The organism is Paraburkholderia saeva, from assembly GCF_907164555.1.
In the GTDB taxonomy this organism is placed as follows: domain Bacteria; phylum Pseudomonadota; class Gammaproteobacteria; order Burkholderiales; family Burkholderiaceae; genus Paraburkholderia; species Paraburkholderia saeva.
The window spans coordinates 795,056-852,726 of record NZ_CAJQZC010000002.1 but is presented as its reverse complement, the minus strand read 5'-3'; the positions used below and the strand labels follow the sequence as shown (position 1 = coordinate 852,726).

The following is a 57,671-nucleotide window of genomic DNA, read 5'->3' as shown; positions in this document are numbered from 1 at the left end:
TCAAAAATTGGTTTTCGCGGAACCCGCTATTTAAACCGGTTTTCTCTTGGTCGTCAATAGTTTAGAGCGGTGATCCACAGGCTGGACATGCGCTCACCGCTTGATCGGTCCCTGTGGATAACTCCCTTTGCGGACGTTTTTGGCGGTAGAATCTCGCCTTACTTCCCAAAAATCATGCACGCCGCTCCGGCCCGCTTGCCCTGCCCAAACCCTTGTGGCACAAGCATCTGGAGCCTGTCCGCTCGGCTGTACCGGGCCTTGTCACGAAATTCGCGGCGAGGGCGGCCGCGGGCCGCTGTGCTTAAAATTACAGCAACTCGATGAATGATTTCTGGCAACACTGTTCGGCACTGCTAGAGCGCGAGCTGACGCCCCAGCAGTACGTGACGTGGATCAAACCGTTGGCTCCGGTCGCCTTCGACGCCACTGCAAATACCCTGCGCATTGCTGCGCCCAACCGTTTCAAGCTCGACTGGGTCAAGAGCCAGTTCTCGGGCCGGATTTCCGATCTGGCCCGCGATTTCTGGCAGGCGCCGGTCGATGTTCAATTCGTTCTCGACCCGAAGGCCGGCTTGCGCGCGCCCGCGCCGCAGGCGCCGTCGCGCCCGATGTCGCAGATGAACTCCGGTGCTGCGGCCGTCGATGCCGCGGTGAGCGCCGTCCAGGCTGCACACGCCACGCGCATCGGTAACGCCAACGCTGCCGCACAGGCGGCCGGCATGCACGCCGCTGATGATCACGCCGATCTCGACCTTCCGAGCCTCGACGCCAACGAGGCCGCCGCTGCGCGCCGCACGTGGCGTCCGGGCTCGGGTGCCGGCAACGGCAATGGCGAAAACGACTCGATGTACGAGCGCTCGAAGCTGAACCCGGTGCTCACATTCGACAACTTCGTGACCGGCAAGGCGAACCAGCTCGCGCGCGCCGCGGCGATCCAGGTCGCGGACAATCCGGGCATCTCGTATAACCCGCTGTTCCTGTACGGCGGCGTCGGTCTCGGCAAGACTCACCTGATTCACGCGATCGGCAACCAGTTGTTGATGGACAAGGCCGGTGCGCGTATCCGCTACATCCACGCGGAACAATATGTGTCCGACGTCGTGAAGGCTTACCAGCGCAAGGCGTTCGACGACTTCAAGCGTTATTACCACTCGCTCGACCTGCTGCTGATCGACGATATCCAGTTCTTCTCCGGCAAGTCGCGCACGCAGGAAGAATTCTTCTACGCGTTCGAGGCGCTCGTCGCGAACAAGGCGCAGGTGATCATCACGAGCGATACGTATCCGAAGGAAATCTCGGGTATCGACGACCGCCTGATCTCGCGCTTCGATTCCGGCCTGACCGTCGCGATCGAGCCGCCCGAGCTGGAAATGCGCGTCGCGATCTTGATGCGCAAGGCGCAGTCCGAAGGCGTGAGCCTGAATGAAGATGTTGCGTTCTTCGTCGCGAAGCACCTGCGTTCCAACGTGCGCGAACTCGAAGGCGCGCTGCGCAAGATCCTCGCGTATTCGAAGTTCCACGGGCGCGAAATCTCGATCGAAGTCACGAAAGAAGCGCTCAAGGATCTGCTGACGGTGCAGAACCGCCAGATTTCAGTGGAAAACATCCAGAAAACGGCCGCCGACTTCTACAACATCAAGGTCGCGGACATGTATTCGAAGAAGCGTCCCGCGAATATCGCGCGTCCGCGGCAGATCGCGATGTATCTGGCGAAGGAGCTGACGCAGAAGAGCTTGCCGGAAATCGGCGAGCTGTTTGGCGGGCGCGATCACACCACCGTGCTGCACGCGGTGCGCAAGATCGCCGACGAGCGCAGCAAGGACGCGCAGCTGAACCACGAGTTGCACGTCCTGGAGCAGACGCTCAAGGGATAAATGCAGGATTGAGTGCGTGAGCGGCGAAATCCGCTCTGTTTATTGCGGAACTCGCCCCCATTTTAGTGGAGCGGTTCCGTTTTAAGGCACAATACAGGTTTAACCGCCCGGCGGCCGCGGGCGGATTTCACGCCGTGACTGGCGCAGCGTGGCGCCAGCCAGCGGGGGGCGGGGCCCACGCGCATCAAAGCTGCCGGACGAGGCGCGCAGGCCGTCACATAACGAAGGAACTCTATGCAACTGGTCAAGACCGAACGCGATAACCTCCTCAGGCCGCTGCAAACTGTGAGCGGCATCGTAGAACGCCGCCATACGTTGCCGATCCTCGCCAATTTGCTGATTACCAAGAACGGCCCGGACGTATCGTTCCTGTCGACGGACCTCGAGCTTCAGATCACCACGCACGCCGATTTCGGCGTCGGCGGCGAATCGGTTGCCACCACCGTCGCCGCGCGCAAGCTGCTCGACATCCTGCGCGCGATGCCCGACGGGCAGGTGACGCTCACGTTGAACGACAAGCGTCTGACGGTGCAATCCGGCAAGAGCCGCTTCGCGCTCCAAACGCTGGCCGCCGACGAGTTTCCGACGGTCGCTCAAGCTAGAGACTTCGGCGCGAACCTGGTGGTTCCCCAGAAGACGTTCCGCCAGTTGCTTGGCATGGTCCATTTCTCGATGGCGCAGCAGGACATCCGTTACTACCTGAACGGCATGCTGCTCGTCGTCGACGGCGACCAGTTGATGGCGGTTGCGACCGACGGTCACCGTCTGGCGTTTTCGTCGATGAAGATTGAAGGGTCGTTTGCGCGTCAGGAAGTGATCATCCCGCGCAAGACGATTCTCGAACTGCAGCGTCTGCTCGAAGACATCGACGACACGCTGAAGATCGACATCGCGCCGACGCAGGTGAAGTTCACGTTCGGTCAGGTCGAACTGGTGTCGAAGCTGGTGGAAGGCAAGTTCCCCGACTTCCAGCGTGTGATTCCGAAGACGCACAAGAACAAGTTTGTGATCGGCCGAGAAGAGCTGCAGCGCTCGCTCCAGCGCGCGGCAATTCTGACGTCGGACAAATTCAAGGGCGTGCGCTGCATCATCGAGCCGGGCCAGCTGAAGATCATGTCCACCAACGCCGATCAGGAAGAGGCGCAGGAAGAACTGGAAATTGCTTACACCGGCGATAGCGTCGATATCGGGTTCAACGTCACGTATCTGCTCGACGTGCTCGCGAACCTGAAGGTCGACATGCTGGAAGTGAGCCTTGGCGACGCAAGTTCCAGCGCGCTGATCACGATTCCCGAGAACGAGGAATTCAAGTACGTCGTGATGCCGATGCGTATCTAGAGCGTTCGACAACCAGATGACACCAAGGGGCGCAGTGCCCCTTTGGCGTTTTTATGGTGTTTTGAAAAGTCCCGAGCAGTAACGAAGCAGCAATGCAGCAGTAACGCAGAACCGGAAAAAATCCATGACTGAACTGAACAATTCGCAACCCGATAACAGCTACGGCGCCTCGTCCATTCAGATCCTCGAAGGTCTGGAGGCGGTGCGCAAGCGGCCTGGGATGTACATCGGCGATACGTCGGACGGCACCGGTCTGCATCACCTCGTATTCGAAGTGCTGGACAACTCGATCGACGAAGCGCTCGCCGGCCACTGTAACGACATCCAGGTGATCATCCACGCGGATAACTCGATCTCGATCACCGACAACGGCCGCGGCGTGCCGACCGGCCTCAAGATAGACGACAAGCACGATCCGAAGCGCAGCGCCGCTGAAATCGTGATGACCGAGCTGCATGCGGGCGGCAAGTTCGACCAGAACAGCTACAAGGTGTCCGGCGGCCTGCACGGCGTGGGCGTGTCGTGCGTGAACGCGCTTTCCGCGTGGCTGCGCCTTGTGGTGCGTCGTGACGGCAAGAAGCACTTCATGGAGTTCCATCGTGGCGTGCCGCAGAACCGCGTGATCGAAGAGATCAACGGCGTGGCCGTGTCGCCGATCCAGGTGGTGGGCGATACGGAAAACCGCGGCACCGAAGTGCACTTCATGGCCGACGAGACGATTTTCGGCAACGTCGAATACCACTACGACATTCTCGCGAAGCGTATTCGCGAGCTGTCGTTCCTGAATAACGGCGTGCGTATCCGTTTGATGGATCAGCGTTCGGGCAAGGAAGAAGATTTCGCGTTCGTGGGCGGCGTGAAGGGTTTCGTCGAGTACATCAACAAGACGAAGTCCGTGCTGCACCCGACGATTTTCCACGTGAGCGGCGAGAAGGACGGCGTGGGCGTCGAAGTGGCGATGCAGTGGAACGACAGCTACAACGAGAACGTGCTGTGCTTCACGAACAACATTCCGCAGCGCGACGGCGGCACTCACTTGACCGGCCTGCGTGCGGCGATGACGCGCGTGCTGAACAAGTACATCGCCGATCACGAAGTGGCGAAGAAGGCGAAGGTCGAGACTTCGGGCGACGACATGCGCGAAGGGCTTTCGTGCGTGCTTTCGGTGAAGGTGCCGGAGCCGAAGTTCAGCGCGCAGACGAAGGACAAGCTGGTTTCTTCCGAAGTGCGCGCGCCGGTTGAAGATGTGGTCGCGAAGGCGCTTGAAGAATTCCTGCTGGAAACGCCGAACGACGCGAAGATCATTTGCGGCAAGATCGTCGACGCTGCGCGTGCGCGCGATGCGGCGCGCAAGGCGCGTGAAATGACGCGACGCAAGGGCGTGCTGGATGGCGTTGGTTTGCCGGGCAAACTCGCGGATTGCCAGGAGAAGGATCCGGCGAAGTCGGAAATCTATATCGTCGAGGGTGACTCGGCAGGCGGCTCAGCGAAGCAGGGGCGTGACCGGAAGTTCCAGGCAATTCTGCCGCTGCGCGGCAAGGTGCTGAACGTCGAGAAGGCACGCTACGACAAGCTGCTTTCTTCGGAACAGCTCGTGACGCTGATTACCGCGCTGGGCTGCGGGATTGGCAAGGACGATTACAACCTCGACAAGCTGCGTTATCACCGCATCATCATCATGACCGATGCTGACGTGGACGGCGCGCACATCCGTACGCTGCTGCTCACGTTCTTCTATCGTCAGATGCCGGAGATGATCGAGCGCGGGTACATCTATATCGCGCAGCCGCCTTTGTACAAGGTTAAGGCGGGTAAGGATGAGCGGTATCTTAAGGATGCTGCTGATTTGAACGCGCACATGTTGAAGCTTGCTTTGAATGGCTCGGAATTGTTGCCTTCGGAAGGTGCGACGCCGATTGCTGGGGATGCTTTGGGTGAGTTGGCGCGGTCTTATCTCTTGGCGCAGGCGGTGGTTGATCGGTTGAGCCGGTTGTATGACGCTGGCGCGCTTGAGGCTGTGATGGATGGGGTTTTGATTGACCTCTCCAGCGAGGCTTCCACAGAAGCATCCGCCAAGGCCCTTGAGGCCAAGCTGCGGGATGATCCTTTGAAGCCTGAGGTGACGGTGTCGTCGATGTATGACCCGGTGCGTGAGTTGCGTTCGCTTAAGGTTTCAAGGACGCATCACGGCAATCAGAAGGTTTCGGTTCTCGACGAAGAGTTTCAGTTGACCGCTGACTACCAGCAGCTTGTTAACACCGCTAATACGTTCAAGGGATTGATCGGTAATGGTGCGGTTATCAAGCGTGGTGAGCGGAGTATGGCTGTTAGCGACTTCAAGAGTGCGATGAAGTGGCTGATTGCTGATGCTGAGCGCAACGTCTCGAAGCAGCGTTATAAGGGCCTCGGTGAGATGAATCCCGGCCAGCTCTGGGAAACGACGATGGATCCGGCTGTGCGTCGTTTGCTCCGTGTGCAGATCGAGGATGCTATTGCTGCTGATGGGATCTTCACCACCTTGATGGGCGACGATGTTGAGCCGCGCCGGGCTTTCATTGAGTCGAATGCGTTGAGGGCGGGGAATATCGACGTGTGAGGTGTAGTGTAGCGGGAGCCATAACCTGAGATTTTGAGAAGCATCCACTGAGATATTTATTGGTGGATGCGCTCCGATAGCTCGGGTGAGTGGCCCTAATTGACGTCACAGCCTCAGAAGTGACGGCCGCTGTGCGCTGAGGTGGCGGCCACTTTCTCCGTCGCGGCAACAATTGTGGCGTGGCTTTTCAGCCCGACGTGTCCTGCCTTCCCCGGACTGCGGTTCTCGCCTGTGCTTCAACCCAATCTATAGAAAGCCATTCCGCCGGAGATAGCACCGCCCAACTCCCGCCTACAAAACCTTACGGAGTAAGGCGTACAAGAGAGGGACGCTGAGGATGACTTCAGCGTCCCTACGCGTCGCACTCAACACTTCCATCTCGCGAATGGACTTCGGCGCTCGGGGAACGAAAAGCTCTGCCAGACTATCGACCAGACCGAGGACCATGACGACCCGCACGATGGACTCAAGCGATACCTGCTGCTTGCTCTCCAGATTTTTTATGGTTCCTCGCGATAGTCCTGCTCTTGCGGCTACTTCATCTTGCGACAGATTCTGTATCAGCCGCTGCTGTCGCAGCCGTTCGCATAGTTCGCCACATATTTCCCGCGAAGTGGCAAGCTCAAAGGTCAACATAATATCCTTTGAAATCAAAATTCTTGTTCAATGGTTAATAATTTAGCCGTTAACGATAGTCAGCCCCCTCCCATTCACTTCTCCCGGTGATTCGGTTCGAAACGGCGTCTGAGCAGCCGCGACGGGCCAATGAACCGCATACTTGCCACCACGCCTCCGTGCGCCTTCAATATCATCAGTATTCTCGCTCACAGCGCGCGGGCGCTATCGACATGTCGACTGTTTTTGAACCCACCTCGTGGGGACTGCTGTTCACGGGGTCCCGCAGGTGGTGTTTGCGCCTTGATACCAACGCGCTCGAACTTCAGTTGTCCCTCGACGGGAAGCTCTACAGGACAGACCTCGACGGTTGCGATGAGCCCGTCGTGATTCATTCGGGCATCTTTTGGTCGGCGCTCACGTTGCAAATGGACGGTCTGACGCCAACTCGGATTGATGGTTTGCCCAGCAGGCGCGTGCGCGCGCTGCGAAGGGCAGTCGCTGACGGCAAGGCGTCCGCCCGACTCGCGAAACAGCGCGTAATCCAGCATCAGGCCTTCAGTGAGGACTATGTCCGGATGCGTGAATGGCTCGATTCCCAGGGCATTCTGGAACGAGCCATCCGGGGAAAAATGGGCTGGTTACCATACGAAGACCAGCAGGACATGCTTCAGGCCCGGCCGAAACTGACGCTCGCCCGCGAGACGTTTCTGAGCCATCTGCAAGACCCTGGAGTGCGGCAGCTTCTTCCGGACGCGCTAAGCGATATTGAAGATGTGGTCACGAAATATCACGCAGATTGGCGGCTTCACTGGGTAGCTCTGAACTCGACGGCTGTCGCGGGCAGTGACACCCTGAAGCGCGAGCTTTTCGACCTGGTGGAAAAGCAACCGCTCACGGACGAACAGATTCGCGCGGTCATGTGCTTTGACAATCGAGTCCTGGTTGTTGCTTCAGCGGGCTCGGGCAAGACATCAGTCATGGTGGCAAAGGCCGTGTACGCAGTACATCGCCAGATTGTGGGCCCTGACCGGATACTGCTCCTTGCATTCAATGCGAAAGCCGCTGAAGAGCTTGCGACCCGGACCGACACAGCATTCAAACGCGTGGGCCGGCCTGACGTCAAGGTGGAAGCCCGGACGTTCCACAGTCTGGGTCTAAGCATCATCGGTAGCGCGACGGGACGAAAGCCAAACGTACCAGACTGGGCCGTCGACGCCGCCGCTGGCCTGCGCAAGCTTGAGGCAATCGTCGACGACCTCAAGGACCGCTCCACCGAATTCCGCACAAAGTGGGACCTCTTCCGCGTCGTCTTTGGCCGTGACCTGCCCGAGTTTGGTGGCGCCTCGGCCTCCGACGGCTGGGACCGGGACGGCAACGGTTACGTGTGGACAATTCGCGGCGAGCGTGTGCGAAGCCACGAAGAACGGGTGATTTGCGACTGGTTGTTCTACAACGGCGTCAATTACGAGTATGAGCAGCCATATGAATTCGACACGTCCACCGCCGACCATCGTCAATATTTTCCCGATTTTTACTACCCGGACATCGGGCTCTACCACGAGCATTTTGCGCTGAACGCCGCCGGTAACCCGCCACCGGCGTTCGCCGGCTATCTTGACGGCGTCGCGTGGAAGCGTGCCGAACATGAGCGACGTGGCACGAAGTTGATTGAAACGACATCGCACCAGCTGCGAACAAGGTCGCTGGACGACGTCTTGGGCAAGCAATTGACTGCGCACGGCGGTGTTCTCGACCCGAACCCGGATAGGCCCATACCGGAACGTGGATTTCCGCCAATGGAGAGCGAAAAGCTCATCGCATTAGTGCGAATTTTCATTACGCACGTGAAGAGCAACTGCTTGACCATCGATGAAATAAGACGGCGCATTAGCGCTGAAAACGGTGACGTGTTCGTTCAACGGCACAGGATGTTTCTGGAAATTGTCGAGCCGGTCCTACGCGGGTGGGATGACGCGCTGAACGCAGAAGGCGGCATCGACTTTGAAGACATGCTGAACCAGGCGGCTGCGCACCTGGAGTCCAGTCGTTACCAGTCGCCGTTCGAACTCGTGATGGCCGACGAGTTCCAGGATGCCTCTCGGGCACGCGCGCGTCTTTGCCGCGCATTGGTCAACCGCCGAGGGCGATTCTTCTTTGCCGTCGGCGACGACTGGCAGTCCATCAATCGATTTGCCGGCTCAGACATCTCGGTCATGACTGCCTTTGCCGATTGGTTCGGCTATTCTGAAGTGCTCAAGCTGGAGCAAACCTTCCGCTGCACACAGGCGCTCTGCGACGTCTCCAGTGAATTCATCACCAAGAATCCGAACCAGCTAAAGAAGAAGGTGCTTTCAGCGACCCCTGCAATGGGCCCTGTACTCAAGGCACTGCAGGTCGAGAGCAGGGGGGAATTGCAAGGCGCGATTGATTCGTACCTTGCTCAGCTGTACCGGGACTTGATGGAGGGTAGCGTGCCACCCGGTAGAGACGGGACGGTGACTGTTTTCGTTCTCGGCCGCTACAACCGGGACATGTCGTACGTCCCGAACGGTTGGCAAGTTCGATATGGCTCTCTCATCTCACTTTCATTCTTGAGCATACACCGCTCGAAAGGCGCCGAAGCCGACTATGTCATCTTGCCGGCGATGCTCAATCCTGCTTTCCCTAACACGAGAGCGGACGACCCGGTTCTGGCGATGGCGATGCCAACGGGCGACACGTATCCGATGAGTGAAGAACGGCGTCTGTTCTACGTCGCGCTCACGCGCGCGCGGCGTTCTGTCGCGCTGTTCACGGTAAAAGGGGAAACCTCGTCGTTCCTGAATGAGCTTGTCAAAGATGGGGCTTTGAAGGTTGAGGCAAACAGCGGCGAAGTGATAGAGGAAGAGCGCTGCCCCGCGTGCGAAGTCGGCGTTATCGTGAAGAGAAGTGGTCCATATGGGCTGTTCGAGGCGTGCTCGTCGTACCCTCGTTGCGAATTCAAGCCTCGGCGTGGCGGCAGAAGGTCGAATTAGGGGCGGGCTTATGCCGACGGTCTGAGGCATTGAGCCTGCGCAACACGCGGATGCTGCGGCGTCGAAAGTAGGCCCGTCGCGTTATGGCCGATGTGATGACCCTCCCTATCCGCTCACGGTGTATGCCGCGTGAAAGATGTCTGGGTCTGGTCTGTCACTGGCCGATGCGCTCGCGCGGAGCAAGCCGTGGCTCTCATCGCCACCGTAATCTCCTCACCGTAGCGATAATCTTGTCATGCCGGTGATAAGAATAGCCAAGCGATACCCGGAGTTCATCGCAGGTTGCGTGGGTCTGTGCCTTGGCGTATCTCCCGCAAGCCGTGCTACAGAACGTACGGCATCAGACCGTTTGCAGGCAGGATTCCCCTATCTCGGTGGCTTGCTGCAGTCAAATTTTCCGGATTCCCGTTTGCGCTTACAAATAGGTTGGAGAATCGGTAATATTCGACGCAATCGCATATTCCGAGCGGGATTGGAGACCACATACTGCGTGACGGGGAGCTCGAAAGCGAGGCAATCGCGAGCGATTCATCGCCAAGCAGGCTAAAACAATCCGAAAATGAAAAAATTCCTACTACCTCTTCTATGTGCCTTTCTGGCACCCAGCGTATTTGCAGCAGGACCACTGGAGACCGTGTTCAGAGATACGCCTACGATGATTTTCATCTGCGCGAATTTGGGGCTGACGGTCTTTTTCGCGTTTGTGCGGTTTGACCGGTTCTCTGTTGTCCACGGCCCGGAGATTCTCACAACCGTCGGCATCTTCGGGTGCTTTCTTGGAATTGCAACCGCACTGCTTCACTTCGATGCTTCCAACGTATCAGACAGCGTCCCTCATCTACTCGAGGGGGTGAAAACTGCATTCTGGGCCTCGGTTAGTGGGGTATTTGGGTCGCTCGTCCTGCGAGCCCGCCACTATTTCAAGAAGACGCCGATTCCTCAGACGCAAGGCGCACCGAAGTCGGCGACACTTGACGATGTCGTCGCGGCTACGCAGGCGCTGCAGCGCAGCCTGTCGGGCACGGAAGAAGGTAGTTTGCTCACACAACTAAAGCTGATGCGGCAGGAGCAGGTCGACGAGCTCAAACTGCTGAGAACGTCATTTGACACGTTCGCGCAGCGCATGTCGGAGGACGGTTCCAAGGCGCTCATCGAAGCACTGAAGGAAGTCATCAAAGACTTCAACGCACAGATAAACGAACAGTTTGGCGACAACTTCAAACAGCTGAATGCCGCCGTCGAGAAGCTGGTCGTCTGGCAGCAGCAGTACAGGGAGGAACTCGACAAGCTCCAGGCGCTACAAAAGTCCTCCGCCGACGACTTGCGGCAGTCCGCTGGTGCGTTAGCTGCCTTCATCGACCGTGCATCCCGGTTCAGTGATGTCGCGAGCGCGTTGGAGAGCACGCTAAAGGGACTCGTCCAGCAGCATCAGGAAATTGACGAATCTCAGCGTTCGATGGCAGTAGTTTTGACGCAGATGAAGGATGTTACGCCTGAGTTCGCTCGCAAGATTGACGACATGACGGAGTTCATGAAGCAGAGCGTCGCCAGGCTGCAATCCGACGTCTCGGAGTCGGTCAAGCTGAGCGGTACCCAAATGCAGCTGTCTGCGGCCCAGACGAAAGACCTCATGGTGGAGACGCTCCGACAGTCGCAGGTCGACGTTGCAGATGCCATCAAGGCGTCCGGCACCCAGATGCAGACGTCTGTCACCGACGTGAAAAACCTGTTCGCCGAGACCTTGAAGAAATCGCAAGCGGATGTCACCGACGTCGTCAAGACGTGCGGTACGCAGCTGCAGACTTCATCGGCAGAGATGAAGCAGCTTCTTGTCGACACGCTCAGCAAGTCGCAGTCTGAGGTCAACGAGAGCCTGAGTAAGTCCATGGAGCACATCCGCCAAAGTGTGGTCACGCTCGACAAGGGCCTTCAGGAAGAGCTCACCAAAAGCCTGGAGTCTCTCGGGCGGCAATTGGCGTCGCTTTCCGAGAAGTTCGTCTCGGACTACGGTCCTCTGACCGACAGACTGCGTGACGTCGTCCGCATGGCCGGAACGGCCTGAGGTGACGCATGGAAACCGAAAACAGCAATCAGTCTTACTGGATTCCGATGGCGGACCTGATGACAGGTCTGATGATGGTATTCATGCTTCTGACCGCCGCATTCATGCTCCGTGTCGAGAAGACCACAACCCTTGTGGTCAAGGAATATGAGTCTACGAAGCAGGACATGCAGCTGGCGCTGCAGAAAGAGTTTGCGAACGACCTGAAGCAGTGGAACGCCGAAATGCTGGGGGATATGACCATCCGATTTAATGACCCGACGGTCCTGTTCGCGACTGGCTCCTCGGAACTGCGTCCCAAGTTCAAGGAAGTCCTGCGTCAATTCTTTCCCCGGTATGTTGCGCTCCTGACTTCTGGTCAATACCAGAACGCAGTCAAAGAGATTCGAATTGAAGGCCACACCAGCGCTGCCTGGACCGGTACGACGGACGAGAAGACTGCGTACTTTCGCAATATGGAGCTTTCGCAGGCACGCACCCGCAGCACCCTCGAATACCTTCTATCGCTGTCCGCTGTGCAGCCGCACGAGAAGTGGCTCGTTCAGCACGTGACTGCCAACGGTCTATCCTCCTCACATCCGCTGACACCCGGTGATGCCTCGGTTGGTGCTCAGCAGGCAAATCAGCGCGTTGAATTTCGCATCGTTACGAACGCGAGCGAGAAGATGGACCTCATCGCCGAAAAGCTGCAAAGCAAATGAGCATCAAGCTTCCAGACTTCCTGAGCTGGCCCGCCTTTAACGGGCTTCGGACCAGGATGCGTGCATCCCTGGCGGCTCCTTTCGCTGAAAGAATCGAATACCGGGAGATAGAGCTTTCCATTGAGGAGTTACTGCAGACTCGCGGAATAGACGTCGATTCCGACGAGATTGAAGTCCTCGACGACGGAACTCTTGGTTATAAGGGACGCCGAGTTCTCGTCTACATTCGAGACGTGAACGTGATGGGAAATCGCGAACACATGCCCAGATACCATTTCGCCTTCTGTGCCACATTGAGTGAGATGCACAAAAAGAACAGGGGTGGACGGTATGTAGTGGCGAGCAGGGACTCAGGGTTGTTTGAGGTAAACCTCATCAGCGCTACGGTCGAGCCGAAAGAGGTTCGTCTGAACGTATGCCAAAACTGCCTAAAGCATATTTCCTGGAATGGGTTCGGCTACCACTTGCAAAAGCCGACGCGCCTTGAGCTAGTTAAGGGCTTTGCGCTACCGGATTTTTTTGAAAAGTATCCGCGTGACCTTCTCTCTGTAAAGCCCAAACACTCGTCAACGGATGCTCCCGTGAACACATACACGCCAGACTGGGAGCGTATATCCAGCACCGTTCGACGGGTGCGTCGGTATCGATGCGAAGGTTGTGCACTGGACCTCAGTGGAAATCCACGCTTTCTCCATGTGCATCATCGTAACGGGCAAAAAAACGACAATCGGGACAGCAATCTCGCTGCTCTTTGTATCGCGTGCCACGCCAGCGAGCCACTGCACGGACACATGCAGCAGTTACCCGACTTCACCGAGTTTTCTCAGCTATACGGGAAGCGCGGGTAGGGACGATGGTGAAGACGGATTCACGGCAACAGATGAACGCCGCCGTGGCGCATTCGGTACAACGGACATCCAATCGCTTCCCGGCGGCCGGACTGCAGGTAGCCCCGCTTTCGTTCGAATTCGCCGCTTTCGGCTTGCTTCATGCCGATAGCGAATTTAGATGTCTTGGCTGCCAGTGCTGTGGACTAGCAACGGGCGCGTTTTGACCAACGATACAACGAGGAAGCAGTCATGGAACATCGCCAAGCGAACGTCGACCAGCCGAAGTCGCTTGGCGACTCGGCCGTGAAAGCAACACGCATTCGGCAACTGCATGAGCCTCACGTCGCTCCGCTGACGGCATACGTGGAGGAACTGCGCCTTGAGGCAGGCCCCGGCGCAGAGATACCAGATTTTGACCCGTGGGACGCCGGCGTCAATGCGGAGATACTCTTCCTTCTGGAGGCACCGGGCGCTCGCGCCGTCGCTTCGACATTCGTCTCGCGCAATAATCCGGACGAGACGGCGAAGAATATGTTCCTGCTTCACCAGGATGCGTGCATCCCGCGAACCCGCACACTACTTTGGAACGTAGTGCCTTGGTACATTGGGGACGGGGCACGCATTCGTGCAGCAACTCCGCATGACCTCGAGCGAGGATTGAAGCCGCTTCCACGGCTCATTCAGATGCTGCCAAAGCTGCGAGCCGTAGTCTTCATGGGCAAAAACGCTCAGCAGGCACAGCCACAGGTCGCCGCCTTGCGGCCAGATTTAAGTCTCTTTGCGTGCGCGCATCCAAGTCCGAAGGTTATCAACACGCGGCCTGGTAATCGGGACGCCATTCTCGCCGTGCTTCGCGACGCAGCGGCATTTCTGGAGCAGGCACCCGGCGCGACGCTGTATGAGTCTCAACCGCCGCGACTCGCACTTATTGCGCGAAAGCCGCCCACTCGAGATGAGCAGGTCGCCCAGCACATCACGCAGGTCCTTCGGTCCCTAGTCAGCGTTCAGAAAAGAGAACAAGCGAAGGAAACTACTTTTCTGTCGTTCTCGCAGGAAATTGACGAGCTGAAACGGGCGTTGGTGCTCCTTGGCGCAGATGTCTGATATCAACCCGTCGTTCGGCCATATCCTTTGCAAGGACACGTGGTCCCGGTGATGCCGCCGGAGCTTCATCTGCAGCGCCCACGACAGCAAGTGAGCGATGTGCTCAGCATCCGGTCCGATCCACTCCGCGCCTAGAAACCGCCGCGTAGACTTATCAACGTACACATGCATCAACCCGCGATTGCGCAACATGATCCGGCTACGCCCCTGGTCTTCGAAGCTGACTTCACCGACCACAAACGAGCCCGGCGCCAGATCAACAAACCGCGCCCCAACCATCGCCACACCCGGATCCGAAAACAGCACCGAAATCGGAGCCCGGCGAACCAGCGGCGCAACATCCGGAAACCGTGCAGCATTCGTCCCGGCTGCCTTACCTTCATCAGCAGCCTCATGCAGCAACGGCAGCACGTTATTCACATCCCCAGCAATAAATACGGGATGTGAACCCACCTGCAAAGTCAGCGGATCATAAACAGGCACGCCGTCCTGATCGACCGCGAGCGAGGTGTTGCCAAGCGCCAAACCAGCAACGTTAGGTCGCCGTCCAGCCGTAACGAGCACATAGTCAAACGTATCTTCAACCACGTCCGAGGTATCAGACCCAATCCGATACCGCATCCGCACGCTATCACCCTCACGCGAAACAGCCTCAACCTCAGCCCGAGCAAAAAACCGGAACCCATCAGCAAACACCTTCTCCGCGTACGCCTTAACCTCAGGATCCGTCAAAGGCCCAACGCGGCCGCGCGCACCGATAACCGTCACGTCCACGCCTAAACGCGAAAGAGCCTGCCCCAACTCCAGCCCAATCACCCCAGCGCCCACAACCGCCACCTTCCGCGGCAGATCATTCCAGGCAAAAACATCGTCATTCACAATCGCCCGGTCGCCGAGCTTTCGATACATCTCCGGCAGATACGGTGACGATCCGGTCGCAATCACCACGCTGCGCGCTCGCACCTGCGTGTGGTCACCCACCTGCAACAACCCGTCATCGATAAACCGCGCGTAGCCGATCAAGCGGTCTGCTTCGGGAATCCCTTCAGTGCTTTCGACGACAAAACCCACGAAGCGGTCGCGTTCGCCCTTCACCCGCGCCATCACCTCCGGGCCATCGATACGAATCGTCCCATCCACGTGCACCCCGAACGGCGCCGTGTGCGCCGCAGCGTGCGCCGCCTCTGCAGCCGCGATCAGCAGCTTCGACGGCATGCAGCCGACGCGTGCGCAGGTCGTCCCGTACGGGCCACCTTCGATGAGAATCGCCGACGCGCCCACTGCCTTCGCCGCGCGGTACGCCGGCAGGCCGGCACTGCCGGCGCCAATGATCGCAACATCGGTTTGAACTGTTTTCATGACATCCTCAATGGGTAGCGCACATGGCCGACAACCGGTCCAAGCCCCGGTCTACCGGGCCCGGACGCCACCTCGGCGGGCTGCGTCCGCCTCAAGTAGAATCGGCTGGCAATGCATGAGGTCACTGTAAGGCGCCGCGCTCCCGGCGCTAATCCTCAAACGACGCATAAACATGCTCAAGCGGCTCATATGGATCTGTTAAGTCGACTCCTTTCCCTGATGCCCGTCACCGGACGCCTCGACGTGCGCTGTCACTTCGGCGCGCCGTGGGCCATCGAGAAGGAAAAGTCGGGCGTCCGCGAAATTCCGTATCACGTGCTGCTCTCCGGCAGCGCGGTCGTCGAGGACGGCACCGGCCCGCTCGAGCGACTCTTCCCGGGCGACATCATCGTGTTTCCAGCCGGCGACGCCCATCGCATCCACGACGGCAGCGGCGAGACGCCCACCCAGCCCGCGCCGCGTCAGGCGGTCTCGTCGGTGGTGATGGAGAACAGCGGCGAGGGCGCATCGGCGGACATCCTCTGCGGCCGCTTCCTGCTCGGCGCGGTCCCCGACCGCCTGCTGCGCGATCATCTGCCGGGGCGTCTGATCGTCCGTAGCGCGAATGCGGGCATCGGTCACGGCGACGGTGGCGATTCCGCGCAGGCGATGGCGGGCTCGCGTCTCACGCGCCTGATCGAATTGATGCGGGAAGAAGCCATCGACGACGGCCCCGGCAGCGAAACGCTCGTGAGCCATCTCTCGGCGGCGCTGTTCGCGCTGACGCTGCGCTTTGCGAGCGAGCTGTCGGCGCCGCCGCACGGGCTGCTCGCGCTCGCGGGCCGGCCACGCCTGCAGGCGGCGGTCTCGGCGATGTTCGAGACGCCCGGCGAGCCGTGGACGCTCGATCAGCTCGCGTCGCTCTGTAACATGTCGCGCGCAACGTTCGTGCGGCAGTTCCAGGAAGCCATCGGCCGCTCGGCCACCGACGTGCTCACCGAAGTGCGCATGACGATCGCCGGCCGCGCGCTGCTGCAAACGACGAAGAAGGTCGCCGATATCGGCGAGGCAGTCGGCTATCAGTCGGAAGCGGCGTTCCAGCGGGTTTTCAAACGTCAGATCGGCGTGACGCCAGCGCGCTGGCGTTCGTCCGGCGGCAACATCCGCGCGGATTAAGCAACGGCCCGGCAAGGGCCGTTGTTCTTCATCTCCCTTTCTTCATACGACGTATCGCACGCGATGTATTCGCGCGTGTGTCGTATCGCGTCGCGCTTTTCAACTCCCTGTAGCCCGAAACGGCATTGAGCCGAATGAGCATTTTGATGAGCCGTCCCGCTATTAACGACCGGAAGGCTGAGTTCTAAAGTTCACTCACATCGTCAGCGACGGAAACTCTCTTACAGGTCCCACCATCATGAAACGCATTCATCAAGCTCTTGTCCTCGCCGCCGCGCTTGCACTCCCGCTCGCGAGCCACGCCGAATCGACCGCGACCCGCGCGCAGGTCCGCGCGGAACTGGTCGCAGCCGAACAAGCCGGCACTTGTCCGATGAGCGACGCGCACTATCCGGACGCCGCAGTGGGCCGTCCGGTCGTACGTCAGTCGCAAGGCGATGCGTACGGTTCATCCACACACGGCAGCTTTGCATCGGGATTCAGCAAGCTGGGTACGCACATCAAAGGCACGCACGACGTGTCGTTCGACGACGTCTATCGCGGTCAGTAAATTCACCGATCCTGCGCTCATGGCCAGGTTAATCCGCTTCAACCAATGAGGTAACCATCATGTCTTCAGTCACGATCTACTCCACACCGACTTGCCCGTACTGTCTCGCAGCGAAGGCGCTACTGCGCGGCAAAGGCGTCACGTATAACGACATCAGCATCGAAGGCGACCGCGAAGCGGCCGTCGCGCTGGCGAAGAAAACCGGCCGTCGCACTGTGCCGCAGATTTACATCGGCGCGACGCATGTCGGCGGATTCGACGACCTGTCCGCGCTGGATCAGGACGGACGTCTCGATGCATTGCTCCGTCGCGAAGCCGCGCTCTCGTGATGTCTGGAAACTGGCGGTCAGGCAGACTCGCCCGACCGTTCCCTTCAGCCGACGCAACGCGCGCCGGCTTTCTGTCGTTTCTCAGGCCCAGTTCGCGGCCAGTTCAACAAACGCCCGGCTTGCAGCCGTGCGGTAAGCGCCCTTGCGCTGAAGCAGCGCCGCTGTACGACGTGGCATCGCAGGACGCAGCGCGACCGCATGCAACCCTGCCTGCTCGCGCGCAATCGCCTCCGGTAGCACGGTCGCAAGCTTGCTGCGCCGGACGATCTCAATGATCGCGCTGATCGAGTTCGCTTCGATGGAAACGGGCGGCGCGATGTTGTGCTGCAGACAGTACGCGTCAATGTGCCGGCGCGTCGCGAAGTCACGGCTCAGCAGCACCAGCGCTTCCTTTTCCAGATCCCTCACGCCGCAAGACGCATCGGAACCCGCAAGCCGGTGCGATTCACCGACCACTAGCGCCAGCGGCTCGGCAAACCACGCCTGACTTTCCACTTCCGCGGCATGCGCGCCCGAGAACGCGATGCCAATATCGAGCGCGTCTTCTCCAAGCAGCGCCTCGATGCGGTCCTGCGTCATTTCTTCGACGGTGAGCGTGATGCCGGGATAGCGCGCGTTGAACTGCTGGATCAGCGGACCGATGAGATACGCGGTGAAGGTCGGCGTCATCGCGAGGCGCAGCGTGCCACGGCTCAGTTCCTGCACGTCGTGAATCGCGCGCCTGCCCGCATCGAGGTCCTGCAACGCGCGGCGCGCGTAGCTGACCCACGCCTCGCCGGCGTCCGTCAGACGGATGTTCCGGCCGGAGCGATCCAGCAACTGCACGTTGAGTGTGTCTTCGAGTTGCCGGATCTGCTGCGAGAGCGTGGGCTGCGAGACGTGCAGCGCCTCGGCGGCGCGCGTGAAGTTCTGGTGTTCAGCCACCGCCAGCAGGTAGCGGATATGTCGTAGCAGCATGGCGCCTCCTGCTATTGGTCGTGCCTATAGCGGGAATAATAAACCGGTCTTGGACGCTATGGCTGAACACGCTCAAAGTAGCTCCATCGAACACCACCGGACGCCAACATGCAAGACATCATCGACGGCTTTCTGAAGTTCCAGCGTGACGCATTTCCGATGCGTTCGGATCTCTTCAAGCGGCTCGCTACCGCGCAAAACCCGAAGGTTCTATTCATCGCGTGCTCTGACAGCCGCGTTGTGCCTGAACTGCTGACCCAGCGCGAGCCGGGCGACCTGTTCGTGATCCGCAACGCCGGCAACATCGTGCCTTCGTATGGCCCGGAACCGGGCGGCGTATCGGCCACGGTCGAATATGCGGTCGCGGCGCTCGGCGTGACGGACATCGTGATCTGCGGCCATTCGGACTGCGGCGCAATGACCGCGATTTCGACGTGCAAATGCCTCGATCACATGCCGGCCGTCGCGAACTGGCTGCGTCACGCGGATTCGGCGAAGGTCGTCAACGCCGCGCGCACCCATGCATCCGAACACGCGAAGCTGGACTCGATGGTGCGTGAAAACGTCATCGCACAGCTCGCCAATATCCAGACGCATCCGTCGGTGGCCCTCGCGCTCGAACAGGGCCGGCTGAATCTGCACGGCTGGGTCTACGACATCGAAAGCGGCTCGATCGATGCGCTCGACGGCGCAACCCGCCGCTTCGTGCCGCTCGTCGATAACCCGGAAACCAGCGCAACGCCGAAGAACCGGCTGAGCCTTGCCGCCTGATCTTTTTCTCTCACCGCACTACGACCCCCTCAAGGAAACATCATGACGCAATCCCTGAACTCCCAGGCCCGCCGCGAAGCGCTGACCGAAGCCATCGTCGACGCCAAATCGCGACGCAACCTCACGTTCCAGCAACTGACCGACGGCACCGGCCTGAGCGTCGCCTTCGTTACAGCCGCGCTGCTTGGCCAGCACGCATTGCCAGCAGAAGCCGCGAAGCTGATCGCCGAACGCCTCGATCTGAGCGCCGACGATGCGCGTCTACTGCAAAGCATTCCGCTGCGCGGCAGCATCCCAGGCGGCGTGCCGACCGATCCGACGATCTATCGCTTCTATGAAATGGTGCAGATCTACGGTTCGACGCTAAAGGCACTCGTGCACGAACAGTTCGGCGACGGCATCATCAGCGCGATCAACTTCAAGCTGGACATCAAGAAGGTCGACGATCCGGAAGGCGGCTCGCGCGCGGTCATCACGCTCGACGGCAAGTATCTGCCGACCCGACCGTTTTGAACGCGGTGTGCCTTCGCTTTGAGCTCGACAAGAGAAAAGCGGAGGCACGCAACAAGGAAATCACCGCCATCTCTGGCACTTCACGAATCACCGCGTCTCGCATGACCATTTGCGCGTCTCCTGGGTTGCCCGGTCTGAACCGGCGATGGGTGCCCGACTTGCGAAACTGCGCGGGCGGCATACCGAACACGGCGCTAAACGTGCGCGTGAACGACTGCAAACTGCTGTAGCCCGAGCGCTCCGCTATCTCCGCAATCGTCATCGATCCATTCGCGAGATAGCCGGCCGCGCGATGCAATCGCAGACGACGCACCGTCGTCGCGACGGCTTCGCCATACATCGCCTGATAGATGCGGTGCCAGTGATACGGCGACAGGCACGCAATCTCAGCGAGCCGGTCGATGTCGAGCGGTTCGTCGAGATGATCGTAGATATGGTCGAGCACGCGATTTAGCCGTGTCTCATAGCGAGTGCGACTGCCGGGATCGTTCATGGTTCGGCGAATAGAGTCGGGAAGGCTATGCACTGAAAATTAGCACGGACCCGTTTACCAAATCCTGCGGACCTCGTTTGCGCACATGGTTAGTGCGCTGCAGGCCTTCCAGCAGGTGCTTAATGCCGCAGAAACGCCCGATGTTTGCCGATTTTCGATAACACCTCGATTAATGGCTCTCTACCATCGGCTGATGCGTGTCTGCTTGCGGTCCCCGCAGGCAGCCAAATCAGGAGATTCCGATGAAAGCAGAGTCGAAAGGTCAGCATGTGGGCAAGGTCACGCATCACGAGCTCAAACAGACGCTCGGTACGTGGCAGTTGTGGGGCATCGCAGTTGGCCTCGTGATCTCCGGCGAGTATTTTGGCTGGAGCTACGGCTGGGCAAGCGCAGGCACGCTCGGGTTCGTGATCACGGCGCTCTTTATTGCCGCGATGTACACGACGTTCATTTTCAGCTTCACGGAACTCACGACATCGATTCCGCACGCAGGCGGCCCGTTCGCCTACGCCCGTCAGGCGTTCGGCCCGACCGGCGGCTATATCGCGGGCGCGGCGACGCTGGTTGAGTTCGTGTTCGCACCGCCCGCCATTGCGCTTGCCATCGGCGCGTATCTGCACGTGCAGTTTCCGGCGCTTGAGCCGAAACACGCCGCGATGGGCGCGTATCTGATCTTCATGGCGCTGAATATCGTCGGCGTGCAGATCGCCGCGGCGTTCGAACTGTGCGTGACGCTCCTCGCCATTTTCGAGTTGCTGGTGTTCATGGGCGTCGTATCGCCGGGCTTCGAGTTAAGCAATTTCACGAAGGGCGGCTGGTCGGGCGCCGATCACTTCAGCCTGGGCTCGTTTAGCGGCATGTTTGCCGCGATTCCGTTCGCGATCTGGTTCTTTCTCGCGATCGAAGGCGTCGCAATGGCCGCCGAAGAAGCGAAAGACCCGAAGCGTTCGATTCCCATCGCGTACATCGCCGGCATCCTGACGCTCGTCGCACTGGCAATTGGCGTGATGGTGTTTGCAGGCGCCGCCGGAGACTGGACCAAACTCGCGAACATCAACGACCCGCTGCCGCAGGCGATGAAATTCATCGTCGGTGCAAATAGCGGCTGGATGCATATGCTGGTGTGGCTCGGCCTCTTCGGGCTCGTGGCATCGTTTCACGGCATCATTCTTGGCTACTCGCGTCAGATCTTTGCGCTCGCGCGCGCGGGCTATCTGCCGGAGTGGCTTTCGAAGGTGCATCCGCGTTTCAAGACGCCGCATCGCGCGATCATCGCGGGCGGCGTGGTCGGCATTGCCGCCATCTACAGCGACGAGCTGATCCAGTTTGGCGGCCAGACGCTCACGGCGAACATCGTGACGATGTCGGTTTTTGGCGCTATTGTGATGTACATCATCAGCATGATGTCGCTGTTCAAGCTGCGCCGGACGCAACCGGGCATGGAACGGCCGTTCCGCGCGCCGCTGTTCCCGCTCTTCCCGGCGTTCGCGCTGGTGACCGCGGTGATTTCGCTGGGCACGATGGTGTACTTCAACTTTCTGGTGGCGGTCGTGTTCGCGATCTTTCTCGCGCTCGGCTATGTGTATTTTCTGTCGACGCGCAGGCAGCGTGCAGTGGCACCCGTGGATGCCCTGCTCGAAGACTGACGCGACGGGCGAAGCCGCCGTGCACGCGGCGGCGCAGGAGCAATGCAGATGAGCTATACGGAGACAATCGGCAGCCGGACGTACCGGTTCGCCGATCTGAGAACCCTGCTGGCGAAGGCGAGCCCGCTGCGTTCCGGCGACCAGCTCGCCGGTGTGGCGGCGGCAAGCGAAGAAGAACGCGTCGCTGCAAAGATCGCGCTTGCAGCTGTGCCGTTGCGCACGTTTCTGAACGAAGCAGTCGTGCCGTACGAAAGCGACGAAGTCACGCGCCTTGTCATCGACGATCACTCGCCCGAAGCGTTCGCCGAAATCTCGCATCTGGCGGTCGGCGATTTTCGCAACTGGCTGCTCTCCAGCACGACAGATACCGCGGCACTCACGCGTGTTACGGCGGGCCTGACGCCGGAAATGGTCGCGGCGGTGTCGAAGCTGATGCGCAATCAGGATCTGATCGTGGCGGCGCGCAAGCGTCCCGTGGTGACGCGCTTTCGCAACACCGTCGGCTTGCCCGGACACATGTCCGTGCGTCTGCAACCCAATCACGCAACCGATGACGTCAAAGGCATCGCGGCGTCGATGCTCGACGGCCTCATGTACGGCTGCGGCGACGCGATGGTCGGCATCAATCCCGCCACTGACAGCCTTGCCGCCATCACGATGCTGTTGCGCATGGTCGACGACTTTCGCCAGCGCTATCAGGTGCCGACGCAATCCTGCGTGCTCACGCACGTCACGAACACAATTGCGGCGATAGAGAAGGGCGCACCGGTCGATCTCGTGTTCCAGTCGATCGCGGGGACGGAGAAGGCGAATGCGGGCTTTGGCATCACGCTTGCGCTGTTGCAGGAAGGTTACGAAGCTGGACTGTCGCTCAAGCGTGGAACGGTCGGCGACAACCTGATGTATTTCGAAACCGGGCAGGGCAGTGCGCTATCAGCGAACGCACATCATGGCGTCGACCAGCAGACGTGTGAAGTGCGCGCCTATGCCGTCGCGCGCAAGTTCAATCCGTTTCTCGTGAACACGGTGGTTGGCTTTATCGGGCCGGAGTATCTCTACGACGGCAAGCAGATCACGCGCGCCGGTCTCGAAGATCACTTCTGCGGCAAGCTGCTCGGCGTGCCGATGGGCTGCGACATCTGCTATACGAATCACGCGGAAGCCGATCAGGACGACATGGACAACCTGCTCACGCTGCTGGGCGTTGCAGGCATCAACTTCATCATGGGTGTGCCCGGCGCCGACGACGTCATGCTCAACTATCAAAGCACGTCGTTCCATGACGCGCTGTACGTTCGCGATGTTCTGGGTCTGCGTCGCGCACCCGAATTCGAAGAGTGGCTTGAGTCGATGCAGATCACCGACACGCGCGGTGCGCTCTTGAGCGCATCGTTGCGTCAGCCGCTGCTGCAAGGCGCTAAAGACTGGATGGGAGCCGACATCGCATGAGCGACTTCCTCGAAAAGAATCCATGGAACGCACTGCGCGAATTCACGAATGCGCGCATCGCTCTGGGCCGCGCGGGAAACAGTTTGCCGACCGCGCCGCTGCTCGCTTTCAATCTCTCGCATGCGCAGGCGCGCGACGCCGTGCATCATCCGCTCGACGCCGATGCCTTGCATGAAAAGCTGCGCGCGCTTGGTTTTACGACGCTCGATGTGCATAGCGCGGCGCCCGATCGCGAGCACTATTTGCGGCGTCCCGATCTTGGAAGGCGTTTGTCCGACGAGAGCCGCGAAGCGTTAGCGCGCGTTACGATCGATGCGCCGGAAGTCGTGTTTGTTATCGCCGATGGTTTGTCGGCGTTCGCCGCATCGCGACAGTCGTTGCCACTGTTGCAGGCCGTTTGCGCGCGCCTTTCAGACTGGAAAATTGGCCCTGTTGTAGTCGCGCGCCAAAGCCGTGTCGCGCTCGGCGACGAGATCGGCGAACTCCTGAAGGCAAAGCTGGTGGTGATGTTGATCGGCGAGCGGCCCGGCCTCAGTTCGCCGGACAGCCTTGGTATTTACCTGACCTGGGCACCCAAAACTGGCTGCAGCGACGCACAGCGCAACTGCATTTCGAACGTGCGTCCCGAAGGGCTTTCATACGAAGCCGCAGCACATCGGCTGCATTACCTGCTGACGCACGCGCGTCGCCTTGGGCTGACAGGTGTCGGCCTTAAAGACGACAGCGATGCGCTGCTCGGAACAGCAGCAGCGACAGCGGCGGTGCCAGCGCCGCCGTCTGCCTGAAAGAAAACGCCTTCACCTGCGCTTGATCAGGCATCCGCGCGTGCAACCGGATGCTGTTCGAGCCACGCATTCTCGGCATCGTCATAGAGACGCGAACGCGTCAGAAAGCGCAACCCCGTAGGGCGCTCAAGCGAAAACATGCCGCCATTACCGGGTATGGCGTCGATGATCAACTGCGTGTGCTGCCAGTATTCGAACTGCGATTCGCTCATATAGAACGGCACACCGGCAATCTCGCCAAGCCGTACATCCGAGCTGCCGACCAGAAACTCCGAAGCAGGAAAACACATCGGTGCACTGCCGTCGCAACAGCCACCCGATTGATGAAACAGAATCGAGCCGTGTTCTGCGCCGAGTTTCTGGATCAGCGCTACCGCGGCCGGTGTTGCGATCACGCGTGCTACTCCATCGTCTGCCATGACGTCACTCCGCTTAAAAAAAGGCGAGCCGCAATGTGCGGCTCGCCCACAGGAGCGTCTAGCTCAGAAGAAGCCCAGCGGCTTCTCGCTGTAGCTGACGAGGAGATTCTTCGTTTGCTGGTAGTGATCGAGCATCATCTTGTGATTCTCGCGTCCGATACCCGACTGCTTGTATCCGCCAAACGCGGCATGCGCCGGATACGCGTGATAGCAGTTCGTCCATACACGTCCAGCCTGGATCTCGCGGCCGAAGCGATAGGCGCGCGTGCCATCGCGGGTCCACACGCCTGCGCCGAGGCCATAGAGCGTGTCGTTGGCGATTGCGAGCGCTTCCTCTTCGTTCTTGAAGGTCGTGACGGAAACCACCGGCCCAAAGATTTCTTCCTGGAAGATGCGCATCTTGTTGTGGCCTTTGAACACGGTCGGCTTGACGTAATAGCCCTTGCTCAATTCACCGCCCAGCGTGTTGCGCTCGCCGCCGATCAGACACTCGGCGCCTTCCTGCTTGCCGAGATCGACATACGACATGATCTTTTCAAGCTGCTCCTGCGAAGCCTGCGCGCCGATCATCGTTTTCGTATCGAGCGGATGACCTTGTGTGATTGCGGCCACGCGTTTGAGCGCGCGCTCCATGAATTTGTCGTAGATCTTTTCGTCAATGAGCACGCGCGACGGACACGTACACACTTCGCCCTGGTTCAGCGCGAACATCGTAAAGCCTTCGAGCGCCTTGTCGAAGTAGCTGTCGTCGTGATCCATCACATCGGCAAAGAAAATGTTCGGGCTCTTGCCGCCGAGTTCGAGCGTGACCGGAATGATGTTCTGGCTCGCGTACTGCATGATCAGCCGGCCGGTTGTCGTCTCGCCGGTAAACGCGATCTTGGCGATGCGCTTGTTCGACGCCAGCGGTTTGCCCGCTTCCAGACCAAAGCCGTTGACCACATTTATCACGCCAGGCGGGAGCAGGTCGTGAATCAGTTCGAGCAGCACGAGGATCGAAGCGGGCGTCTGTTCCGCCGGCTTAAGCACGACGCAGTTGCCTGCCGCGAGTGCCGGTGCGAGTTTCCACACGGCCATCAGGATCGGGAAATTCCACGGAATGATCTGGCCGACAACGCCTAGCGGTTCATGAAAGTGATACGCGACGGTGTCTTCGTCGACCTGCGAGATCGAGCCTTCCTGGGCGCGCACGCAGCCCGCGAAATAGCGGAAGTGATCGATCGCAAGTGGAATATCGGCCGCCATCGTTTCGCGCAACGGCTTGCCGTTGTCGATCGTTTCCGCAATGGCGATGCGCTGCAGGTTCGCTTCCATGCGGTCGGCAATGCGGTTCAGGATGTTCGCGCGTTCGGTCGTCGATGTCTTGCCCCACGCGACTTTGGCCTTATGTGCGGCGTCGAGCGCGAGTTCGATATCGGCTTCACGCGAGCGTGGGATCGATGTGAACGGTTCGCCGGTAATCGGCGAGATGTTGTCAAAATACTCGCCGCCGACAGGCTTCACCCACTCGCCGCCGATGAAGTTCGCGTATTGCTTTTTGTACGGGAATTCGGTGGTCAGAAACTGCATCTCTGCATGGTTCATCAGTGTGCTCCTCACATGTGTGATCGTTTATCGTCGGTGCGCTGTATCGCTGACCGCGAGTCCCATACGCCAGAACCGTGCCAATGGCACGTGCGGCGTGATTCATGCATGTGCAACCAGCACCGCAGCGGCGCACGCCGTCGAACCGGCGTTTCGTGGTCTGGAACGATGCGCCAGTCCTGAACAGGTGGCGGGACACCTGTTCAGGACTTGAACACCGAGGCGGCAACATGTGTGACATCTGATCGATCGCGCTGAACGGCACGGGACTTGCGTTCGTTTCGCGATTCCCATTCGCGGGCAGATCCGCCATGACGCGTCATTCACCGGTTGCCGGACCAGCAGGACACGATGAGGTCGCCATTGCCCAGGCCAAAGCGCTGCGGGTTCAAACCTGCATCGCCCACGATGCCGACGAGCAGGCGCGCAACCTTCACGGCTGGACGCAGACCTACGACCAGCTCACAGCAGGAAGCTTCGTTGGCACGCTCACGGAACTGTCGCTCGATCACATGCACGTGTTCTGCGAGACGACGAGCCATACGTTGCGCCAGACGTGCGAAGTGCCATCGGACGCGTACTGGTTCGGTATTCCCGTGCGACGCGATGTGGCGGGGCGTATCGACGCGAACATAATTGGTGATGACGCGATCGCGTTTCGTCCGGGCGGCATCGAGTTCGAACTGATTACGCCTGCGGGGTATGAGATTTTTGGCGTGGTGGTGAAGCGCGAGGTACTGCGACGCCATGCGCTCGACGTTGAACGCTGTGGTCTTTCGAGCGTTATGCCCGAGACGGAAGTTGTGCCGGTCGGCGAGGCGCGCAAGACGCGGCTATGCGCGTCGCTGCGGCATATTCTTGCGGATGGCGTGACCTGCGCTGCGCCGCCGAAGAGCTTTTCACGCGATGCGCTCGAATTCTCGGTGCTGGCTTCGCTGTTCGATCTGTGCGAGCAGCAGCGCACTGATTCTGGTGCGATTCCGGCTAGGTCGCGTCGGCAATCGGTTGTGTCGGAAGCACGCGAATACGTATTGGCTAATCGCGAGCGCCCGGTCGGCGTGCCGGAGTTGTGCGACCGCCTGCATGTGAGCCGCAGGACGCTGCAATACTGCTTCCAGGACGTGCTCGGCATGGCACCCGCGACGTATCTCCGAACGATCCGTCTGAACGGCGCTCGACGTGAGCTATGCGAAGCGGCGCACGCATCGCGCGCGGTTCAGGACGTCGCCGCAGCGTGGGGCTTCTGGCATTTGAGCCAGTTCGCGACGGACTATCGCAAGCTCTTCGGCAAGCGTCCTTCAGATACGTTGAGGGAGGCGGCTAGCGGCCGTAACGACGCCGGGCGTGTCTCGACGCACTGATGAACATGCGCCCGGTGAAAACGCGGAAACGCGCCGCAGCGCGTATCCGTGCATCTCCCGAAAGCGCATAAGCCTTCCTCAACCTCCGCCCGCTTGATCCGGCGCATACATCAGCGACCCGGGCGTCGTCAGCAAGCCGCCCGTTTCAAGCAACGTCTTGAGACCCGAAAGAACCATCGGCCAGCCACCGTACAGCTCGGGGTTCGCGTTCTCGCGCAGTTCATCGTGCGTCACTGTCAGACGGCACGAATCCTTGATCTGCTCGATCTCCCACGTCACGCGCGACGTGCCTTCACGCTTCACGTCGTCGCTCCACATCGCGCGAAAACTTTGCACGAGGCGCCGGGGCGGATCGACCTCCAGATTCTCGCCTTCGACAATCACGCTGCCCGCCACGAAGTCCGACGATGGCTGACCTCCGCCCAGACCCTCGTAGCGCGAGCCCGGCGTCCAGTCCGAACTCACCTGAAGCCCGAATGTGTACTTCGCCCGCATCTCCTTGTTGATGATCGCTTCCCACAGGCGTTCCGGCGTCGTCTTGATGTAAATCTCGAACACTTTTTCCATCGTCCTGTCCTCCAGTTGGTGTTTCAGCTCGCTCAGGGTCGCGGCCCACGGCGCGGCGTACTTGCTCACCCAGCGGTCGTAGATCAGCTGGATCGGGACGGCGTTCAGAAAGTGCCGCTTCTCGCGACCCTGACGACGGGCGACAACAAGCCCTGCCTCTTCCAGCAGCTTCAGGTGTTTCATCACGCCGAAGCGCGTCATCGGCAGCCGGGCTTCGAGCGCGCTCAACGTCTGTCCGTCTTCTTTAAACAGTTCGTCGAGGAGGCTGCGACGCGTCGGATCGGCCAAAGCTCTAAATACGTCATCCATGTCCCTACAATATGTGACCATATGGTCACATGTCAAGGTACATCTGGCGATGCCTCATACGATTCTTCCCGCGATCCGGGTGCTATTTGTGGTCTATTACTGGGAAAGGGGCCGCGTAGCGGGCAAAACCGGTCGAACCGAATCCGTTTCGTGCGACACTCGCGGGTTTTCGATACAACGCACCACGAATTCCGCGCTGCCCCGGCTTCGCACACGTGGCAAGCCTCAACAGACAGCCGGATCAGGCGGGAGAATCAACCATGTTTACGTGCAGAAACCAGTCATGCGACGCCCAGTGGGAAACGTCCGACGTCGTCATCAAGAATGAAGGGCAAGGACTGATGTTCCGCTGTCCGATGTGCGGCGCACGCAACTATGTCGAGCGCTTCGACGCGGACGACGGAACGATCGTCTACGAACAGATCGAAGGCCGTCCGCTTTCGTAAGCCGACGCACGCGCACCGACCTCAGGCCAAACACATGACCAAGCCCACGCCCGCCCCTTTCAGCCAGCTACCGCTGCCGCCCGCGATGCTGGCCAACCTCACGCAGCTCGGCTATCTGGAGATGACGCCGATCCAGGCCGCCAGCCTGCCCGTCGCACTCGCCGGACAGGACCTGATCGCGCAGGCGAAGACCGGCAGCGGCAAGACCGCCGCGTTCGCTCTCGCGCTGCTCGCGCGCCTCGACATGCGTAACTACGCGGTGCAGTCGATGGTGCTCTGCCCGACACGCGAACTCGCCGACCAGGTCACGCAGGAAATCCGCCGGCTCGCGCGTGCCGAAGAAAACGTGAAAGTGCTGACGCTATGCGGCGGCACGCCGATGCGCCCGCAAACGGCGAGTCTCGAACACGGCGCGCATATCGTCGTCGGCACGCCGGGCCGCATCATGGATCACCTTGAGCGCGGCAGTCTCGACCTGAAGTCGCTCAACACGCTCGTGCTCGACGAAGCCGACCGTATGCTCGACATGGGTTTCTTCGACGACATCGCGACGGTCGTGCGCCAATGCCCGAAAGAGCGTCAGACGCTGCTCTTTTCCGCGACGTATCCCGAAGGCATCGGCAAGCTGAGCCAGCAGTTCCTGCGCAATCCGAAGGACGTGAAGCTCGAAGAGCGTCACGACGACAGCAAGATCCGTCAGCGCTTCTACGAAGTGACGGAGAACGACCGTCTGCATACTGTCGGCCTGTTGCTGAACCATTACCGTCCCGTCAGCACGATCGCGTTCTGCAACACGAAGCAGCAATGCCGCGATCTGCTCGACGTGTTGCGCGCTCAAGGTTTTCATGCGCTCGCGCTGCATGGCGAACTCGACCAGCGCGAACGCGATCAGGTACTGATCCAGTTCGCGAACCGCAGCTGTTCCGTGCTCGTCGCGACCGACGTCGCCGCGCGCGGTCTCGACATCGCGCAACTCGAAGCCGTGATCAACGTCGACGTGACGCCGGATCCTGAAGTGCACGTGCACCGTATCGGCCGTACGGGCCGCGCGGATCAGGAAGGTTGGGCGCTGAGCCTCGCGAGCATGAACGAGATGGGGCGCGTTGGCAGTATCGAGCAGGCGAAGGGGCGCGAAGTCGAATGGCACCCCGTTTCCGAGCTGAAGGCGGCCAGCAACGAGCCCCTTTTGCCGCCCATGGAAACGCTGCAGATTCTCGGCGGCCGCAAGGAAAAGATCCGCCCAGGCGACGTGCTCGGCGCGCTGACCGGCGACGCCGGCTTTGCCGGCTCGCAGATCGGCAAGATCAACGTAACGGAATTTTCTACCTACGTGGCGATCGAGCGCGGCGTGGCGAAGGAAGCGCTTCGCAAGCTCAATGCCGGCAAGGTGAAGGGCAAGAAGGTCAAGGTTCGTCTGATGGACGAAGACTGAGGCCCATCACGGCACCGGGCCCCGCCATGACGTAAACGCATGCCGCGCATGACAAACTTTCGATTGTGGCTGCGTATTGGCTGATGCCTAATCGGCAGCATCAGGATGGGATTGCCGCATGAGCTGCGTCCCTTCGCTACGCTGTCCGATGGAGGAATCCCCATGCAGAGCGCCTTGCAAGCCCGCTCGAAACTGCCCGACGTGGGCACGACGATCTTTACCGTCATCGGCCAGCTGGCCGCCGAACACAATGCGTTGAACCTGTCGCAGGGCGCGCCGAATTTCGCGCCGGACCCGAAGCTCGTTGATGGCGTCGCAGAGGCCATGCGCGCCGGTCATAACCAGTACGCGCCGATGGCCGGTATCGGCGCGCTGCGCGAGGCGCTGTCGAACAAGGTCGAGCAGCTCTATGGCGTGCGCTACGACCCGACGACCGAAGTGACCGTCATCGCCAGCGCGAGCGAAGGGCTGTATTCGACGATTAGCGCGCTCGTGCATCCGGGCGACGAGGTGATCTACTTCGAACCTTCGTTCGACAGCTACGCGCCGATCGTCCGCCTGCAGGGCGCGACGCCGGTGCCGATCAAGCTCTCGCTCGACCACTTCCGCGTGAACTGGGACGAGGTGTCGGCCGCGATCACGCCGAAGACGCGGATGATCATCATCAATACGCCGCACAATCCCACCGCAACCGTTTTCAGCGACGCTGATATCGAGCGCCTGCGCGCGGTCACGCGCAACACCGATATCGTGATTCTCTCCGACGAAGTGTACGAACACGTCGTGTTCGACGGTGCGAAACATCAGAGCATGGCGTGCTATCAGGATCTCGCTGAACGCAGCGTGATCGTGTCTTCGTTTGGCAAGTCGTATCACGTGACCGGCTGGCGTGTCGGTTACTGTCTCGCGCCCGCCGCATTGATGGACGAGATCCGCAAGGTCCATCAGTTCATGGTGTTTTCCGCCGATACGCCGATGCAGTATGCGTTCGCCGACGCGCTTGCGAACCGCGAAAGCTATCTTGGCCTGTCTGCGTTTTACCAGAAGAAACGCGATCTGCTGAAGGAAGCGCTGCGCGAATCGCGCTTCGAATTGCTGCCAAGCGAAGGCAGCTTCTTCATGCTCGCGCGCTTCCGTGGATTCTCCGACGAAAGCGACAGCGACTTCGTGCTGCGCCTGATTCGCGATGCACAGGTGGCCACGATTCCGCTGTCCGCGTTCTACACTGACGGCACCGATTCCGGTCTGATCCGCCTGAGTTTCTCGAAGGACGATGCGACGCTGATCGAAGGCGCGCGCCGCCTCTGTTCGATCTGAGGGATACGTCATGAGCCAGATGGAAAAGACGCTGACCGCCGCAGTCGTGCAGATGAGCAGCACCGACGACGTCGCGTACAACCTGGAGCAGGCGCGCCACTGGGTCACCGAAGCAGCGCGCGCGGGCGCGACGCTCGTGAGCCTGCCGGAGTACTTCTGCTGGATCGGCAACGACGAAGCCGAGCGCGTCGCGCTTGCCGAGGCGCCCGGCGACGGAGCGATCCAGCATGCGCTTGCGCAGCTCGCGCGTGAAACGGGAACGTGGCTGATCGGCGGCACGGTGCCGATCCGTCCCGCGGGTTCGCAGGCCGGTACACACGCGTACAACACGTCGCTGCTGTTCGATCCGACCGGCGAATGCCGCGCGCGTTACGACAAGATTCACCTCTTCAGCTTCAGTCAGGGCACCGAGCAGCATGCGGAAGGCGATACGATGGTGGGTGGCGACAGCATCGGCACCGCGAGCGGTCCGTTTGGCACGCTGCGGCTGTCGGTCTGCTACGACCTGCGTTTTCCCGAGTTGTACCGTGCCGGTCCCCCAGCGGATGTCATCGCCGTGCCCGCCGCGTTTACGCATACGACGGGCCTCGCGCATTGGGAACTGCTGTTGCGTGCGCGTGCGGTCGAGAATCAGGCGTACGTGCTCGCTTCCGGCCAGTGCGGCACGCATCCAAATGGCTGGCGGACTTTTGGTCACAGTATGATCATCGGGCCATGGGGCGAAGTGCTCGCACGACACGACGATGAGCCAGGCTTTGCAATTGCGACGCTCGGTTCCTCGGTGCTCGATGCCGTGCGTGAGCGCCTGCCGGTGCTGGAGCACAAACGCATTGCCACGCCGTCCCTCGTTACAACAAATTAACCGGATCAAAGGGAAGGAGATCATCCATGAAGCTGCTCAGGAACCTGCTGGCGATTGCCTGCGCATTTGCCGCGACCTCGGCCTCGGTGTCGGCCGTCGCCGCCGATGCAACGACGTTGCGCTTCGGCCTCGAAGCGCAATATCCGCCGTTCGAATCGAAGGGCGCGAATGGCGAACTGCAGGGCTTCGATATCGATGTCGGCAATGCCGTCTGTGCGACTGCGCATCTGAAGTGCTCGTGGGTCGAGACATCGTTCGATGGTCTGATTCCCGCGCTGCAGGGCCGCAAGTTCGACGCGATCAACTCGGCGATGAACGCCACCGAGAAGCGCCGTCAGGCGATCGACTTCACGAACATCATCTACCGTGTGCCGACGCAACTGATCGCGCACAACGGCAGCGGCCTCGTGCCGACGCCGGAATCGCTGAAGGGCAAGCGCGTCGGCGTGCTGCAGGCTTCGATTCAGGAAACGTACGCGAAGGCACATTGGGAACCGGCAGGCGTGAACGTCGTGCCGTATCAGGATCAAAACCAGGTGTACGCGGATCTCGTGTCCGGCCGTCTCGATGCCACGCTGGTGCTCGCGCCTGCAGGGCAGACGGGCTTCCTGTCGCGTCCGGATGGCAAGGATTTCTCGTTCGTCGGCCAGCCGGTGCGTGACGACAAGATCCTCGGCAGCGGCATCGCGTTCGGTATCCGCAAGGGCGACGATTCGCTGAAGAAGCAACTCGACGCTGCAATCGCAAAGGTGCAGGCCGATGGCACCGTGAAGACGCTGGCGCAGAAGTACTTCGGCAGCATCGACGTTTCGCCGAAGTAACGCGGTAGTTCGCTCATTGGGCCGACGCGCGGAAACCGCCAGGTTTTCGCACGCGCCAGCCCGGTCGGCTCAGACGACACCGGTTCGCCGGGCCTGCAACTGTTCGAACGCGTCGACGATGCGCTCGACAAACATGTTCTTGTGCGCGAGCACGCCATTGTTCGCCTCGCGATGAACGAGCATGGTCGCGTTGGCTTCGAACACCAGCACGCGGCCATCGGGCAGCAGCGTGAAGTCGATACCGCCATAGTCGAGGTCGAGACGCCGCCCGATTGCGTCGATTGCCTTTATCGCCCGTTCTCCCAGCACGGCGCCCGTTTCCTGAAGGAAGCGGCGTTCCTCGTCGATTTTCCAGTCCGCGGCGATCATGTCCGCGGAAAAGTAATGCACGATCCAGTGCGATGAAATCGCGAGATGGTAGGGGAACGGCGTTCTATCGACGAACACGGTCCGATACTTTCGAAAGTGTCCGTCAGCGCTGCGGAAATCGTGGAATGCCGTCAGATAGTGCGGGGCGTCGACTGACGCGAGCGCGGACCACAGCGCGTCGATCGACGTGTGCATCGTCAGCCCTTCGCCGCCATGTTTTGCGAGCGGGCGCGTCAGCACCGGAAAGTCGATGCCTTCATTGATGAGCCGCCTGGCGAGCGCATCGATTGACACGGGCATCGTCTGCAGCAGGATACACGGCGCGACTACCACGTCATCGAGGCCTGCGAGAAGCTCGGGCAACCTGTCCCTGCGTGTTTTGGCGACTGCCGCCGGCAGGTTGAGCAGGGGGCGGCTGCATCGCTGCACAAAGCGTTCGAGTCGCGGCGCGAGCGGCTCTGCGATGTCGGGTTCACCGACCGCGTTAAAGACCAGATCGAACGGCGGCAGCTGAGCGTCTTCCGCGTCGCCTGCGTAGTCGATCGCGTACTTGATGCGATAGCTCACGGTGGGCGGAAGCAGCGTATCGAATGGCACGTTACCCGCCGCGTTGCCGGTGCACAGAATCAACACCTTGCGTGGCGCGTTATCCGCTGGCTCCACATAGATCCGTTGCAGGCGGTAGGCGTGCGCGCGATGCACGCGGGCTTCGGTGGCGTTGCCCGTCGCGTCATAAACGGCAGCGAGATTCTGGTGAGCCATCGCGAGATCCGGATCGACATCCAGCGCGATCCGATACCAGCGCCGTGCAGATTCATGGGCACCGTTTACGAAGTAGACGGTCGCGACATTAAAGAGCGGAATTGCTGATGGCTGCGGCAGCGTGCCCGTAAATTCGAACGTTTCAACGCCGACGCCGTGAGCGAGATATCCGGTCTCGTCGCCTGCGGCGCGCATGGCATCAGACATCGAACGATGTAACCCGATGTTCAGCGGGTCGGCTTCCAGCAGACGCGTCAGGCTCGAAACAGTCTGCAATGCCTGCCTGACGTCGTCCTGATCTGCGGGTTGGGTCGTGGCGCCGGGCGCGTTGTCCAGAGATTCCGGTTTGTCGCCACCGGCTTGAGTGAGATTCGCCATGTTGCTGTCCGCGTAAAACGTGCAGAGAATGAAGTTGTGCGTGCCGCCCGTTCAAACGCGCTCGTCGGCGAATGCCATCAATGCGCGAGCGAGTGTCTCCACAGCTTGCGGCGTGACCGCGTTGTAGAGCGACGCTCGCAGGCCGCCCAGCGACCGGTGTCCTTCCAGGCCCGCGATACCCTGTTCCCGCGCGGCCACGAGAAACGCCTCATCAAGACGCGTGTCGCCGAACGTGAAGGCGACGTTCATCTGCGAGCGCCAGCGGCGGTCTGCGTGAACCGTCACGCAATCGTCGAGCGAATCCAGCGCGTCATACAGGCAACGTGACTTTCGTTCGTTGATGTCCTGCATCGCGCTCAGGCCGCCGATATCGAAGCGCAGCCAGCGCGTTATCAGCGTCAGGACGTAGATCGCGAAAACCGGCGGCGTGTTGTAGTTCGAGCGATGCGAAATATGGGTGCGAAAGTCGAGAATCGACGGCAAGCCATCTGGAATGCGCTCAAGCAACGATCGATCGATGATCGCAACCGTCACGCCGGCCGGACCGAGATTCTTCTGCGCATGCGCGTAGATCATCGAATACATGTCAGGCCGGACTGGCTTCGACAGGAAATCCGATGACATGTCCGCGACAAGCGGGACGTCGAGCGCTTCTTCGAAGACCGGGAATTGCAACCCTTCCACGGTCTCGTTCGATACGTAATGCAGGTAGGCGGACGATCGGGCAACGTCCAGCGCACGCAGGTCTGGCAGTTGCCGGTAGCCACTGGCACGACCGTCCCATGCGATCTGTGTCGGGCACACACGCGCCGCTTCGGCCGAGGCTTTCGCGCTCCAGTAGCCGGCGTTCACATATTCGGGCGGTGCGCTGGCTGCTGCAGCGAAGTTCATCGGAATCATCGCGAACTGCAGACTGCTGCCGCCCTGGAGAAAGACCACGGCGTAGTCATCTGAAATGCCGAGCAGGTGTCGAAGATTCGATTCGGCTTCGTGAAGGATCGCGTTAAACCAGTCTGAGCGGTGGCTCATTCCGAGTACGGACAGACCTGTCTCCGGGAGTGCCGCGATGGCTTGCCGTGTCTGCAGGAGGATGGCTTCCGGCAATGCGCCTGGTCCGCCGGAAAAATTCAGTGAATTCGGTGTCATGTTTCGTAAGTCGGTATTCAGTGCGTATGCGTGTCGGGTGAGGTGCCAGCGAGCGGACGATCACGCGCACCACGATTGCCAGATCTGCCGGTACACGGCTTCGACGTGGCGCGCGAAGCGCGCACCGTCCATCAGCGGCGACTGCTCCATGCGCGAACGCAGCGTTTGTCGCAAGCCTGCGAGACGCGGCAGATTCGCGGCCAGTTCCACGGCAACGCGCACGAACGCGTCGTCCGAATCAGCGGCGAGTTCGGTCAGGCCGAGGTTGAAGAGCTGGCTCAAGCCAGCGCGACCGACAGCGGTTTCCCCGATCCGCGTGATCACCGGCACGCCCATCCAGAGTGAATCGAGGCTCGTTGTGTGGCCGTTGTAGGGAAACGTGTCGAGCCCGATGTCGATCTCGTGATACGTCCGCAGATAATCAGCGCGCGGGCGGAACGGGACGAAACGGACGCGCCTGACGTCGATGCCCTGCCGGTCCATGCGTGTCGCCAGGCCCTCGCGGGCTTTGCCGGCAGGCGCCATCAGCAGCAATTGCGCGTGGGGCACTTCGCGCAGCACCGCCGCCCACATCCCGAGCGTGCGATCGGTCAGCTTGCAGGGATTGTTCAGGCAGCCGAACGTCAGATGGCTGGCCGTTAGCGCGGGCAACGCGTTCACGGCCGGCTGATCCGTCAACGGGTCGTAGCACCAGAACGAATCCGGCAGGCGCAGCGAGCGTTCGCTGTAAAGGTGGTCGCTCGAAGGCGGATCGAGGCGCGGATCGGTCAGGCGGTAGTCAATGGCATCCAGACCCGTCGTGCCGGGATACGCGAGCCACGCCACCTGCACCGGTGCGGGCTTGCGCGCGAACAGCAGGGGCCTGCCGTCGGCCATGTGCATGGCCAGATCGACGAGGATGTCGATGCCGTCCGCCCGGATCTGTTGCGCGAGGCTGACATCGTCGAGTTCGCGGACATTGCGCCAGACGTCGGCGTAACCGGTGATTCGCTGCGTCAAGGCGTCGGGCCGTTCAACGCTCGCGTAGCAGTAGATTTCGAACTGGTCGTGGTCGTGATGGGACAGCAGCGGCACCGTAAACAGCGACTGGCAGTGCTCGCGATAATCCGGCGACACGTAGCCGATTCGCAGGCGCCGATGAGCATTGCGATTGTTCGTATGCGGCTCGCGCGTCACGCGCAGCGGCGCTTCGTGTCGGGCCGACCAGCGACGGCATTCATCGAACGCGGCCTCGCCGGTTTCCGCCTGAAACGGCAACGCATAGGCAAGGTTGCTGCGCGCGATCACGTTGTCGGGATCGCACTGCACGGCGCGGCGATAGTGGACGATGCTTTCGTCGAGCGCGCCGCTGTCTTTCAGGACATTGCCAAGGTTGTTGTGCGACGCCGAATGATCCGGATCGATGGACAGCGCGGCCCTGAAGAGCGCCTCCGCGTCGGTCGTCCTGTGCAGCGTGCGCATCAGGTTGCCCGCGTTGTTGCAGGCCGCCACGAAGGTGGGCCGTATCCGGAGCGCCGCATCGAACGCATCGAGCGCGGCCTCGAATTCGCCGAATTCCCTGCACACGTTTCCGAGATTGTTGTACGCATCCGCGTGGCGCGGGTCGAGTGCGATCGCCGCACGGTATTGCGCCTGCGCTTCGCGACGCTTTCCCAGCGTATGCAGCGCGTTGCCCAGGTTGTAGGCGGCCTCCGGAAATTGCGGATCGAGTGCGAGCGTGCGTGTCAGCAGGGTTGCGGCCTCGTCGAACTGACGCTGTTCGAGGCGCGCCACGCCGAGATTCAGCAGGCTTGCCGGAGAGTCCGGCATAAGCTGCACCGCCTCGTTCAGGAGCGCGACTGCGTCATCGATCTGCCCGCGCATCTGCAGTAGCGTGCCGAGGTTTGTCAGCGCGCTCACGTAATCGGGCTGAATTGCGAGGGCGCGCCGGTAGCTGACTTCTGCCTGCGCGGTATCGCCGAGTTGCCGCTGACAGTTACCGAGGTTGTTCAGTGCATCGACGTGGGCAGGATCAAGCGCGATCACCGATTCACAGGCTGCGGCCGCGCCGCACAGGTCCCCGCTCAGTTGAAGCGTGCTGGCGAGCGCAAACCACAGGTCGGCAGAGGTAGCGTCAGAGGCAAGCAGCGTGCGGTAAGTGACGATCGCTTCGTCGAAACGCTGCAGCGTCGCCAATACCTGGGCGCGGGCGAAATGGTAGCGGGCTTCCTGCGACGCGTGGCTTAGCGCACGGTCGAGCCATGCGAGCGCGTCGTCGTACGCGCCACATTGAAGCGCAAGCACGCCAAGGCGGAACATGACGTCGGCTTCGTCCGGGCTCCCGGCGAGAACCGCTTCATAGAGGTCGTGTGCGCCTGCGAGGTCGCCTGCAAGGTGTCGTTCTTTTGCCAACGCCAGATGCTGATGGTTCAGCATGGATTTTTCGCCTGGGTCCGAAGGGAGTCGCGTTGGGCATGTCCCTGCCCGCTTTGAACGAGCAGCATATCGGTTGCGCCTTTCCAGACGTTTACCGTGGCGTTACCGCGAATTACTTACAAACGGCGATCAATCGCGGGAACGTCCACCACGGCGGCGAGTTACGCGCCGCTGCGATGGACGTAGACGAGCAGGAACGACAGCGTGACGAGCGAGCCGAGCGTCGAGAGCAGGATGGTGCGCGACGTGATGTGCGCTTCGCGTCGATAGAATTCGGCGAGCATGTACGGGCCGGTGCCTGTGGGCAGCGCGGCCAGCATGACGGCCATCTGCACGAGCGTCACGGGCAGGGCGAACACCCGCGCCGCGAGCCACCACGCCACGGCGGGTTGCAGCACGAGTTTGACTGCGCTCAGCAACAGTGCATCGCGCGATCGTTCGCCTGCCGGCCGTTTTTCCGCGAGAAACAGACCCAGACTGACGAGCGCGCATGGGCTCGCCGCACCGCCCAGGAGCTTCAGGAACGTCTCCGCGCTTGCGGGCATCGCCACGTGCGCGACGGCCATCGCGGCACCGACGATCGGCGCGACGATCAATGGATTGCGCGCGAGCGATCCGATCACCTTCATGGCGAGCCTGTGCGGGGCGCGCTCCGTCTGAAGGCCGACTTCGATCAGCACGATCGCAATCGAAAACAGCACGCATGCGACGAGGATGGTGGCGATCGTCGTCGGCGTGAGGCTCGCGGTGCCGATGACGATCATGCACAGCGGGAAGCCGATGTATCCCGTGTTGGGATACGCGGCGGCGATCGCGTCGACGCTGGCGTCGGCGAGATGCCGGCCGTTTAACAGGCGCATCACCAGGATCAAGACGAAAACGCCTGCGCATGTGAGCGCAAACGTGCCGATGAAGGCCGGCTGGTCGAGCTGCTGCCACGTGGTGTGCGCCATGATGTCGAACAGCAGCGCGGGCAACGCGAGCCATACGACAAAGCGGTTCAGCTCGGACGCGGCGGTGGGGCCAAGCAGCCCGCGGCGACGGCAGGCGAAGCCGGCAAGGATCAGCCCGAAAACGGGCAGCAGGATTTCGAGCGTCGAGAGCATCGGTCGGGCTTGTAGCAGCAGATGCGCAAGCGTAGTGGTTCGCGTTGATACAATCCAATGCTGAATTCGGCCTTCGACAATACTTTTTCTGCATCGTGATCGATATACGCCCCCTTCGATATTTCGTGACGCTCGCCGAGACCCGCCATTTCGGCCGCGCGGCGGCGCGGCTCAATCTCACGCAGCCGCCGCTCAGCCGGCAACTGGCTGCGCTGGAGGCATCGCTGGGCGTGACGCTGATCGAGCGAAGTCCGCGCAACGTCACGCTGACGGCTGCCGGCGAGCGCTTCTATAGCGACGCGCGGGCGATCCTCGCCGCGCTCGACCAGGCCGCGAAGAATGCGCAGGCGGCTGCATCGGGCGAGGCGGGCAAGCTCGGCATCGGGTTCACGATGTGCGCGGCGTATAGCGTCGTGCCGCGCTACGCGCGTGCGTTCGGCGATGCGTATCCGGAAGTGGCGCTGAACCTGCGCGAGGTGGTGTCGAACGATCTGGCGGCTCAGGTGCTGGCCGGACATATCGATGCAGCGATCATGTTCCCTGGCCTGCCGGACAAAGGGCTTGAGGCGCGAACGGTGGTGACAGAGCCGCTTTGCGTGGCGTTATCGCGGGCGCATCCGCGCGCGCGGGCGCGGCAATTGAAGATCGCGCAGCTGGCAGGGGAGCCTTTCGTGATGGCTTCGAGCGAAGTGGCGCCGACGCTGCGGGTAACCATCGTCGAGCACTGCCGGACGGGCGGCTTCGAGCCTGACATCCGGTTCGAAGTGCAGTTGCAGCAGACGGTGCTGAGTCTTGTCGATGAAGGCGTCGGTATCGCGCTCGTACCGGCTTCGATGCGGAAGGCGCAACTTGCCGGGGTGGTCTTCAGGCCGCTGGTGGATGCGCCGATGACTGAACAGGTGCTGGTGTGGTCGCCGTCGAACCGGAATCCTTGTCTGGCGCGATTTCTGGCGCTGGCTTAGGGACGCGGGTGGATGGTGAGGTGCCGAAGAACGGCTCGGCGGACGTCTCAATCGGCATAGGGGACGGCCAAGAGGCCGTACCCCTGCCACACCACCCGGCATGCGGGTCCGCACCGGGCGGTTCGAGAAGTTGAGGTCATGAGAGTCGAGGCACGCCCAGCCGGTCGAAGTATTCGATCGTCAGCACGCGATTGAGCGACTGGCCGCTATTGCACCACCAGCGGCGACTGTTCGCCGCTATTTGTTGTGCCACTGCAGGATTTGCTCCCAACGCACGCAGTTCCCGGTAGATGGTCGTACCACGGCGCCAGTGTTTAAGCTGGATAGCACGCAACCGGTGACGCAACCACTCGTCCAACTCACGCCAGATCCTCGGCGTTTGCGCCATCCTGAAGTACGCCTTCCAGCCCAACACATAACGCCGTAACCCTTCCATCACCTCCTTCATGCTGCGCCCGCCAGAACGACGGGTCAGTTCACGAATGCGGTGCTTGAACGCCAGTAGCGGTTTGGCCGCCACCCTGCGTTTCACCACACCGCCGGACGCTACCCACAAGCTGTAGCCCAGAAACTTGCGACCGAACACGCTCGCCACCGCGCTTTTGGTCTCGTTGACCTTCAAGCGCAGCCGACCATACAAGCGTCGCAACAGCGCCATCACTCGTTCACCCGCACGACGGCTACGAACATACACATTCGCATCGTCAGCGTAGCGCACGAAGCAATGGCCCCGCCTTTCCAGTTCCCGATCCACTTCATCGAGCAGCACGTTGGCCAGCAGCGGCGATAGCGGCCCGCCCTGTGGCGTCCCCTGATGCCGCTGCTGGACCATCCCGCAATCCATGATGCCGCTGTTCAAATACGCCCGGATCAGCCGGATGACTCCGACGTCGTCCAAACGTTTCTGTAAGCGGTCGATCAGGATGTCGTGATTGACCCGGTCAAAGAACTTCTCCAGGTCAACGTCCACCACAACCCGCCGGCCAGACTGCACATACGACTGTGCGGCTAACACCGCGTCGTGCGCACGCCGCCCGGGCCGAAAGCCGTAGCTATGCTCGCTGAATGTGGGCTCCAGAATCGGCTGCAACACCTGCAGCAGTGCCTGCTGGATCAGCCGATCCGTCACCGTCGGGATGCCAAGCTCGCGCTCGCCTCCGTCCGGTTTCGGGATCGTTACCCGCCGTACCGGACCCGGTCGGTACGTTCCCTTCAGCAGTTGCTCACGGGTCGCCGGCCACGCCGTCACCAGATGGCGTGCGGTCTGATCGATATCCAGACCGTCCACCCCAGCGGCTCCTTTGTTAGACCGCACCCGCTTAAGCGCCTGCTTCAGGTTCTCCCTCGTCAGCGCCGCTTCCAGCAGCACCGACCCTGTGTTCCCGGATTCATGTCGCGGGCAGCAAGCTTCGTCACTCACAGGTACTTGCACAGCAGCAGGAAGATCGGATCCTTAATGAGCTGAAAAAGCTCAACTTCACGCCTGACAAACTTCCATTGCGCAAACCGGGAAAAGCGACCCCGAAGACTGCGGTATGGGCCGTCCTGAAAGCCGACAGGCAGTGGTCCTCAAGCAAATTCAACAAAACGTGGGAGCGTCTACGCAGCGACGGCCGTGTTGCGGAAATCATTGATCGTGCGGCTGAACTAGGCGAGTAACCGTGCTCCCCAAAGCTGGGGTATAGGGGAGGCTTGCGGGGGAGGACAGTTCATCAAGTCAAATGGGCATCGTCGAAACCAAGGGATACGGCGATGACTTACCTTAACTCGCAGCATGACGTAATGCTGACCACGGCGGAAGCAGCCAGCCTGATCCGCCACTCTCCGAAGACGTTGTACCAGTGGGCTTGTTACCAGACCGGGCCTGTGCGCCCGGTGAAGGTTCAGCGCAAATTGCTGTGGCGCCTCTCGGACCTGCAGGCCTTGCTGAACGGCGGTGCAAAGTGAGTCATGCCTCCCGCAGCCGGGTGGCCGCTGGCGCAGCGGTGCAGCGTGAATTCCTTGGCACCGACAGTCCCCGCGAACTTCGCGTCCTTCGATTATTGGTCAATGGCCCGGCAACTCGCGAGCGCATCGATCGTGTGTCCGGTTGCGCAAACGGGCCTGACGCCGTCCTGAAGCTCCGAAGACGCAACCTCGAAATCCCCTGCACCCTCACCGTAATCGTTGATCGCGACGGCCGAAAAACCCGCCCGGGGATCTACACACTTTCGGAAACCGACCGTCGCAAACTCGCTGGCTGGATCGCGCGCCAGAAGGAGCAAGCATGAAAACAACCGCTCAGCTGTTCCCTGACCGCACGCGTGCGAACCGTTACTGCGCCTCAGACACATCCACCGCGTCATCCTCATCCGTGCATGAGCTACCGGGCCGCGCACGCGGCGACCTGTCCTACGGCGACCTGATGCATCAGGCATGCATGACAGCGGATTGCTACCTGCGAAGCGCCATTGAGGCAGTAGCCAAAGCGCGCGCCGAAGGCTGGAAAATCAGGGACGAAGACGTTGGGGCGATTGTGGCGGCCTATATCGGTGCAGCGGCCAGTGACTACACCGTGCACGCGCGGATCAAGTTCGAGAAAGACGGCGGATAAAGAAAACCCCCAGCGACGTGCAATCGTGGGGGCTGCGCGCCGGCTAAGCCTGCGTCGAATAAACAACACTCTATAGCGCCATGATAAATGAATTCTCGCGAGTGGCTGCGCTCGCGGTGGGGCCGAGTCGTCCTATCACCGCCGCACTGGGCAAAGGCAACCTCGGCACACTGGATGCGGGGCGACACTACACGCTTGTTGAACTGAAGGCCCTGCTGGAGCAGCCCGCACGGTCTTCCGTCGACCATCAGGCGTTTCTTGAAATGTCGAAAGCGAAACGTGATGAACTGAAGCAGAAAGACCGGTTCGTGCTATTCGGCACCTGTCGCGACGGCAAGCGCGACGACGAGCATCTGGTCTCAAGATCTGCCCTGTCGCTCGACTTCGACAGGAACGCTGCCACTCTCTTCTTCGACCTTGACTGCGGAAAGTCATATGGGGACTTTGCCTTCATTTGGCACACGACTCGTTCACACGCCACTACAGCGCCGCGCCTCCGCATTTTCATACCTTTGTCGCGCGATGTGACACCCGCCGAATATCGGCCGCTATGCACCACGGTCGCCGCCCACTTTGACTCGACACTCGACGCGGCGTCCGTCAAGCCCGCACAGATGATGTTCCTGCCCGTGCAGAACGCCGGGGCCGACTTTCTGTGCGGCAGCAGCGACGGCGATGGCTACCTCAACCCTGACTTCTATCTGGCACAATCCGCGCCCGTCGAATCGCGTGCAGTCACGATAGATATCCGGACCGATAGCACCGATCCACTTGAATTCAAACAACCCGACCCGCGCTGGACTTTCGAACGTGTGCGCGATGAATTGATGCCGTTCATCTATGAGCCCACTGATCCTTTCTGGACTCGCGACAACTGGCTGAAGCTGGGCATGATTCTCGACCATCAGGGCGCGGGCGGCGATGAGTGGCTGGAACTATGGGACGAACATTCGTCCCGCGACGACCGTACCGATGAAAGCGGCGCGCCGTTCTATATTCCGGAGCAGTGTGCCGAACGTTGGGCTGGTTTTCGAAGCGGTCGCAAGAACGCAGCCGGCATCGGTACTCTGCTCAAATGGGCCGAGGTTGGACGCGCGAAGGCCGGCAATGGCGTTGCGAGCCGATTGATATCCCTCCGCTTTGCAATCGAGACCGCCGACCGCGATGCACTCGTCGGGACCGTCGCCCGACAGATTCGAGAAACGTTGAACCTGTCAGCGCTCGATCGCGCCGAGCTGGTTGGTGAAGTGCAGAAGCGGCTGAAAGAGATGACCGGCACGAAGCCCCCGATCAAGGAAGTGCGCGAGCTATTGGCACCAGACGTGTCGCCACTCCTCGACGGCGCGCCAAAGTGGGCTCACTCATGGGTCTACGTCGCAAGCGGTGACGCGTTCTTCGATCTGGAAAAGAAGATTGCGATCAGCAAGGCAGCCTTCAACGCCAAGTATGACCGCTTGATGCCTTGGAAGGATGACAGCGGCATGCCGCTCGTGAGCGCATCCGATGCAGCGCTGAAGCTATGGGGCATGTCTGTCGTGGATCGAATCGGCTATTTCCCCCGAGAGTCAGCTGTCTTCGAATGGGAGGGACTGACCTATGCTAATAGCTACAACGATTCCCAGATCCCCACGATGCCGCCCGTGCTGCTCCCCGATGAGGAACAGGCCGTCGAGATCTTGCGGGCGCATCTCGCCAATCTGTTTGACGACGAACGGGAGCGCGGGTTGTTCGAATCGTGGCTCGCGTTCGTCGTGCAGAACCCCGGTGTCAAGGTTCGCTGGGTTCCCTACCTCTGCGGACCGGAAGGCGACGGTAAGAGTTTCTTCGTCCGCCTCCTTCGCGTGATCATGGGCGCCGCCAATGTGAAGCCCCTCGACGGCGCCGAGATTACGGGAGGCAGTTCGTTCAGCGACTGGGCGGTGAACCGCTGTGTGACGGGCATCGAAGAAGTGAAGATGCACGGCCACAATAAATTCGATGCCGCCAACCGGATCAAGCCTTTCCTCACGAACGACACGATCAGCGTACATCCGAAGCACAGCGCGAGCTACGACGCTCCCAACACAGTGCAGTACCTGATCATGTCGAACTTCATGGACGGGGTGCCAATCACCGACAGCGACCGGCGTTTCTGCTTTCTTCGCACGCGGTTCAGTGTGGCGTCCCTGCTGGGGTTCATGGAGTCGGACCCGAGCTACTTCGCTCGGCTCCACGCCGCGCTAGATCAGTTTCCGGGGGCGCTCCGGTACTGGCTGACTCACTTCGCCGACTGGCACCCGGACTTCGATCCGAACGGCCGCGCGCCCATCACGGCGATGCGGGGGCTCGTTATCGAGATGAGTCAGAGCGACGTCGATGCCGCCTGCCATGAGGTTGTACGAGACAAGGGGCCGGGAATCACCGACCAATGGGTTGCGTCGGCTGCCTTTGTTGCCGCAGTCGAACAGCGACTCGGCCCGACGAGCGCCGTGAGTAAGGCAAAGCTGGGCAGCATTGTCGCTTCGTTTCTGACCAACGCCGGCTACGTATACATGGGCAATGAAAGGCACCGTGTCGGTCCCGATCGGGTGCAATCGCGGATCTGGAAACGAGAGTCAGCAGGCATGACACGGGGGCCACGAGGGGTACGCCCCAACCCGCGTCGCCGGTCGACGTAACCGGGCGCACCACGGCTGACCAGTTCCCGACGTTCACGCCGACTGGCGACGAACTGGCGGCAGCCGCGCGCACGGTGCCGCAGGCTGCACCCCCGTCGATCACCGACACCATCGGCACGATCATGCACGCGGGTTCGGTAGACGAAGCCATTGCGGCGGCCGAACAGTCGGTCGCGGGTGGCGCGGCGGCCGGCATTGCACATGGCCAGCAGCTGCTGCATGCGGCTGGCGTATCGACACCGGCAGCGGTGGAAGCCACGCCGACACCCGAAGCGCTGCAGGCCGATCGCGCGTTCTATGAAGAACAGGCCCAACGCGCGCAGCAACAGATGCGCGAACAGGCGTTCGATCAGACGCAGGCCAACATCACGCCCCCGGTGCCGGATAACGCCTTCGCACAGCGCGAAGCGGATCTGGCTGCCCAGACTGACGCGCTGCGCACGCAAGGCTTCAAGACGGCCGAACAGGAGCACAACGCGCTGCAGGCGGATCAGGCACCGGCTGTCACCGAAGCGCAGGGCTTCAATCAGCCAGCTGCACCGTCGACGCTTTCGGGTGCGATGGGCGCGGAACTCACGCGACTGGGCAAACGCAATCTCAACAACCTGACCACGACGCAGCTGGGCGCGCTCGCGGCGCATCACCCCGACCCGGCGATTCAGGATCAGGCCGCCCAGATCGCAGCAGGCCGGCGCAACGCGCAGCTGGTGGCAGACGTGCAGGCGAACCCTGAGAACGTCAGCACTGTGTCGGCTAACGGCGCCATGATGCACGGCGTCGCGGCACCGGTTGAACCGGAGTTCAGCGGTGAGCGGGCCAATACAACAAATACGGCCGCTGACGGGCTGCCGGTCACGCGGACGACTGACGTAACGCCCGACCTCACGACAGAGGCGCCTGCGGGCTCTCCTGCAGCGGTTCCTGCGCGTTCTCTTGCCGACACGGCTCCTGAGCTGCAGCCGCTGAAGGCTGCGATGGACGCCGACGCCCGCGCACGTGGGCAGGATGCAGCACCGGGACTGGTGCCCATCGACACAGCGTCACTCCCGGAAACCCGCACGGCGGCCAGCAATGGCGTCGAAGGCGCCACTACGCTGTCACAGTCCGACGCGGGACTGCTCCAGAAGACGGCCGCGATCTTCGGCAAGAAGGTCGTGCTGTTCCGGCAGGAAGGTGAGACGGGCGGCCACTCGACCGAAGGCGCGGTACTGCCGGGTGATGCGAAGACCATCTACGTGAACGCGGACGCGGCCGGCGCGCACCATCTGGTGATCGTCGGGCACGAGCTGGCGCACCAGATGCAGGCCGAAGCGCCGAATCTATACAAGGGTCTGCAGGACGCACTGCTCGCGCATGCGGGAGAAGGCAGCCAGAACGCCTTCTACCGGTACTACACGAATCGCGCCGACATGTCGGACGAACAGGTGCGGCAGGCAATGGCTGACCCCGGCGTGCGGCAACGCATGACCGACGAATTCATTGCGGATCTGGTGGGCAACCGCTTCGGTGAGTACCGTACGTGGCAGCAGGTGTTCGCTGACGCGGCCGGGCCGAAGGCCGATCGCTCGCTGGTCTACCGTATCGCGGACTTCATCACGTCGTTTATCGACAAGCTGCTCGCCAACACCGGCTTTCGCAAGTTCGCGACCGACGACATGGTGGGCAACCTCACTGCCGTGCGTACGCAGGTGCGCCGCGCGCTCAGTGACTATGCGACGCAGGCGGGCACGAAGCCGATGCAGCATGAGGCTGACATGCTGCGCGCCCGGCGTGACAACAAGGTCGAAGGCAACCAGCCGAAGCTCGTGGAACCGGTGAAAGCCGAGCCGCGTGCCGACGTCGGCGCAGAGCCGAGCAAGGCAGCGCCGGCACCCGTGGCGCCGCGTGAGCCGGAACCGTCGCAGGGCAGCATACCGATCAAGAAGTTTGGCCAACCCGTTAAACAGTTTGGACAGCCTCGCGCCGCCCTTCCGACCGAGTCGACCGAACGTGGTAGTGTTCAAATTAACCAGCAGGAGCAAAGCAATGACCGAGAAGCAACCGACAGAACCGCAGAGCGCAACGCAACCGGAGAAGCCGTATCTGCCACCAGCCCCGCTGCGCGAGAACTTCAGCAGTCAGGAGTCGTTCGAGGAAGCGCTCAGTGGCTGGCAGAGCAGAGTCGGTCGCATCAAGGGAATGATCTCGCGGGACTCCCGTCAAAAGTAGAAATCGAGGGGCTGGGTGAAGTCGAGTTCCACTCCTTCAAGCCCGCGCAGGATGCCGCCCGTGCCTATGCCGACGAACATCGCATCGACTATGCGCCGCCGAAGACCTACGCCAAAGTGGACCCGCAACGGGCCACGCGCATCGCCCACGAGTTCGATGCGCTGAAGGACAATCCCACTGACCCGGTTGTGCGGGCATCGTATGACGCGATGATTCGCGAGACTGTCGCTCAATACGAGGCGGCGCTCAAAACAGGGCTGAACGTCGAGTTCATCAAGCCCGATCAAGACGACCCGTATGCGGCATCGCCCCGGCTCATGCAGCTGGACGTGGCGAACAACAATCACATGTGGGTGTTCAGTACGAAAGATGGCTACGGGTCCGACTTCATGGACCCACGCAATCCGATGATCGCTGAGACGGAGCATCAGATCAGCGGACAGCCAGCGCTGGTCAACGATCTCTTCCGCGTTGTGCATGACTACTTCGGGCACGTGAAAGATGGTGTCGGCTTTCGGGCTGACGGTGAAGAGAACGCATGGCGCTCGCACATGGCTATGTACTCGGATCTGGCACGACGTGCGGCCACCACTGAAACACGCGGGCAGAACAGCTGGGTCAATTACGGCCCGTACGCTGAAGCGAACCGTACGGCCGCCGGCGCCGACACGCACTTCGCGGACCAGAAGATCGGTCTGCTGCCGGAATGGGTGAGTGAGGAAGGGCGCGGCGACGAAGAGCCGTCTACGGCAGCCGGTGAGGAACGCGCACAGGCTAACCCCTCGTCGGGCGATCCGCAGGTGCGTGCCAGTGGTGAACGCGCGTTGTATCTCGGCAAGCTCGATGCGGCGCAGGAGGCGGCGGCGCGGGCAGTCGGTGGCATCACCGTCACGAAGACCTACAAGGAACAGATCGATTCTTTGCGCAAGGATCTCGGGGCGAAATTAACGCAGGGCATCGCCGACGAGTTCTACCCGATCAAGAAGCTGGACTCCGACCTTTCACTGTTCTACGCACTGAGCGCCCGGACAAAATGTAGGGAGGCAGCATGATCGAAGAGATCGCCGGAGAAATCGAACTGATTGCCGTCGAGCGGATCCGCGTGCTCAACCCAAGGACACGCAACCGACGGGTACATCTCGAACTGGTGCGGAGTATCGAGTCGGTTGGCCTGAAACGACCGATTACTGTTTGCCATACCGAGGGAACCGAGGAAATTGGCAGCTACGACCTCGTTTGCGGACAAGGTCGCCTTGAAGCCTTTTCCATGCTGGGGCAAAAAGTAATACCCGCCCGCATCATTAGTGCCACCGAGCGTGAATGCCTGATCAAAAGTCTCGTCGAAAACATTGCACGAAGGCAGTCCCGACCTGTCGAGATCCTTGAAAATATAACGATACTCAGACATCGCGGCTATTCCAACGCGGACATTGGCCGCAAGATCGGCTGTTCTGCGGAATGGGTGAAGAATATCGCGGGTCTACTCGACAAAGGAGAAAGACGTCTTCTAACTGCGGTGGAGGCGGGCCATATTCCGCTAAGCCTCGCTGTCGACATAGCTCGCAGCACAGATTCAGAGTGCCAGAATCTCTTGATGGATGCGTACAACCGAGGCGAGCTGAAGGGTAGAAAGATCAGCGTCGTGCGGAAACTTCTCGAAGTGCGCGCCAATTCCGGAAAGGCATCGGGCCGTGGGGAATCGTACAAGGCGCGGCCTCGAACCTACAAGCCCGACGAATTGCGTAAGCTATACGAACTTGAGGCGAACAAACACAAACTGATCATCAAGCGGTCCGAGTTCACGCAGGGTCGACTGATGGGCGTTATCGAAGCTTTCAAAGAGCTTCTCCAGCTCGACGAATTCATTCAACTGCTTTCGGATGAGAAGCGAAACTCGATGCCTGAATTCCTCAAGGCGGCTGTCCTGCGCAAAGACGGCGGTGCGACATGAACGATCGACAGACTCCGAAACAAGTTGCGATGGGATTCGAACGAAAGTGTGTACGCCTCGCCATCGAGTCGCTGCGTCCAAATAAGCTTCTAGGCGCCGCCGTCAAGAAGAGCAAAAAATATGGGCAAATCCTAGCCTCCGTGCGTGCGATCGGTCTTGTTGAGCCCATTGTTGTGATTCAACATCCAGCAGAAGCCGGCGCCTTTCTCGTGATTGACGGCCACGTTCGGCTCGAGGCCTTGCGCGACTGCGGTGTCGAATCAACGGATTGTCTTGTCGCTCTCGACGACGAGGGATTTACCTATAACAAACGTCTCAATGGATTAGCCGTCGTTCAGGAACATCGGATGATTGTGCGGGCTCTGGATCAGGGGGTTCCAGCTGAGGATCTCGCAGCAGCGCTCGGCATTTCGGTCGACTCGTTGCGCGCACGCTTTCGGTTGCTCAATGGTGTGTGCAATGAGGCAGCTGCGATACTTGGAGACAAGCAGTGCCCGCTCGGAGTCTTCAATGTGCTCAAGAAAATGAAGGCGTTCCGGCAGATCGATGCAGCAACTCGAATGGTAGATTTCAACAATTACTCGGTCAAATTCGTAATTGCTATGCTTGAGTCCACGCCGCCAGATCAACTCGTGGCACCGACAACCGCGGACCAGAGGCGAAGCGGGTCGGCGGAGGCCAATGCACGCCTCGAACGTGAGGTCGCCGCTTTGCAGGTTGAGACGCGGCTGTATGACCAGAACTATGGCCGCGATTCAGGGTCTTCAATGCCGAGATGTCGCTGTCGGTGAACAGGTTCTCTTTTCCCTGCGCCTTCAGTTGCTCGGCGCGTTGCGCCGCGACCCACAAGAAAAACCGGCCGTGTTCACCATCGAGACTCGACAGCACCTTCGCAAAGCCCGTGTCATGCGCATTGACGTCCAGCACGCCGTCGCGCAGGAAGGGCTTGCCGTACAGCATCAGCGCTTCAAGGCCGCCGTTTTCAGCCCCCTTCGATAGGCGCGTCTGCATGTAGGCTTCATCGAATCGATATGCTTCAAGGAAGAATTGATTTTCTTCTTTCAGTTCCTGAAAATCGGCCGGAAAATCTATGGACGGAAGGACGAAATAGTCATGTGCGAACGAGTTGGTGGCGTCCATGCGAACGATCACCGTCAAATCCGGCATCAGCGCGCGATCGAGATGGACCACCCAGCGACGACTGCCTGACGATGCCGTCTTGCATCGCACCACCACCACCGAAACGGTGAATTCGCCGTTGACCAGTAGCAGGTCAGTAACTGCTGCGCGAGCAACCCACCCGCCCGAGTGTTCTATGCCACGCACTATTTCATCGACCATAGATGGATGCAGACGCCGCAGTGCCTCGTTGATTGTGAGGTAGCGGAAGTCTCGCTTGGGCTGGAAGCCGACCAGCGAGTATGCGCGCAGCAATCCACCGAATCTCGTGACATAGGCACTACTGGATGGAATGTCGTCACGTTCGTCGATGACCCATCCGGACAGGAAGCCGGTTTGCAATAGCACGGACCGTAGCGCGTTAAGCATTTCATCATCGGACATGCGCTGGTGTCGCTGTGCCACGATCTCTCGGGCGGCATAGAAAAGTTCAGGCGGGACAATTGGCTGGAACGCACCGTCGCTCCGGATCCACTGGTCCGGAGGGTTGCGCCTATGTTCGATCTTCAGCTTGAACGACGTGCGGTTCCAGACGTTGTTGCCGATGTACTTTTCGTTGGTTAGCACCTGATGTACTGTCGAACGGGTCCATTGGCGGCCAAGGTCGGTGAGAACACCGCATGCGTTCAGGTGATCCGCGATCTGCCTTTCCGACCAACTGCTCCGGACAAACCATTCATACATCTTGGCGACCACAGCGGTTTCCTCGGGCGGCCCCGGAACGAGAATGACCCGATCGGTTTGAATGCTTTTGTGCTGTCCGCGAGCCAAAACCTCCTTGGGCCGCCGTTGCGAATCGACCAAAAGACGACGGAGTCCAAAGCCGGGCGTTCCACCCTGCCGGACTTTAAGCAGGATCAGCGTGCGTTGCCCAGCGAAGACTTTATGCGACAGATTTTTGCTGAAATCCCCCGACGCCATTCGGCGAACTTGCCTAACCAGCCCAGCAACTGGACTACCATCGTTGGCGATGTCGTCCTCGCAATAGATCACCCGAATGCCGGCCCGTCGACATAACTGCTCATAGAAGCTACTTTCATCAGCATCCTGAAAGCGTCCCCACCGACTGATGTCATAGACCAGAATAACGTTGAAATCGGCTTTGCCTTGCGTGACATCACTGATCAGCGCCTTTAGACCGGGGCGTCCTTTGAACGTGAGCCCGCTCTTGCCTTCGTCTGCGTAAGTACGCACTACACACATGTGGTGCGCATCGGCATAGTCGGCAATGGCGATACGCTGATTTTCGGTCGAGTATTGCTGATGGTCAGTCGACATGCGTAGGTATTGCGCAGCAGGCGTACGCACTATGCCGTCCGTGTGTTCTAGTTCGCGATCAGGCCCGAAAGACATCGCGCTTCTCCTTTCTCCGATCACGCTCCGAAAAGCAGACTGCGCCCGTTAACATGTCAGCTTGATGACCAGCGGGTAATTTCAAACAGTCGGTCTCACCAACGGGCGTCGTCGGCTTCAAACCAGCGCTCTGTGATCGATTATCTGCAGCATTGCGCCGCGCGAGAAAACTATGGCAAGACACGTCTATCACCACTACGTGCCGCGATTTTTGCTGGAGGGTTGGTCGACTTCCCACCAGCTCACTCGATTCCAATGGGTGCGGGGCACGCTGGAAGTTAGGAAAGTCGGGACAAAACGAATCGCAGGCCGCGAACACCTTTACGCTCTTCACCACGTTCCGGATGACCCTCAATTCGTTGAACGAGAGTTCATGGGACCATTGATCGACGATCCGGCGGCCCGGGTGTATCGGAGGATGCTAGCGTCGCGGGATGCGCTGTCCGACAATCAGCGAAGCGTGTGGACACGCTTTCTCATGTCTCTTCGTGTGCGGGCACCCGATGTCATAGACCGATTACGCGATGACGCAGCCGATGAATTGACGCGTCGGCTGGTTGAGCAACCGGACGGATATGACGCGCTGCGTGGATCCGGCGACCCGGCGACACTGTTTGATTTCATGGAAACGCATCGCCCGGGTTTCATTGCTGACTTCGGCATCCGCATGCTTCCAGATCTGATGAACCACGCTCCGATCGCGCAGAAAATCTTTCAGATGTATTGGTGGACGCAGAGATTCGATGCAGCGACCGTAGACCTGTTGACATGTGATCGCCCGTTGATCATCACGCCAGCGCTCAACGATCCGGGATGCATCCTAGCGCTGCCGCTCACACCTCGGCTGGCCTTCTTTGCCACGCACACCTTGGACGTCGCCAAGCGGGTGGGGTCGACGCCGGCCAGCCGACTGGCGCGCGCGTTGAACCAAGACACGGTAAGAGTGGCGGATAGACAGGTCTATGGCGCGAATGACCGCCAAGCAGAGTTCGTGCGACGACATTTCAGGCGACCAGCTGCAGACGTTTAGGGCAGTGCAATCGAACAACGTCAGACAGATTTCGCTGCGGGTGAGCGCGAGCGCACCCCGAAGCGGAGGTAGCGACGTGCGGCTAGCACAGCGGCTAACACGAAGCAGCCCATGAACACGCCCATCATGGGCACGTGCATCGAGAAGAACGCGATGCTGGCGAACCCCCATCGAAACGCGCCGCCGATGCAGAGTAAAAGTCCAGCGCATCGGAGCCACCACGGAAAACGTGGCGCCGCGAAGGCTGCAATCATCGTGATGCAGGACAGTATCTCGAATGCGTTGTTCATGGATCGCCTCTCGTCGCCGGTGCGATTAGTGCGGATCCCCCGCCCGGGTATAACAACTGGCTGCAATCACTGCGCTGAATCGCCACGCTCGAAAGTTTACGCCCTTTTCTTGTTCACATGACAGGGGTCCGGGGCATGTGGCCATCGACTATCTCAGTACCGAAACGCCGCATCTATCGCGCGCCCGCGCGCGTACGCGCGAGGGATTAGGCAAAAGCGATGCCGGCACGCCTTAGGCATTATAGGGGCCATATCGCGCAAGCGTCCGACCAGCTGGTGTTGCAAGCGGTGTCAACGCCTGTCCGAAGTCTCGCCGACTATGACAGAGACAGTCACTGTCCCATAGTTGCATTCGTCGATATGCCATGCCGCCGGCCGGTGCCGCGATCTGCCTAAACGTCCTCTCCCGCTAGATTGGATTGTCAGCGCCGCGCTTTCTTCGCCTTGGGGCTAGGTTCGAGCTTGGGCTTGAGCCCGCGTTCCCTGCAATATCTCTCAAGCGCGGATTCTCCTGTTGACGAACCTGTGACCAGCTTCGGCGTCGATCGCAGTTGCGCTCGAATTGGCGGCGCCTTCTCCACGCGGCACGACTGCAGGTAGGTTTCCAGATCTTCCTTACTGAACACAATCCGGCTGCCGATCCGATAGCAGGGAATCGGCCCGCCCGGTGCGGCAAGGTCGTACACGTGTCTAGGCGACACGCCAAGGAACACAGCTGCTTCGTTTGCGCTGAGCTTGTCTATGCTGGACTCCGCAATGGTTCGCATAACGCTAGCGCGGTCTTTATGCCTCGCGAAGGCGACGCGCGCAGATCTCGTAAACACCCTGCACGACCGGCGACCGGTAATCCAGCCGCCACCCGTCAGTGAAAAGCTTTGCAAGCGATGGCTCGTCTCGTGGAATCGAGGTCGAGAACACGTGCGGCGCCAGTTCGGTCGACAAATGAGCGAGTCTAGCCCGTTCTGACCAGTCAAAGTTTGCGCCGTTGGCACTCTGCCATATCCGTGCAGACTCCACCAGATGGTCGGTTCGAAGCCATGTACCGGTCCGCGCCTCCGCGATCAGGTGGCCAACGACAAGGTAGCAGAGCAGTTCGGCGCGTGCCTCGTCGTCAACATTGTCGAGCGCCGGCATCATCTGCTCCTCAAGCTCAGATTCCAAACGCGACAATATCATCGACTTAGGCGTCGCCAGATACCTGCCTTCGAATCGGCGGTGCCGCTGATGCGCTTACCGAAGGTGGCCGAACAGTTTTTGAGAGTAAGGAGCGAAACCATGTCACTCAATTTCCGCCCTGTCGTGTGGGTCACAGTCGAAAAAGCAGCCGAGCTGACCGGCCGTTCGATGGACTCGTTTAACCATCTGGTGCGCGACGGCCGGCTGGTTGAGGGCAAGCACTGGAAATGGTCTCCGGACAACCGACGCCACATCAACCTTGAGGCTTACGACGAATGGGTCGAAACCAGCAGTTCGAAGGGGTCTACGCGCGGGAGGCGTCCATCCATGTCGGCTCCCACTGCGAATGAATGAGATGAACGCTGAAGACGGAAGATTGCGCCTTTGGAGTGTCGAATCTGATGCTGGCTGGCGTTAGCAGCATCTCAATAAGGGGGATACGAACGACGGTCAGCGGCCACCGCTATTCGCACTGACCGCAACTATCGGTGGAGGAAGCAAGAACCCCGCAGATGACGGATTTGACGGCGAGGCGCCGTGCGGATCAGTGCTGGAACCTGTGAGATTCGCGGTACTTATTGAGGTGGGCATCGTTTCGGTCAATCGGATTCTTGCGCTCATCTTCGCGCAGCTTTTGGAGATAAGCGGCCTTCTGTTTTTCGATAGCCTGTGTTTCCGCTATTGCGATACGACTATCATCGATGTTGTGAATTACGCGAATTGATTGAGCAAAACCACCCAGCCAAAGGCCCAAAAACGGCACCATCACGTAGGCGACAGTATACGATCCGACGGACCACTTGAGCATGCCTGTTCCAAGCGGTATGCACAACAGCGCTATGGCCAAGGCAATGCTATTGAGAGCGATCGCTTGAAGGATGCCCTTGCGGAATCCCCGGGTGCGAATGGTTGCCGTTCGCTTCTGATCGCTCGTCAGATCGTCCAGCTTTTCCAAGGCAGACAAACGGTTGAAGGCGATGGCCCATGTAGAGGTGAGCGCCACCGCAATCGCTCCCAAGATGCCCCCGAATCCTGTTGAACTGGCTACGGTCGTGACGACGTCGGGCGCCCATCTGTTGAGCGCCCACGCTGTTGCCAAACCGAAGATTAATCCAAGGATTCTCACGGTGCTTTCAGTCGACCCTTATCGTTCCCGTATCAATTATGGACTCTAGCCACGCTCGCATGGTCTCATATGCGTCACTGACGTCCAGCACGCCATCATAGCTAGCTACTGATTTAAAGCTTTGAACACGCAGCGCAGACCCGTCCATGCGCCCCATACCCCTCACCTCGGCTTTGAAGAAGCTCGGATCTTCCACATGACGCAATTCGCGCATGATCTTCTTCATGATTTTGTCAGACGAGTCGTCGTCTTTCCGGTGCCCGACGACTTTAATCTGGAGGTTAACCTGAATGTCAGGGGCCTCTGTCAGTTCGTCAACTTTCAGTGCCGAAAATTCCTTTTCAGAGAGTAGGCCCTTTAGGACGTCCAAGCCAATCCCTTTTGCAAATTTGCTGACCGCAGCTGCAGACTTCGCGGCGACGCCCTTGCCCGGCGCAACTTCGCTGATCAGAGGGGCACCGATGGTCAGGCTTTTCACGGGTGCACTCTGGAGTTTTTTCCTCGTTTGCTCCGGGATGGCGTCGGTGAGTTCAACGCGCTGGTTGCTTGCCATAGTACTGGCATATTCAAACAGCCAGTTAAGGTGCGCTTCCAATTCCTGCACGCGTAATGCTTTCGACTGGATGATTACGACGTGATTGTCCCGAATGCCAAAATACAGCGGTGTCTCGGTGAATTGCTTTCCGTCGGGTGGCGCGAGCTGGCTGACATCCAGTTCGTCTTTCTCCTCATCCACGGCTGTCTCAATAACCAGGTGATGTGTACCCGGCGAATACAGCGTGAGAACGCCAAAAATGAACCCGGCGTATTCCCGTGGGGAATTTATCAGGCGCACCCACTGCTGGGCGCCGCTGGCTGACGGCGTCGCGCTGCCGTCAGTAATGACCTCATTTCGTTTTGTGACCTTGAGCTTACGAACAGATCGAGAGACAAGGTCTTGTAGGGTGACCTTCGATGGTTGCAAGAAGCCAGCTTGCTTATAGAACAGCTGCTTCGGGAGAGCCTTACGGGCCACGTTGATCCCCTCTTTTTCTATGTATGACCGCGAACGTTCTGGTGGCCCCACGTCTTCGGATCTGCGTACAGATCCTAAACTGATATGAGTCGACAGCGGCGCCAATCTTCGGATGATTGAATGTCGTCCGCGATTGTGATTCGATGAACGTCGCGGCGCAAGCATCAACTTACGGGGAAGGCCGCTATTTTGTATCAGCCAGTGGAGAGACACTGCAACGCGGCCGGAACTGCATCACAAGAATACGGTTACACAGCGGTTACATAGCGTCGGAAAAAGAAAAAGGGCTTGCCAGTTAAAACCGGCAAACCCTTGTGTAGCTTGGTGGGGCGTGAGTGACTCGAACACTCGACCTACGGATTAAGAGTCCGCTGCTCTACCAACTGAGCTAACGCCCCAACAGACTGCGAATTATGCACGAGTTCCCAACGCTTGCCTAGCCCCTTTCGCAGATTTCCTAAAAAAATCTATCGGACGGCGCCTGCAAACGCGCCAGAAACCAGCCGCCAAACCCGCGCGCGCTCCAGAACACTTACTCCATCCGCGCCCGGTATGATGACGCGACAACACGCCGCGCCGGCCCGCGCGGCTCGAACCGGGGACACACGATGGACGACAACGCAATCCGTGAACTGCTAGACCGCGTACTCGCGCCGTGGGTGCGCGCGCTTGCGCTGACGCCCGTCAAGGTCG

At 60.3% G+C, this 57,671-nt stretch carries 47 protein-coding genes, 1 tRNA gene and 2 pseudogenes (1 of these 50 cut by a window edge); 32 read left to right on the top strand and 18 right to left on the bottom strand.

The features are described from left to right. Window positions 1-320: 320 nt before the first annotated feature. From dnaA to gyrB, 3 genes are all read left to right on the top strand, one after another. Window positions 321-1,874, top strand: coding sequence for a chromosomal replication initiator protein DnaA (gene dnaA / locus LPA36_RS08090; RefSeq protein ID WP_228875596.1), 1,554 nt, complete (start codon window positions 321-323; stop codon window positions 1,872-1,874). A gap of 234 nt (window positions 1,875-2,108) precedes the next feature. Next, window positions 2,109-3,212 carry a DNA polymerase III subunit beta gene (gene dnaN / locus LPA36_RS08085; protein WP_228875595.1) on the top strand — a complete coding sequence of 368 codons (1,104 nt, stop codon included), beginning with the start codon at window positions 2,109-2,111 and terminating at the stop codon, window positions 3,210-3,212. Between the two features lie 124 nt (window positions 3,213-3,336). Further along, window positions 3,337-5,808, top strand: a complete 2,472-nt coding sequence (gene gyrB / locus LPA36_RS08080) for a DNA topoisomerase (ATP-hydrolyzing) subunit B (protein ID WP_228875594.1) — start codon at window positions 3,337-3,339, stop codon at window positions 5,806-5,808. 291 nt (window positions 5,809-6,099) lie between these two features. Here the strand turns inward: gyrB and LPA36_RS08075 are convergent, their stop codons facing one another. Then, window positions 6,100-6,444 (bottom strand): helix-turn-helix domain-containing protein, encoded by a 345-nt coding sequence (locus LPA36_RS08075; RefSeq protein ID WP_228875593.1) that lies wholly within the window; start codon window positions 6,442-6,444, stop codon window positions 6,100-6,102. 212 nt (window positions 6,445-6,656) lie between these two features. Here LPA36_RS08075 and LPA36_RS08070 point away from each other — a divergent pair, with 212 nt between their 5' ends. From LPA36_RS08070 to LPA36_RS08050, 5 genes are all read left to right on the top strand, one after another. Then, entirely contained in the window at window positions 6,657-9,440 is a 2,784-nt protein-coding gene (locus LPA36_RS08070; RefSeq protein WP_228875592.1) for a UvrD-helicase domain-containing protein, read from the top strand. Between the two features lie 655 nt (window positions 9,441-10,095). After that, the gene (locus LPA36_RS08065; protein ID WP_228875591.1) at window positions 10,096-11,502 is read left to right on the top strand and encodes a methyl-accepting chemotaxis protein; all 1,407 of its coding nucleotides are present in this window, start codon (window positions 10,096-10,098) and stop codon (window positions 11,500-11,502) included. 8 nt (window positions 11,503-11,510) lie between these two features. Next, window positions 11,511-12,203, top strand: coding sequence for an OmpA/MotB family protein (locus LPA36_RS08060; protein WP_228875590.1), 693 nt, complete (start codon window positions 11,511-11,513; stop codon window positions 12,201-12,203). Next, window positions 12,200-13,051 (top strand): HNH endonuclease, encoded by an 852-nt coding sequence (locus LPA36_RS08055; RefSeq protein WP_228875589.1) that lies wholly within the window; start codon window positions 12,200-12,202, stop codon window positions 13,049-13,051. The genes LPA36_RS08060 and LPA36_RS08055 overlap by 4 nt, the downstream gene beginning before the upstream one ends. A gap of 231 nt (window positions 13,052-13,282) precedes the next feature. Further along, on the top strand, window positions 13,283-14,137 hold the full coding sequence (locus LPA36_RS08050) for a uracil-DNA glycosylase (protein ID WP_228875588.1): 855 nt from the start codon (window positions 13,283-13,285) through the stop codon (window positions 14,135-14,137). Here LPA36_RS08050 and LPA36_RS08045 read toward each other — a convergent pair. Continuing rightward, on the bottom strand, window positions 14,027-15,496 hold the full coding sequence (locus tag LPA36_RS08045) for a dihydrolipoyl dehydrogenase (RefSeq protein WP_228875587.1): 1,470 nt from the start codon (window positions 15,494-15,496) through the stop codon (window positions 14,027-14,029). The genes LPA36_RS08050 and LPA36_RS08045 overlap by 111 nt on opposite strands. 189 nt (window positions 15,497-15,685) lie before the next feature. On the opposite strand from LPA36_RS08045, the gene LPA36_RS08040 reads away from it, so the two are divergent. The 3 genes from LPA36_RS08040 to grxC all read left to right on the top strand — a co-directional run bounded on the left by LPA36_RS08040 (window position 15,686) and on the right by grxC (window position 17,530). After that, window positions 15,686-16,651 carry an AraC family transcriptional regulator gene (locus LPA36_RS08040; RefSeq protein ID WP_228875586.1) on the top strand — a complete coding sequence of 322 codons (966 nt, stop codon included), beginning with the start codon at window positions 15,686-15,688 and terminating at the stop codon, window positions 16,649-16,651. Between the two features lie 238 nt (window positions 16,652-16,889). Further along, a complete protein-coding gene (locus LPA36_RS08035; protein WP_228875585.1) occupies window positions 16,890-17,201 on the top strand; it encodes a DUF4148 domain-containing protein in 312 nt (103 codons plus the stop codon). Between the two features lie 59 nt (window positions 17,202-17,260). After that, complete coding sequence (gene grxC / locus LPA36_RS08030; protein ID WP_228875584.1) at window positions 17,261-17,530, top strand: glutaredoxin 3; 270 nt, start codon at window positions 17,261-17,263, stop codon at window positions 17,528-17,530. Window positions 17,531-17,611: 81 nt separating this feature from the next. Here the strand turns inward: grxC and cynR are convergent, their stop codons facing one another. After that, complete coding sequence (gene cynR / locus LPA36_RS08025; protein WP_228875583.1) at window positions 17,612-18,487, bottom strand: transcriptional regulator CynR; 876 nt, start codon at window positions 18,485-18,487, stop codon at window positions 17,612-17,614. A gap of 108 nt (window positions 18,488-18,595) precedes the next feature. On the opposite strand from cynR, the gene LPA36_RS08020 reads away from it, so the two are divergent. Then, window positions 18,596-19,258 carry a carbonic anhydrase gene (locus LPA36_RS08020; RefSeq protein ID WP_228875582.1) on the top strand — a complete coding sequence of 221 codons (663 nt, stop codon included), beginning with the start codon at window positions 18,596-18,598 and terminating at the stop codon, window positions 19,256-19,258. 42 nt (window positions 19,259-19,300) lie between these two features. After that, window positions 19,301-19,771, top strand: a complete 471-nt coding sequence (cynS, locus tag LPA36_RS08015) for a cyanase (RefSeq protein ID WP_228875581.1) — start codon at window positions 19,301-19,303, stop codon at window positions 19,769-19,771. Here the strand turns inward: cynS and LPA36_RS08010 are convergent. Then, window positions 19,731-20,216 (bottom strand): helix-turn-helix transcriptional regulator, encoded by a 486-nt coding sequence (locus LPA36_RS08010; RefSeq protein WP_228875580.1) that lies wholly within the window; start codon window positions 20,214-20,216, stop codon window positions 19,731-19,733. The genes cynS and LPA36_RS08010 overlap by 41 nt on opposite strands. A gap of 290 nt (window positions 20,217-20,506) precedes the next feature. Here LPA36_RS08010 and eat point away from each other — a divergent pair, with 290 nt between their 5' ends. The 3 genes from eat to eutC are packed head-to-tail and all read left to right on the top strand — an operon-like array spanning window position 20,507 to window position 24,144. After that, the gene (gene eat / locus LPA36_RS08005; RefSeq protein ID WP_228875579.1) at window positions 20,507-21,910 is read left to right on the top strand and encodes an ethanolamine permease; all 1,404 of its coding nucleotides are present in this window, start codon (window positions 20,507-20,509) and stop codon (window positions 21,908-21,910) included. Window positions 21,911-21,958: 48 nt separating this feature from the next. Further along, complete coding sequence (locus LPA36_RS08000) at window positions 21,959-23,359, top strand: ethanolamine ammonia-lyase subunit EutB (RefSeq protein WP_228875578.1); 1,401 nt, start codon at window positions 21,959-21,961, stop codon at window positions 23,357-23,359. Further along, window positions 23,356-24,144: an ethanolamine ammonia-lyase subunit EutC gene (gene eutC / locus LPA36_RS07995; RefSeq protein ID WP_228875577.1), complete on the top strand. Its 789-nt coding sequence runs from the start codon at window positions 23,356-23,358 to the stop codon at window positions 24,142-24,144. The genes LPA36_RS08000 and eutC overlap by 4 nt, the downstream gene beginning before the upstream one ends. Window positions 24,145-24,170: 26 nt before the next feature. Here eutC and LPA36_RS07990 read toward each other — a convergent pair whose 3' ends face one another. Both LPA36_RS07990 and adh read right to left on the bottom strand, forming a co-directional pair. Next, entirely contained in the window at window positions 24,171-24,563 is a 393-nt protein-coding gene (locus LPA36_RS07990; RefSeq protein ID WP_228875576.1) for a DUF779 domain-containing protein, read from the bottom strand. 63 nt (window positions 24,564-24,626) lie between these two features. After that, window positions 24,627-26,147 (bottom strand): aldehyde dehydrogenase, encoded by a 1,521-nt coding sequence (gene adh, locus LPA36_RS07985; protein ID WP_228875575.1) that lies wholly within the window; start codon window positions 26,145-26,147, stop codon window positions 24,627-24,629. 311 nt (window positions 26,148-26,458) lie between these two features. Here adh and LPA36_RS07980 point away from each other — a divergent pair, with 311 nt between their 5' ends. Next, complete coding sequence (locus LPA36_RS07980) at window positions 26,459-27,508, top strand: helix-turn-helix domain-containing protein (RefSeq protein WP_228875574.1); 1,050 nt, start codon at window positions 26,459-26,461, stop codon at window positions 27,506-27,508. A 78-nt stretch (window positions 27,509-27,586) separates the two neighbouring features. On the opposite strand, the gene LPA36_RS29500 is transcribed toward LPA36_RS07980, so the two are convergent. Next, window positions 27,587-28,384 carry an ArsR/SmtB family transcription factor gene (locus LPA36_RS29500; protein ID WP_324250893.1) on the bottom strand — a complete coding sequence of 266 codons (798 nt, stop codon included), beginning with the start codon at window positions 28,382-28,384 and terminating at the stop codon, window positions 27,587-27,589. Between the two features lie 260 nt (window positions 28,385-28,644). On the opposite strand from LPA36_RS29500, the gene LPA36_RS07965 reads away from it, so the two are divergent. The 5 genes from LPA36_RS07965 to LPA36_RS07945 all read left to right on the top strand — a co-directional run bounded on the left by LPA36_RS07965 (window position 28,645) and on the right by LPA36_RS07945 (window position 33,262). Then, window positions 28,645-28,830 carry a hypothetical protein gene (locus LPA36_RS07965; protein ID WP_228875573.1) on the top strand — a complete coding sequence of 62 codons (186 nt, stop codon included), beginning with the start codon at window positions 28,645-28,647 and terminating at the stop codon, window positions 28,828-28,830. Window positions 28,831-28,864: 34 nt separating this feature from the next. After that, on the top strand, window positions 28,865-30,262 hold the full coding sequence (gene dbpA, locus LPA36_RS07960) for an ATP-dependent RNA helicase DbpA (protein ID WP_228875572.1): 1,398 nt from the start codon (window positions 28,865-28,867) through the stop codon (window positions 30,260-30,262). A 162-nt stretch (window positions 30,263-30,424) separates the two neighbouring features. Next, window positions 30,425-31,579, top strand: a complete 1,155-nt coding sequence (locus LPA36_RS07955; RefSeq protein ID WP_228875571.1) for a pyridoxal phosphate-dependent aminotransferase — start codon at window positions 30,425-30,427, stop codon at window positions 31,577-31,579. A gap of 10 nt (window positions 31,580-31,589) precedes the next feature. Further along, a complete protein-coding gene (locus tag LPA36_RS07950) occupies window positions 31,590-32,441 on the top strand; it encodes a carbon-nitrogen hydrolase family protein (protein WP_228875570.1) in 852 nt (283 codons plus the stop codon). A gap of 26 nt (window positions 32,442-32,467) precedes the next feature. After that, window positions 32,468-33,262, top strand: coding sequence for an ABC transporter substrate-binding protein (locus LPA36_RS07945; protein WP_228875569.1), 795 nt, complete (start codon window positions 32,468-32,470; stop codon window positions 33,260-33,262). Between the two features lie 69 nt (window positions 33,263-33,331). Here the strand turns inward: LPA36_RS07945 and LPA36_RS07940 are convergent, their stop codons facing one another. The 4 genes from LPA36_RS07940 to LPA36_RS07925 all read right to left on the bottom strand — a co-directional run bounded on the left by LPA36_RS07940 (window position 33,332) and on the right by LPA36_RS07925 (window position 39,438). Further along, window positions 33,332-34,771: a tetratricopeptide repeat protein gene (locus LPA36_RS07940; protein WP_228875568.1), complete on the bottom strand. Its 1,440-nt coding sequence runs from the start codon at window positions 34,769-34,771 to the stop codon at window positions 33,332-33,334. Window positions 34,772-34,822: 51 nt separating this feature from the next. After that, window positions 34,823-35,917, bottom strand: a complete 1,095-nt coding sequence (locus tag LPA36_RS07935; RefSeq protein WP_228875567.1) for a phosphoserine transaminase — start codon at window positions 35,915-35,917, stop codon at window positions 34,823-34,825. A 60-nt stretch (window positions 35,918-35,977) separates the two neighbouring features. Continuing rightward, window positions 35,978-38,332, bottom strand: coding sequence for a tetratricopeptide repeat protein (locus tag LPA36_RS07930; RefSeq protein ID WP_228875566.1), 2,355 nt, complete (start codon window positions 38,330-38,332; stop codon window positions 35,978-35,980). Between the two features lie 161 nt (window positions 38,333-38,493). Next, window positions 38,494-39,438, bottom strand: a complete 945-nt coding sequence (locus tag LPA36_RS07925) for an AEC family transporter (protein ID WP_228875565.1) — start codon at window positions 39,436-39,438, stop codon at window positions 38,494-38,496. 95 nt (window positions 39,439-39,533) lie between these two features. On the opposite strand from LPA36_RS07925, the gene LPA36_RS07920 reads away from it, so the two are divergent. Next, window positions 39,534-40,400 (top strand): LysR family transcriptional regulator, encoded by an 867-nt coding sequence (locus LPA36_RS07920; RefSeq protein ID WP_228875564.1) that lies wholly within the window; start codon window positions 39,534-39,536, stop codon window positions 40,398-40,400. A 136-nt stretch (window positions 40,401-40,536) separates the two neighbouring features. Here LPA36_RS07920 and ltrA read toward each other — a convergent pair. After that, window positions 40,537-41,829, bottom strand: a pseudogene (gene ltrA, locus LPA36_RS07915) (group II intron reverse transcriptase/maturase); the annotation flags it as partial. A 323-nt stretch (window positions 41,830-42,152) separates the two neighbouring features. On the opposite strand from ltrA, the gene LPA36_RS07910 reads away from it, so the two are divergent. The 6 genes and pseudogenes from LPA36_RS07910 to LPA36_RS29580 all read left to right on the top strand — a co-directional run. Next, window positions 42,153-42,347 (top strand): helix-turn-helix domain-containing protein, encoded by a 195-nt coding sequence (locus LPA36_RS07910; protein ID WP_228875562.1) that lies wholly within the window; start codon window positions 42,153-42,155, stop codon window positions 42,345-42,347. A 319-nt stretch (window positions 42,348-42,666) separates the two neighbouring features. Further along, window positions 42,667-42,993, top strand: coding sequence for a hypothetical protein (locus LPA36_RS07905; protein ID WP_228875561.1), 327 nt, complete (start codon window positions 42,667-42,669; stop codon window positions 42,991-42,993). A gap of 101 nt (window positions 42,994-43,094) precedes the next feature. After that, window positions 43,095-45,650 carry a DUF5906 domain-containing protein gene (locus LPA36_RS07900; protein WP_228875560.1) on the top strand — a complete coding sequence of 852 codons (2,556 nt, stop codon included), beginning with the start codon at window positions 43,095-43,097 and terminating at the stop codon, window positions 45,648-45,650. Window positions 45,651-45,724: 74 nt separating this feature from the next. Then, complete coding sequence (locus LPA36_RS07895; protein ID WP_228875559.1) at window positions 45,725-48,910, top strand: hypothetical protein; 3,186 nt, start codon at window positions 45,725-45,727, stop codon at window positions 48,908-48,910. Next, the gene (locus LPA36_RS07890; protein ID WP_228875558.1) at window positions 48,907-49,809 is read left to right on the top strand and encodes a ParB/RepB/Spo0J family partition protein; all 903 of its coding nucleotides are present in this window, start codon (window positions 48,907-48,909) and stop codon (window positions 49,807-49,809) included. The genes LPA36_RS07895 and LPA36_RS07890 overlap by 4 nt, the downstream gene beginning before the upstream one ends. Further along, window positions 49,806-50,504: pseudogene (locus tag LPA36_RS29580) on the top strand (plasmid partitioning protein RepB C-terminal domain-containing protein); the annotation flags it as partial. The gene LPA36_RS07890 and the pseudogene LPA36_RS29580, both read left to right, overlap by 4 nt. Here the strand turns inward: LPA36_RS29580 and LPA36_RS07885 are convergent. Continuing rightward, complete coding sequence (locus LPA36_RS07885; RefSeq protein ID WP_228875557.1) at window positions 50,410-52,341, bottom strand: recombinase family protein; 1,932 nt, start codon at window positions 52,339-52,341, stop codon at window positions 50,410-50,412. The pseudogene LPA36_RS29580 and the gene LPA36_RS07885 overlap by 95 nt on opposite strands. 172 nt (window positions 52,342-52,513) lie before the next feature. On the opposite strand from LPA36_RS07885, the gene LPA36_RS07880 reads away from it, so the two are divergent. Then, complete coding sequence (locus LPA36_RS07880) at window positions 52,514-53,371, top strand: DUF4238 domain-containing protein (protein WP_228875556.1); 858 nt, start codon at window positions 52,514-52,516, stop codon at window positions 53,369-53,371. A 20-nt stretch (window positions 53,372-53,391) separates the two neighbouring features. On the opposite strand, the gene LPA36_RS07875 is transcribed toward LPA36_RS07880, so the two are convergent. Beyond that, a complete protein-coding gene (locus LPA36_RS07875; protein ID WP_228875555.1) occupies window positions 53,392-53,661 on the bottom strand; it encodes a hypothetical protein in 270 nt (89 codons plus the stop codon). Between the two features lie 422 nt (window positions 53,662-54,083). Further along, window positions 54,084-54,428 carry a helix-turn-helix domain-containing protein gene (locus LPA36_RS29575; protein ID WP_407674227.1) on the bottom strand — a complete coding sequence of 115 codons (345 nt, stop codon included), beginning with the start codon at window positions 54,426-54,428 and terminating at the stop codon, window positions 54,084-54,086. 298 nt (window positions 54,429-54,726) lie between these two features. Here LPA36_RS29575 and LPA36_RS07870 point away from each other — a divergent pair, with 298 nt between their 5' ends. Then, window positions 54,727-55,191, top strand: a complete 465-nt coding sequence (locus tag LPA36_RS07870) for a hypothetical protein (RefSeq protein WP_228875554.1) — start codon at window positions 54,727-54,729, stop codon at window positions 55,189-55,191. Window positions 55,192-55,381: 190 nt separating this feature from the next. On the opposite strand, the gene LPA36_RS07865 is transcribed toward LPA36_RS07870, so the two are convergent. The 3 genes from LPA36_RS07865 to LPA36_RS07855 all read right to left on the bottom strand — a co-directional run bounded on the left by LPA36_RS07865 (window position 55,382) and on the right by LPA36_RS07855 (window position 57,376). Beyond that, the gene (locus LPA36_RS07865) at window positions 55,382-55,963 is read right to left on the bottom strand and encodes a hypothetical protein (protein WP_228875553.1); all 582 of its coding nucleotides are present in this window, start codon (window positions 55,961-55,963) and stop codon (window positions 55,382-55,384) included. A gap of 7 nt (window positions 55,964-55,970) precedes the next feature. Then, window positions 55,971-56,978, bottom strand: a complete 1,008-nt coding sequence (locus LPA36_RS07860; RefSeq protein ID WP_228875552.1) for a hypothetical protein — start codon at window positions 56,976-56,978, stop codon at window positions 55,971-55,973. A gap of 322 nt (window positions 56,979-57,300) precedes the next feature. After that, window positions 57,301-57,376, bottom strand: a tRNA-Lys gene (locus LPA36_RS07855). A 210-nt stretch (window positions 57,377-57,586) separates the two neighbouring features. Between LPA36_RS07855 and LPA36_RS07850 the strand changes: the two genes are divergently transcribed. After that, on the top strand, window positions 57,587-57,671 hold the beginning of the coding sequence (locus LPA36_RS07850) for a PaaI family thioesterase (protein ID WP_228875551.1). It continues 320 nt past the right edge of the window; only the first 85 of its 405 coding nucleotides appear in the window; it begins with the start codon at window positions 57,587-57,589; the stop codon falls past the right edge of the window.

Excerpts from the sequence above, each read along its gene's own strand:
- dnaA (WP_228875596.1), top strand. The coding sequence starts at position 321 with ATGAATGATTTCTGGCAACACTGTTCGGCACTGCTAGAGCGCGAGCTG.
- dnaN (WP_228875595.1), top strand. The coding sequence starts at position 2,109 with ATGCAACTGGTCAAGACCGAACGCGATAACCTCCTCAGGCCGCTGCAA.
- gyrB (WP_228875594.1), top strand. The coding sequence starts at position 3,337 with ATGACTGAACTGAACAATTCGCAACCCGATAACAGCTACGGCGCCTCG.
- LPA36_RS08075 (WP_228875593.1), bottom strand. The coding sequence starts at position 6,444 with ATGTTGACCTTTGAGCTTGCCACTTCGCGGGAAATATGTGGCGAACTA.
- LPA36_RS08070 (WP_228875592.1), top strand. The coding sequence starts at position 6,657 with ATGTCGACTGTTTTTGAACCCACCTCGTGGGGACTGCTGTTCACGGGG.
- LPA36_RS08065 (WP_228875591.1), top strand. The coding sequence starts at position 10,096 with ATGATTTTCATCTGCGCGAATTTGGGGCTGACGGTCTTTTTCGCGTTT.
- LPA36_RS08060 (WP_228875590.1), top strand. The coding sequence starts at position 11,511 with ATGGAAACCGAAAACAGCAATCAGTCTTACTGGATTCCGATGGCGGAC.
- LPA36_RS08055 (WP_228875589.1), top strand. The coding sequence starts at position 12,200 with ATGAGCATCAAGCTTCCAGACTTCCTGAGCTGGCCCGCCTTTAACGGG.
- LPA36_RS08050 (WP_228875588.1), top strand. The coding sequence starts at position 13,283 with ATGGAACATCGCCAAGCGAACGTCGACCAGCCGAAGTCGCTTGGCGAC.
- LPA36_RS08045 (WP_228875587.1), bottom strand. The coding sequence starts at position 15,496 with ATGAAAACAGTTCAAACCGATGTTGCGATCATTGGCGCCGGCAGTGCC.
- LPA36_RS08040 (WP_228875586.1), top strand. The coding sequence starts at position 15,686 with ATGGATCTGTTAAGTCGACTCCTTTCCCTGATGCCCGTCACCGGACGC.
- LPA36_RS08035 (WP_228875585.1), top strand. The coding sequence starts at position 16,890 with ATGAAACGCATTCATCAAGCTCTTGTCCTCGCCGCCGCGCTTGCACTC.
- grxC (WP_228875584.1), top strand. The coding sequence starts at position 17,261 with ATGTCTTCAGTCACGATCTACTCCACACCGACTTGCCCGTACTGTCTC.
- cynR (WP_228875583.1), bottom strand. The coding sequence starts at position 18,487 with ATGCTGCTACGACATATCCGCTACCTGCTGGCGGTGGCTGAACACCAG.
- LPA36_RS08020 (WP_228875582.1), top strand. The coding sequence starts at position 18,596 with ATGCAAGACATCATCGACGGCTTTCTGAAGTTCCAGCGTGACGCATTT.
- cynS (WP_228875581.1), top strand. The coding sequence starts at position 19,301 with ATGACGCAATCCCTGAACTCCCAGGCCCGCCGCGAAGCGCTGACCGAA.
- eat (WP_228875579.1), top strand. The coding sequence starts at position 20,507 with ATGAAAGCAGAGTCGAAAGGTCAGCATGTGGGCAAGGTCACGCATCAC.
- LPA36_RS08000 (WP_228875578.1), top strand. The coding sequence starts at position 21,959 with ATGAGCTATACGGAGACAATCGGCAGCCGGACGTACCGGTTCGCCGAT.
- eutC (WP_228875577.1), top strand. The coding sequence starts at position 23,356 with ATGAGCGACTTCCTCGAAAAGAATCCATGGAACGCACTGCGCGAATTC.
- LPA36_RS07990 (WP_228875576.1), bottom strand. The coding sequence starts at position 24,563 with ATGGCAGACGATGGAGTAGCACGCGTGATCGCAACACCGGCCGCGGTA.
- adh (WP_228875575.1), bottom strand. The coding sequence starts at position 26,147 with ATGAACCATGCAGAGATGCAGTTTCTGACCACCGAATTCCCGTACAAA.
- LPA36_RS07980 (WP_228875574.1), top strand. The coding sequence starts at position 26,459 with ATGACGCGTCATTCACCGGTTGCCGGACCAGCAGGACACGATGAGGTC.
- LPA36_RS29500 (WP_324250893.1), bottom strand. The coding sequence starts at position 28,384 with ATGGATGACGTATTTAGAGCTTTGGCCGATCCGACGCGTCGCAGCCTC.
- LPA36_RS07965 (WP_228875573.1), top strand. The coding sequence starts at position 28,645 with ATGTTTACGTGCAGAAACCAGTCATGCGACGCCCAGTGGGAAACGTCC.
- dbpA (WP_228875572.1), top strand. The coding sequence starts at position 28,865 with ATGACCAAGCCCACGCCCGCCCCTTTCAGCCAGCTACCGCTGCCGCCC.
- LPA36_RS07955 (WP_228875571.1), top strand. The coding sequence starts at position 30,425 with ATGCAGAGCGCCTTGCAAGCCCGCTCGAAACTGCCCGACGTGGGCACG.
- LPA36_RS07950 (WP_228875570.1), top strand. The coding sequence starts at position 31,590 with ATGAGCCAGATGGAAAAGACGCTGACCGCCGCAGTCGTGCAGATGAGC.
- LPA36_RS07945 (WP_228875569.1), top strand. The coding sequence starts at position 32,468 with ATGAAGCTGCTCAGGAACCTGCTGGCGATTGCCTGCGCATTTGCCGCG.
- LPA36_RS07940 (WP_228875568.1), bottom strand. The coding sequence starts at position 34,771 with ATGGCGAATCTCACTCAAGCCGGTGGCGACAAACCGGAATCTCTGGAC.
- LPA36_RS07935 (WP_228875567.1), bottom strand. The coding sequence starts at position 35,917 with ATGACACCGAATTCACTGAATTTTTCCGGCGGACCAGGCGCATTGCCG.
- LPA36_RS07930 (WP_228875566.1), bottom strand. The coding sequence starts at position 38,332 with ATGCTGAACCATCAGCATCTGGCGTTGGCAAAAGAACGACACCTTGCA.
- LPA36_RS07925 (WP_228875565.1), bottom strand. The coding sequence starts at position 39,438 with ATGCTCTCGACGCTCGAAATCCTGCTGCCCGTTTTCGGGCTGATCCTT.
- LPA36_RS07910 (WP_228875562.1), top strand. The coding sequence starts at position 42,153 with ATGACTTACCTTAACTCGCAGCATGACGTAATGCTGACCACGGCGGAA.
- LPA36_RS07905 (WP_228875561.1), top strand. The coding sequence starts at position 42,667 with ATGAAAACAACCGCTCAGCTGTTCCCTGACCGCACGCGTGCGAACCGT.
- LPA36_RS07890 (WP_228875558.1), top strand. The coding sequence starts at position 48,907 with ATGATCGAAGAGATCGCCGGAGAAATCGAACTGATTGCCGTCGAGCGG.
- LPA36_RS07885 (WP_228875557.1), bottom strand. The coding sequence starts at position 52,341 with ATGTCTTTCGGGCCTGATCGCGAACTAGAACACACGGACGGCATAGTG.
- LPA36_RS07880 (WP_228875556.1), top strand. The coding sequence starts at position 52,514 with ATGGCAAGACACGTCTATCACCACTACGTGCCGCGATTTTTGCTGGAG.
- LPA36_RS07875 (WP_228875555.1), bottom strand. The coding sequence starts at position 53,661 with ATGAACAACGCATTCGAGATACTGTCCTGCATCACGATGATTGCAGCC.
- LPA36_RS29575 (WP_407674227.1), bottom strand. The coding sequence starts at position 54,428 with ATGCGAACCATTGCGGAGTCCAGCATAGACAAGCTCAGCGCAAACGAA.